Here is a 53453-nt window from a genome sequence, read left to right on the forward strand (position 1 = left end):
CGCGCCACCTATATCCGCCTCATCGTGATCTCCACGATCCTCTTCGTTCTCGTCGCCGGCATTCACACATGGCTCGGCGTCATCCCCTTCCCCCATTGATCCCGGAGCCTTCCATGAAAGTTTACCGCTTCCTCTCCGAAGAAGATACATCCGCCTTTTGCCACAAAGTCACCGATGCGCTGAACAAAGGCTGGGAGCTTTACGGCTCTCCCACCCAAACATGGGACCACAAGGCCGGGGTCATGCGCTGCGGCCAAGCCGTGGTGAAAGACGCCCCCGGCACCTATTCGCCCGACACCAAATTGGGCGAGCAGTGATGAGCAAGACCAACCGGGGCCGCTTTTTCGAAGACTACAAACTGGGCGAGGTGCTGCATCACGCGGTGCCCCGCACGGTCGGTGCGGGCGAACGTGCGCTCTATCACGCGCTCTACCCCGCGCGGCACGCGCTCTATTCCGCCGACAGTTTCGCCCAGTCCTGCGGGCTGAAGGCCAGCCCGCTCGACGATATGATCGCCTTTCACATCGTCTTTGGCAAAACCGTGCCGGATGTCTCGCTCAATGCCGTGGCCAATCTGGGCTATGCCCAAGGCCGCTGGCTGCACCCCGTCTGGCCCGGCGACACGCTGCGCGCCGAAAGCGAGGTCATCGGCCTCAAACAGAACTCCAACGGCAAGACCGGCGTCGTCTGGGTCCGCACCACCGGGCTGAACCAGAATGACGAAAAGGTGCTCGACTATGTCCGCTGGGTCATGGTGCGCAAAGGTGACCTCGACGCCCCCGCGCCCGAGACCACCCTGCCGGACCTGCCCGATGCGCTGACTGTGGATCAATTGCACATCCCGCAGGGCCTCGACTTTACCAATTACGACTTCGCCCGCGCCGGGGAACCGCACCGCTGGGGCGATTATGAGGTCGGCGAAAAGATCGATCACGTCGATGGCGTTACGATTGAGGAAGCCGAGCACATGATGGCCACGCGCCTGTGGCAGAACACCGCCAAGGTGCATTTCGACACCTCCGCCCGCCCCGACGGCTCGCGGCTGATCTATGGCGGCCATGTAATCTCCATGGCCCGCGCGCTGTCCTTTAACGGGCTGGCCAATGCGCAGATGGTCGTGGGGCTGAACGGCGGCGCCCATGCCAACCCCTGCCTTGCGGGCGATACCGTACGTGCCTGGACCGAAGTGCTCGACATGGCCGAGACTGCGGCCCCCGGTGTCGGTGCGCTGCGTCTGCGCCTTGTGGCGACCAAGGGCGGCGCCCCCTTCGAGCTGCGCGATGAGGCCGGAAAATACCGCCCCGAGGTTTTGCTTGACCTCGATTACTGGGCGCTCATGCCGCGCTAAACAGCCGGTCCGCCCCTTCGGTGGGGCGGCCTATCCCCCCTTATTCAAGCAAAAATCAGCCGATTCGGAGCCGCTGAGCGGAAATGTGATCACACGTAATTATCGTGTGATCACAAAACTCATTTTTAACTGGCCAAACCCGGCTTTCTCGGCAAAAACCCTTACAGGAACGAAAGTCATCCCCATACTACGGGGCAACTGGAACAGAAACGGGACCGTTTTCATGAACATCCACGAATATCAGGCAAAAGCCCTCCTGCGCAGCTATGGCGCCCCTGTCTCCGACGGCCGCGTTGTGCTGAAGGCAGAAGACGCCAAGAACGCAGCCGGCGAAATGGACGGGCCCCTCTGGGTTGTCAAAGCGCAGATTCACGCAGGCGGTCGCGGCAAGGGCAGCTTCAAAGAAGCCGCTGCTGGCGAAAAGGGCGGCGTGCGCCTTGCCAAATCCGTGGAAGAAGCGGCCGAGGAAGCCAAGAAGATGCTGGGCAAGACGCTTGTCACGCACCAGACCGGCCCCGCAGGCAAACAGGTCAACCGCATCTACATCGAAGACGGTTCCGACATCGAGCGTGAATTGTATCTCGCCCTGCTGGTCGACCGCCAGACCAGCCGCATCTCCTTTGTCTGCTCCACCGAAGGCGGCATGGACATCGAAGAAGTCGCCGAAGCGACACCTGAAAAAATCCTCAGCTTCTCCGTCGATCCGGCGACCGGCTACCAGCCCTACCATGGCCGCCGCGTGGCCTTCTCGCTGGGCCTCGAAGGCGCCGCCGTCAAGCAATGCGTCAAGCTGATGGGTCAGCTCTACAAAGCCTTCATCGAGAAGGACATGGAGATGCTGGAAATCAACCCGCTGATCGTCATGCCCGGCAACGAACTCAAGGTGCTGGACGCCAAAGTCGGCTTCGACGGCAACGCCATGTACCGCCAGCCCGACATCGCCAACCTGCGCGACGAGACCGAGGAAGACGCCAAGGAACTCGAAGCCTCCAAGTATGACCTGAACTACATCGCGCTCGACGGTGAGATCGGCTGCATGGTGAACGGCGCGGGTCTGGCGATGGCCACCATGGACATCATCAAGCTCTACGGTGCGGAGCCTGCCAACTTCCTCGACGTGGGCGGTGGCGCGACCAAGGAGAAGGTGACCGAGGCGTTCAAGATCATCACCTCCGATGAGAACGTCAAAGGCATCCTCGTCAACATCTTCGGCGGCATCATGCGCTGTGACGTCATCGCCGAAGGCGTTGTCGCTGCGGTGAAAGAGGTCGGCCTGCAAGTGCCGCTGGTTGTCCGTCTCGAAGGCACCAACGTCGAAGAAGGCAAGGCGATCATCAACAACTCCGGTCTCGACGTCATCGCCGCCGACGACCTGAAAGATGGCGCGCAGAAGATCGTGAAAGCGGTCAAAGGCTAAGCCTTTTTGGCCGTTCCCGCAGGGCACGGCGCCCCGCGGGCATGGCCGATATCACCGTTCCCGCCGCCCCTTGGCGGCGGGGGCAGATGCGACGACACCGCGCCGCGCCCACCCGATCACGCAATGAGGTCAGTATGGATCAATCTCCCAAATCCTCCCCCGTTCTGACGGGTATTGCGCTATCGGGGGCGGGCATTCTGATCCGCCAATGGCAACCCGGCGCCCTGCGCCTGCCCGAACCGGTCAACCACCGGCGCCACGACCGCGGGTTACGCCGCGCCGCGCGGAAATCCCGTGACGGGCTGGCGATGATCCTGCCGTCGAACCTCACTGGCTCCATTGGCCGCAGCCTGATGATCATGGGCGCGGGTCTGCTGACCCTGCGGGTGCTGGACCTATTGGTCGATCAAGATGAGCAGCTTTACTGATGCCCGTGCTGTCGCTCGCCCCCTTTACCCAACATGCGGCCAAGCGCGACAGCGCCCCGCGAAAGGCGGGCCTATGACACAGGCGTTTGCCTCTTCCCGCGCGGGCTGGTGGGTGATCCTTGCCCTGATCCTGGCCTTTGCCGCGCAGATGGTCGTCGTGAACGGCCTGCCCGCCGCCACCCAAACCACGCTACTGGCCGAAGGCGGCTTTTACGAAAGCCTCTCCGTCGTGGGTTACATCCTTTGCATTCTCGCATTGGTCTGGACCCTGCGCGGCGCGGTGCAGCGGGTCTGGTATCTGCCGCTGGTACTCGCGGTCATGGCGGCGCGTGAATTGGACCTCGACAAAAGCCTGTTCACCCGCGGCCTGTTCAAAGCCCGGCAATATACTGGTGAGGGCGTCCCGCTGGGCGAAAGGCTGATCGCCGGGTTGATCCTTGCGCTGATCGTCACCGCCATCCTGCTGATGCTCTGGCGTCACGCCCGGCCCTATCTCACGGCTCTGTTTCGGGGCCGCGCTTGGGCGGGGGCCGTCCTGCTGGGGATCGGTTTCACCGTCGCTTACAAACTGCTCGACGGCATCGCGCGCAAACTCGCCCCCTTGGGGATCGAGGTCAGCGCCGATGCCGAACGCACCGCCTTCGTCGTCGAGGAGATCGGGGAGCTTGGCATCCCGGTCATGTTCCTCGTCGCCATCCTGCTGTGGCCCGGCCCTGCGCCTGCCACGGCCCATCCCACCAACCGGGCGCACCGCGTCTGACGCCCCCGGGGCCTGCCCCCGGGATTAAACATCACCGACCAAGGAAGAAATCATGGCCGTACTAGTCAACGAAAACACCAAAGTCATCTGTCAGGGTCTGACCGGCTCGCAGGGGACGTTCCACACCGAACAGGCCATCGCCTATGGCACCAAGATGGTCGGCGGCGTGACCCCGGGCAAAGGCGGTCAAACGCATCTCGACCTGCCGGTCTTCAACTCCGTGCACGAAGCCAAACACGCGACCGAGGCCAATGCCTCCGTGATCTACGTCCCGCCCCCCTTCGCTGCCGACTCGATCCTTGAGGCGATCGACGCCGAGATGGAACTGATCGTCTGCATCACCGAAGGCATCCCGGTGCTCGACATGGCCCGCGTCGCCCGCGCGCTCGAAGGTTCCAAGTCGCGCCTCATCGGCCCGAACTGCCCCGGTGTCATCACGCCCGACGCCTGTAAGATCGGCATCATGCCGGGCCACATCCACCGCCGCGGCTCCGTCGGCGTCGTGTCGCGCTCGGGCACCCTCACCTATGAGGCGGTGAAGCAGACCACCGACATGGGCCTCGGCCAGTCTTCGGCCGTGGGCATCGGCGGCGACCCGATCAAAGGGACCGAGCATATCGACGTGCTGGAGATGTTCCTTGCCGATGACGAAACACAGTCGATCATCATGATCGGCGAAATCGGCGGCTCCGCCGAAGAGGAAGCGGCACAGTTCCTTGCCGACGAGAAGAAGAAGGGCCGCTGGAAGCCCACCGCTGGTTTCATCGCAGGCCGCACGGCCCCTCCCGGACGCCGCATGGGCCACGCAGGCGCGATTGTCGCCGGTGGTAAAGGCGACGCGGAGAGCAAGATCGAAGCGATGAAAGAAGCCGGTATCGTCGTGGCAGACAGCCCCGCGACACTGGGCGAAGCGGTTAAAGAAGCGATCGACAAAGGCTGATGCCTGCCGGGCGGGCCACGGCCCGCCCATTGACCCACTCCGCAAAGCACTATGTTTTGCGGGGTCTTGATAAAAACCACCCGGCGCCGCCGACAGCGAAGGAGGGCAAGATGCACATTCAGACCGCGGTCAATCTCTGCCCGCTTTCGCCCGGCGCCGGCCCGCGGGCAAACGCCCGATCCGGCGGCTCCGCAGGGCCCTGCACCTCCGCCTCTGATACCTATGGCCCCCCGCCCCGGGCCTGACTATAGACCGACCCTGATTCTGACCCTGTCCCGTCTGCCCCGCCGAACAAAGGTGACCCAATGACCGACCAACCCGCCAACGAACAATTCCACGCCTCTTCCTTTATGGAAGGCGACAACGCGGAATATCTTGAGGCGATGTACGCCCGCTATGCCAACGATCCCAACGCGGTTGACGAGGCATGGCAAACGTTCTTTGCGGCGATGGGCGATGACGCCGAAACCGCGCAGGCCGAGGCCGCTGGCCCCTCTTGGGCGCGCCCCGATTGGCCCCCCGCCCCCCAAAGCGAGGTGATGGGCGCGCTGACCGGTGTCTGGCCCGAACCGACCGAGGCGAAAGCCGCAGGCGAGAAGATCAAGAAGAAGGCCGAGGAAAAGGGCGTGCCCGTTTCCGACGATCAAATCCGCGCCGCCGTGCTCGACAGCATCCGCGCGCTCATGCTGATCCGCGCCTACCGCATTCGTGGCCACCTCGCCGCGACGCTCGACCCTCTGGGCATGCGCGACATGGGCGAACAGCCCGAGCTTGACCCCAAGTCCTACGGTTTCACCGATGCTGACATGGACCGCCCGATCTTCATCGACAATGTGCTGGGCCTCGAAGTGGCCACTATGAAGCAGATCGTCGGCATCGTCCGCTCGACCTACTGCGGCACCTTCGCGCTGCAATATATGCATATCTCCGACCCCGAACAGGCCGGTTGGTTGAAAGAGCGGATCGAAGGCTACGGCAAGGAAATCGCCTTTACCAAGGAAGGCCGCAAGGCGATCCTGAGCAAGCTGGTCGAAGCCGAAGGTTTCGAAAAATTCCTCCACGTCAAATACATGGGCACCAAGCGTTTCGGCCTTGATGGCGGCGAAAGCCTTGTCCCGGCGATGGAGCAGATCATCAAGCGCGGCGGCCAGTTGGGCGTCAAGGACATCGTTATCGGCATGCCGCACCGTGGCCGCCTCTCGGTCCTTGCCAATGTCATGCAGAAACCCTACCGCGCGATCTTTAACGAATTCCAAGGCGGCAGCTTCAAACCCGACGATGTGGACGGCTCCGGCGATGTGAAATACCACCTCGGCGCGTCCTCGGACCGTGAGTTCGACGGCAACTCCGTGCACCTGTCGCTGACCGCGAACCCCTCCCACCTAGAGGCGGTGAACCCCGTCGTGCTGGGCAAGGTCCGCGCCAAACAGGACCAGTTGAACGACGAGGACCGCACCGCCGTCATGCCCGTGCTGCTGCACGGCGACGCGGCCTTTGCAGGCCAAGGCGTCGTAGCCGAATGTTTCGCGCTGTCGGGCCTCAAGGGCCATAAGACCGGCGGCACCATGCATATCGTGGTGAACAACCAGATCGGCTTCACCACCGCGCCGCATTTCTCGCGCTCCTCGCCCTATCCGACCGACAACGCGCTTGTGGTCGAGGCGCCGATCTTCCACGTCAACGGCGATGACCCCGAAGCCGTGGTCCACGCCGCCCGCGTCGCCACCGAGTTCCGCCAGAAGTTCCACAAGGACGTGGTCATCGACATCTTCTGCTACCGCCGCTTCGGTCACAACGAAGGCGACGAGCCGATGTTCACCAACCCGGTGATGTACAAGAGCGTCAAGAAACAGAAAACCACGCTGAGCCTCTATACCTCGCGTCTGGTAGCCGACGGTCTGATCCCCGAGGGTGAGATCGAAGACATGAAGACCGCCTTCCAGAACCATCTCAACGATGAGTTCGAGGCCGGGAAAGACTACCGCCCAAACAAGGCCGACTGGCTCGACGGCAAGTGGTCCGGCATGGACAAAAAGAACAAGTCCTACCAGCGCGGCAAAACCGCCATCGCCCCCGAGACGCTGCAAGATGTCGGCAAGGCGATCACCACCGCGCCCGAGGGCTTCCCGCTGCATAAAACCATCGGCCGTCTGCTCGACGCGAAAAAGAAGATGTTCGAAAGCGGTGAGGGCTTCGACTGGGCCACGGCTGAGGCGCTCGCCTTCGGCTCCCTGCTGACCGAGGGCTACAAGGTCCGCCTGTCGGGTCAGGACAGCACCCGCGGCACCTTCAGCCAACGCCACTCGGCCTTCATCAACCAAGAGAACGAAGACCGCTACTATCCGCTGAACCACATCCGCGAGGGGCAGGCCGACTATGAGGTCATCGACTCCATGCTCAGCGAATATGCGGTGCTGGGTTTCGAATATGGCTATTCGCTGGCCGAACCCAATGCGCTGACGCTTTGGGAGGCGCAGTTCGGCGACTTCGCCAATGGCGCGCAGATCATGTTCGACCAATTCATCTCAAGCGGTGAGAGCAAATGGCTGCGCATGTCAGGCCTCGTCTGCCTGATGCCGCATGGCTATGAGGGTCAAGGGCCCGAGCACTCCTCGGCCCGTCTGGAGCGCTTCCTCACCATGTGTGGCGGCGACAACTGGATCGTGGCGAACTGCACCACGCCCGCCAACTACTTCCACATCCTGCGCCGTCAGTTGCACCGCAGCTACCGCAAGCCGCTGATGTTAATGACGCCCAAGTCGCTGCTGCGCCACAAGCTGGCCGTCAGCAAGGCCGATGAATTCACCACCGGGTCGAGCTTCCACCGGGTGCTCTGGGATGACGCCGAAAAGGGCAACTCCGACACCAAACTGGTCGCGGATGACAAGATCAAGCGCGTGGTGATGTGTTCGGGCAAGGTCTATTACGACCTGCTGGAAGAGCGCGACGCCCGCGGCATCGACGACATCTACCTCCTGCGCTTCGAGCAGTTCTACCCCTTCCCCGCGCAATCCGCCGTGAAGGAGCTGGAACGCTTCAAAGGGGCCGAGATGATCTGGTGTCAGGAAGAGCCCAAGAACCAAGGTGCATGGTCCTTCATCGAGCCCAATATCGAATGGGTTCTGGGCCGCATCGACGCGAAACATGGCCGCGCCTCCTATGTGGGCCGCGCCACTTCGGCCTCGCCCGCCACGGGTCTGGCCAGCCAGCACAAAGCACAACAAGCCGCCCTCGTTGACGAGGCGCTGACCATCAAAGGAAAGTAAACCATGACAAGCGAAGTACGCGTCCCAACGCTGGGCGAATCCGTCACAGAAGCCACCGTTGCCACATGGTTCAAGAAACCCGGCGATACCGTCGCGGTGGATGAAATGCTCTGTGAGTTGGAGACAGACAAAGTCACCGTCGAAGTGCCTAGCCCCGTCGCTGGCACATTGAGCGAGATCGTTGCGCAAGAAGGCGAAACCGTGGGCGTTGATGCCCTGTTGGCCAATGTCAGCGAAGGCGATTCTGGCTCGGACGCCGCGCCGAAAGCCAAAGAAGCCGCCAAGGACGATGAGGCCGCCTCCCAGTCCGACCGTGGCGGTGATGCGCCCAAAGCCATCGACGCAGGCGCTACCGAAGTCGCCGCCCGCGAAGGTCAAAGCATCGACGTACAGGTGCCCACCTTGGGCGAATCGGTGACCGAAGCGACCGTGAGCACTTGGTTCAAAAAGGTCGGCGACAAGGTCGAAGCCGATGAGATGCTCTGCGAGTTGGAGACCGACAAAGTTAGCGTCGAAGTCCCCGCCCCCGCCGCAGGTGTGCTGGCCGAGATCTTTGCCGAAGAAGGCAGCACCGTCGAAGCGTCCGCCACACTGGCCGCGCTGACCACCGGCGCAGGCGCTGCTGCCCCCAAGGGTGAAGACGCCAAATCCGGTGCCGGTGCCGCGCCTGAGACCAAGCCCGCCGATGGCAAAGATGTCGAAGACGCACCTTCCGCCAAGAAAGCCATGGCCGAAGCGGGGATCAGCCGCGATCAGGTCACAGGTTCGGGCCGCGATGGTCGCGTGATGAAGGAAGATGTTGCCAAAGCCGTGGCCGCTGGCACCTCCGCCGCGCCCAAGGCCGAGGCGAAGCCCGCCGCACCGCGCGCCGCTTCCGCCCCCGATGACGCCGCCCGCGAAGAGCGCGTCAAGATGACCCGCCTCAAGCAGACCATGGCGCGCCGCCTTAAGGAAGCGCAGAACACCGCCGCGATCCTGACGACCTTCAACGAGGTCGACATGACGGAGGTCATGGCCCTGCGCAACGCCTACAAGGCCGACTTCGAGAAGAAGCACGGCGTGCGGATGGGCTTCATGTCCTTCTTCACCAAGGCCTGCTGCCACGCGCTGAAAGAGATCCCCGAGGTCAACGCCGAGATCGACGGCACCGACGTGATCTACAAGAACTACGTCCATATGGGCGTCGCCGCGGGCACGCCCACGGGCCTCGTGGTGCCGGTGATCAAGGACGCTGACGCGATGTCCTTTGCCGAGATCGAGAAGGCGGTGAACGCCATGGGCAAGAAGGCCCGTGACGGCAAGCTCACCATGGCCGACATGACCGGCGGCACCTTCACCATCTCCAACGGCGGTGTCTACGGCTCGCTGATGACTGCGCCGATCCTGAACCCGCCGCAGTCCGGCATCCTCGGCATGGCCAAGATCCAGGACCGCCCGATGGCGATCAACGGTGAGGTCGTGATCCGTCCGATGATGTATATCTCGCTCAGCTACGACCACCGCCTGATCGACGGCAAGGGCGCGGTGACCTTCCTTGTCCGCGTCAAAGAGATGCTCGAAGATCCGCGCCGTCTGTTGATGGATCTGTGATACTATGGGCGGGGGGCGACCCCCGCCCTATCGCTATACGGCCCGTCGCTCTTAGAAGAATGATAGGCGAAGTTTCAGATCGAATTATGTAGTCTGAAGTTGTTGCATCATTCAATTTAAGGAGAAGGCCATGAGAACCGCAGATTTAGCCAATACATTTGCCGATCGATATCACAATGCCGCAGAACGACAGGTGGTCGTGTCGATTCACCTCTTCGGGATTGAGTTTGCCGAGCAACTCAAAGGCCAGAACATTCAAGAGATCTGTGAGCTCGCAAGAGTACCGAAATCATATGGCACCGAGATTCGAAAAGGTATGCGATTGGCCCCTCATGTGGAGCTAAAGAAATGACCGAAACCACCCTCCTCGCCGCCTATGGCCTTCTGGTCATGCTGACGATCCTCTTGCAGGTGCTGGGCGCGACCCGGCAGCTGTCGATGGGCTACCTGATGTCCTCGCGCGATGAGACGCGCACCACCACCGGCATGACCGCACGTCTGGGCCGCGCGCTTGATAACTCTGTCGTGGCCATGGCGATCTTCGCCCCCGCCGTGCTGCTGGTAGAGATCTTGGGCCGCAACAACAGCGCCACACTGCTCGCCGCCCAGGTCTTCTTGCTGGCGCGGATCATCTACGTGATCGTCTACGCTCTTGGCGTGCCGACAATCCGCACCCTCGCTTGGCTGGCGGGCTATGCCGCCACCGCCGTTCTCTATTTCCACGCGCTCTGAAAGGCATTCCCATGCAGATGATCTGCCACTTCGACGTCACCGATTTCGCCGCTTGGAAAGACGCATTCGACGCCGATGCCGAGGCGCGGCGCAATGCGGGGCTCTCGGTGCTGCAAATCTGGCAACACGCCGACAGCAGCAGCAAAGCCTCCGTTCTCTTGGATGTGAACGACCGCAAAAAGGCCGATGACTGGCTCGCCCGATCAGATGCGCTGAGCAGCGATGACAAGGGCACCGTGACCAGTTCCACCGCCTATTTCGTGAAATCCGCATGAGCGCCGAGCTGACCGTCCTGACCCTCGCGGCCCTGCTACAGGGGCTGCAATTCGTGCTCTACGCCGTGCCCGCCAACCGTGAGCTTGGCCCCGGCTACACCATGTCGGCGCGTGACCGTGAACCGTCGCGCGCGATGAGCGACCGCACCGCCCGTCTGGGTCGGGCGCTTGACAACCATTTCGAAGGGCTGATCCTTTTCGGCATCGCCGTGGGCGTGGTGCAAATGTCGGCCCAGAACACCGCCTTCACCGCCGCCTGCGCTTGGGTCTATCTCATCGCCCGGCTGCTCTATATTCCCGCCTATGCGCTTGGCCTGCGCCCGCATCGGTCGTTCATCTGGATCGTCGGTTTCGCCGCGACCATGCTGATGCTGCTGGCGGCCCTCGTTTAACCCTTTCCCCCAACACCCGCAGGCAGCGGCGCTTGCACCTGAAACCCGCGCCTCATACCTTGCCTGCAATACCCGACTGCTAAGGAGACCCCCCATGTCGAGCTATGATGTCATCGTGATCGGCTCCGGCCCCGGCGGCTATGTCGCCGCCATCCGTTGCGCGCAACTGGGCCTGAAAACCGCCTGTGTCGAAGGCCGTGAGACCCTCGGGGGCACCTGCCTCAACGTGGGCTGCATCCCCTCCAAGGCGCTGCTCCACGCCACGCATATGCTGCATGAGGCCGAGCATAATTTCGAAGAGATGGGTCTCAAGGCGAAAGCGCCGACCGTCGATTGGAAGCAGATGCTGACCTACAAAGACAAGACCATCGAGACCAACACCAAGGGCATCGAATTCCTGTTCAAGAAGAACAAGATCGACTGGCTCAAGGGCTGGGGGTCGATCCCCGAGGCGGGCAAGGTCAAGGTCGGCGATGAGGTCCATGAGGCCAAGAACATCATCATCGCCTCCGGGTCTGAGCCCGCAAGGCTGCCGGGTGTCGAGGTCGATGAGAAGACCGTCGTGACCTCCACCGGCGCGCTGGAACTGGGCAAGATCCCCAAGAAGATGGTGGTGATTGGCGCAGGCGTGATCGGTCTGGAACTGGGCAGCGTCTACGCCCGTCTCGGCACCGAGATTACGGTCGTCGAATACCTCGACGTGATCACCCCCGGCATGGACCCCGAGGTGCAAAAGACCTTCCAACGCATGCTGAAAAAGCAGGGGCTGAACTTCGTCATGGGCGCTGCCGTGCAGAAGACCGAAGTCGCCAAAGGCAAGGCCACGGTCAGCTACAAGCTCCGCAAGGACGACAGCGAACATGAGATTGAAGCCGATGCCGTGCTCGTCGCCACAGGCCGCAAGCCGGTGATCAAAGGCATGGGGCTCGATGATCTCGGCATCAAGATGACCGAGCGCGGCCAGATCGCCGTCAACGAGCATTGGGAGACCTCCGTCAAAGGCGTCTATGCCATCGGCGACGTGATCGAGGGCCCGATGCTGGCGCATAAAGCCGAGGACGAAGGCATGGCCGCCGCCGAAGTCATCGCGGGCAAGCATGGCCATGTGAACTACGGCGTGATCCCCGGCGTGATCTACACCCACCCGGAAGTCGCCAGCGTGGGTGAGACCGAGGCGACGCTGAAGGAAGCGGGCCGCGCCTATAAAGTCGGCAAATTCTCCTTCATGGGCAACGCGCGGGCCAAAGCGGTCTTTGCCGGCGACGGTTTCGTCAAGCTGATCGCGGATAAGGAGACCGACCGCATCCTCGGCTGCCACATCATCGGCCCCGGCGCGGGCGACCTGATCCACGAGGTCTGCGTCGCGATGGAATTTGGTGCCTCGGCGCAGGATTTGGCGATGACCTGCCACGCGCATCCGACCTATTCTGAAGCCGTGCGCGAAGCCGCACTGGCCTGCGGCGACGGGCCGATCCACATGTAAGACGACGGGGCGGGCCAAGGGTCCGCCCCTTTTCGTTGCGCAGGCGGCGCACGCTGCGGCTATCGCGCGTTAGCACCCCTGCCGTAAAACCACCCCCGTCGCGACATTCACGGAAGATGAGGCCCTTCGCGGGTCATGTCGATACGTAGAGACATGCAGGGTGACGCCTGTCTTTTCCACCTCCCCCGGCGGCGCCGCCACTTTAACGGCTTCCTGAATATCTAAGATTGCAGCCCGCGAAACCATCGTTTCAGCGGGCACTACGGCATGCCGACAAATCGCAAAGGGCAGCGCCGCCCCGCGGGTCGGCGCTGCCCGGCCTGCGGCCGGGCGTGTCATTCCGAGAAGCCTCAGACCAAAAAGGCGAGCGCCCCGCGCCTACCCCGCCTCCGCAGGCCGCCACCCCGCCTCGCGCAGCAGCGCGTCGGATTGGCTCTCCACCTCCTGCTCCAACCGCGCCATGAAGGTGCGCTTGTCCAGCCCCGGCTCGATCGGCTCCAGAAACTCCACCACGGCCAAGCCCGGGCGGCGGTAGAGGCCCCGGCGTGGCCAGAAGTAGCCCGCATTGGTCGCCGCAGGCACGCAGACCTGCCCCAGTTGATCGTAAAGCACCGCCGTGCCGACCTTGTAAGGCGCGCTCAGCCCGGGGGCGACGCGGGTGCCTTGGGAATAGATCACGATCTGCCCCGGCTCCACCCGGCCCGCGTTTACGTCTTCCATCATCTTGGTGATCGCCTGCCCGCGCTTGCCCCGGTTCACGGCGATCATCTGCATCCGCTTGGTGTACTGCCCGATCACCGGCGTCCAAAGCACCTCCCGCTTCATGATGAACTTGGCCCGTGGCAGGGCGTGGAAGATCATGATGATATCGAGGAAAGACTGATGCTTGGCCGCGATCAGAACCTCACCCTCGGGGACTTGGCCGCGCACTTCGCAGCGCAAGCCGATCAGCCAACGCGCCGTCCACATGGCCCAAGCGGCATAGGCTTTGCAGCCCGCATAGGCCCCGCGTTTGGAGAACATCGCCCAAGGCGCGAAGGCCAGCCCGATCACCGGCATCGCCACGGTCACCTGCACGATATAAAGGATCGAGCGGACCCATTGCAGCAGCTTCATGTCAACTCCCTCAATGTACGCCGCGCGGCGGCCCCGGTGGCGGCAAAGGCGACCGCGCCGACGAGAAGCGGCACCATCAGCGGCACGGCCCAATGCCAGCCTTGGAAGCCCAAGCCGGTCAAAAATCCGCCTGCCTCGCCCGCGTCAGGCAGCAACACCACCGCGATCATGCCCAAAGCCGTGCCCGCCGCGGCACCCAGAAGCGCGCGCAGGGTGAAACGGCGGATGAAGGCCCGCGCGATATAATCATCGGTCGCCCCCACCAGCCGCAGCACCGCGATCACCTGCGCATTGGCCGCAAGCGCCGCTTGCGCCGCAAGCGTCACCATCGCGGCCACCGCAGCCCCGATCAACAGCGTCGAAATCCAGCCCAAGAGACGCAGGCGGCTGGCCGCGGCAACCAAGGGCGCGCGCCAGCGGCTGTGATCGTCCAGCACCGCGCCCGGCACCTCAGCCGAGAGACGCAAGCGCAGGCCCACGGGGTCCAACCCCTCACCCTCCTCGACCACTTCGATCAGGCGCGGCACCGGCAGGTTCTCCATCGCCAATTCCGGGCCGAACCACGGGGCGAGCAGCTCTTCTTGCTCCGCATCCGTCAGGGCACGGGCCGAAGCCACGCCCTTGGTCGTCTGCAACACCTTCAAGGCGGCCTCCGTCTGGGCCGCGCGTTGATCCAGCGGCGCCACGATCCGCACCGTCGCCGACTGCGCCAACTCCTGCCCCCAGACCTGCGCCAAACGGCCCGAGGCCAGCGACAGCGCCAAGGCAAAGACCGCCAGAAAGGCCATCGCCCCCGCTGCGAAAAGCGTCAACTGCGCGGTGAAACCCGAAGGCGGCACCACGCGGTCGGCCTGCCGGTCGCCTTTGAAAATCGCGCGCAGGGCGCCCAGATCGAAGCGCTTCACAGATCCGCCCCCGCCAGTTGGATGCGCCGGTTCGCGATGCGCAAGACGCGGGCCTGCACATGCGCTTTGGTGGCGCGGATGAGGCCCAGATCATGGGTGGCGATCAACACGGTCTTGCCCATGCGGTTCAACTCGATCAGCAGGCGCAGCAGCCGCTGGGACATCTCCCAGTCGATGTTCCCCGTCGGCTCATCGGCGAGGATCACATCGGGCGACATGATCACCGCGCGCGCCAATGCGGCCCGCTGCCGCTCCCCGCCCGAAAGCTCAGGCGGCAGAGCGTCGACGCGGTTGGTGAGGCCAACCCACGACATCAATTCTTCCAGATCCGTGCCCCCCGCCTCGGCCCCGCGGCCCGAGACATTGAGCGGCAGGGCCACATTCTCGGTCAGGGGGAGATGGTCGAGGAATTTCACGTCCTGATGCACCACGCCGACACGGCGGCGCAACAGCGCGATGTCATCGCGCCCCAGCCCGCGCACGTCCTGCCCGAACAGCCGTAGGTGCCCCGCCGTGGGCAAAAGCGCCCCATAGCAGAGCTTCATCAAGGTGGTCTTGCCCGCGCCCGAGGGGCCGGTCAGAAAATGGAACGATCCGGGGGCGAGTTTCAGCGTGATGTCGGACAGCAATTCGCCCCCGCCATAGCTGTAGGCCACATTTTCGAGCTCTATCACGCATCCACCTTAAAAAACTTCGACCTGTTGTGCCTCAGCACCGGAAAGGATTCAATCACTCAGAACCCCAGCACCCTGCCCAGATATCACTTTTCCTACGTTATTCTAGGACATATGCTGCCCGTTACGATCTCAGAGCACCGAACGAACCCAGGAATGACCATGCGGCTGATCTGCCCCAACTGCGACGCGCAATACGAAGTCCCCGACGATGTGATGCCGGCGGCGGGGCGTGATGTGCAATGTTCCAACTGCGGGCAGACGTGGTTCCAGCATCACCCCGACAATGCGCCAGAGGCCGAAGAGGATGATTTCGCCGACGACGTGATGCGGATGAAGCAGCGCGGCCCGGATGAGGACACGGAAGCCGCCGCAGCGGCCAGCCTGCCCGATTTGCAGCCCTTCGGCGATGAAGAGGAAGACGTGCCCTTTGAGGACGATCAAGACGACGACTTCGAAGACGAATTCGACCCCGAGGAGGAAACGCCCCAACCCGCCCCCGCCGCGCCGGTGCGCCGCCCCCTCGACCCCGCCATCGCAGAGATCCTCCGCCAAGAGGCCGCGGCAGAGCAAGAAGCCCGCCGCCGTCGCCAGTCCGAACCGCTGGAAAGCCAGCCGGACCTAGGCCTAGACGACGCGCCCCTGACACAGCCGCAGCAGGCCCCCGAGATCGCCGCAGAAGACCATGTGACCGAGGATGAAGACGCCCGCCGCGCCCATGAGGCGCGCCTGCGCATGGCCAAGATGCGCGGAGAGCCGGTCCCGGAAAGCGAGGTCGACGCCTATGGCAGCGCCTCGCGCCGCGATCTTCTGCCCGATATCGAAGAGATTAACTCGACCCTGCGCCATGACGGGCAAGAGGGCGCGCAGGCCGGGCCCACCCCCACCGCCGCGCTCGACCGCCCCGAAAAGCCGCAGAAATCCGGCGGGTTCATGCGGGGGTTCACCATAATGATCGTTTTGGCGGCCCTGCTCGCGGTAGTCTATGTCTACGCGCCCGAGATCGCGCAGTCCCTGCCGCAGGCCGATCCCTATCTGTCATCCTATGTGGCATGGATGGACGATGCGCGGCTCTGGCTCGACGGGCAGTTGCAAGACCTGCTGGTCTGGCTCGACACCGTGGCGACCCAGTCGCAGGGCTAGTCCCGATCAGAACCGATCCAACAACCTGTTAAGGTAATCCCGCTCGACCTCGGGCCTCTCCGCCTCGCCTGAGCGGCGGCGGATTTCGTCCAGCAACCGCCGCGCGCGGCCTTGATCGTCCGGCCCCTGCGCCAGCGGCGCGTCCGAGCTGTTGGCCCCGCTGCCGCCCTGCTCACGCCCAAGCGGATCGCGCCCCTCGCCGCGCTGATCGCCGCCCTCTGCCGTGCCTTGGCCCGGCTGGCCTGCGCGTTGCTCCTGTTCCATCGCTTCACCGAGGGCGCGCATGCCCTCGCGCAGCGCTTCCATCGCCTGCGCCTGATTGTCGATCGCCTCGGCCAGTTCATCGCGGCGCAGCGCCTCTCCGGCGCGGTTCATCGCCTCGCCCGCGCGGTCCAGCGCGTCGCGGGCCGCGTCCCCCTCAGCCGTGCCCTGCCCGGGCAAACGCCCTTGCTGGCGGCGCAGCTCGTCGCGCAGTGCCTGCTGGCGACCGGCCAGCCCCTCCTCGGCCCCATCTTCACCGGAGGGGCCGCCCTGCCCGCGCTGGCCTTCATGGCTCTCGCCGCGCCCCTGCCCGCCGTTGCGGCCTTCGTTGCCGTCACTCTCGCCCGCGCCGGTGCCGGGATTGAACTGCTCTTGCAGGTCGCGGAAGGCCTGATCGCTCAGCCCCTGTTGCTCACGCAGCGTGTCCGACAGCCCCTCCATCGCCTGCTCACCGGGCGAATTGCCGCCCTGACCCGGCTGGCCTTCGGTGACGCGCATGTTCTCCATCATTTCCTGCAACTGGCGCAGCGCCTCGGCGGCTTCGGCCATGCGGCCCTGTTCCATCAACTCCTGAATGCGGTCCATCATGCGTTGCAGATCGTCTTGGGTCATCTGCATCGCTTCGCCCTGCGGCTGCTGGTCTTCGCCCGCGCCCTCCTGCGCCTGCTGCCGCTGAAGTTGCTCCAGATAGTCTTCGGTGGCGCGGCGCAGCTCGTCCATCAGCTCGGCGATTTCGGCCTGCGAGGCACCGTTCTTCATCGCCTCGTTCAACCTATTCTGCGCGCGGCGCATCCGCTCAAGCGCATCGGCCAACACGCCTTCTTCCAATTCGATCGCCAGCGCCCAGAGGTCTTCGGCCAGCTCGGTCTGCACCTCTTCGTCCAGCCCGTAGCGCGCCCGCAGTTCCAGCCGCCGGATCACCTGCTTGAGCCGCAGCGCCGTCACCTCAGAACGCAGGTCATCGCCGGGGGCATAACTCACCGCGCGCAGCACCTGCGCAATGCGCGGCGCATTTGCGCGCGACCACAAAAGATCGCGCCGCATCTCAATCACCGCTGCCGCCGCCGGCTCGAAAAAACGCCGCCCCGGCAGGGTCAACTGGCTCACCTCGGTCACGGCCTGCTGTTCGGAGGCGTCCAATACCGAAAGTTGCAGCGACACCGGGAGATTGGCCCATGGGTGTTTCGAGAAATTCTCGATCAACGTCTCTTCGAAATCGCGCCGGTCGCCGCTGATCGGCATGGGCAGCGGCACCACGATCTCAGGCCGCGGCTCGGGGTCGACGGTCAGACCATAGCGGCGGTCGACAGAATCCAGATCAAGGCTGATCCGCGCTTCCCCGGCTTCGACGCCATAGTCGTCGCGCGCAAGGAACGGCAGGCTCATCTCTCCCAAGGCGGTCACCTCAGGCGGGCCAAGCCGTTCGACCTGTGGCACGGCATCGGGCAAAAGCGTGATCTGCCACGCCCGCGCGCCCGGCCCGTCGATGCTGATCTCTCCGCTTTGGCGCAGGGTGAAATCCTGCGCGGGTTCCGAGGATGCCGCCACCTCGCGGCCCGACACATTCTCAGCCACCGTCAGCGCGCCCAATTCGCCATAGAGCCGCAGGGTGATCAGCGTGCCCTCGGGCAGCGACAGCGCCCCGGCCTCAAGATCGTTGAGGTAGAGCGTCGGCTTGCCGGTATGGCGCGGCGGCTCGGCCCAGCCTTCCCAAACGGGGCCGGAGGCGAGCGTGCCGCCCGCCCCGCCGGGGGCCAGATGCGTCACCTCGCCCAACCGCCAGACGGAACCAAAGACAAGCGCCACGATGAACCCAAGCAAAGCCACATAGCGCAGCGCATAGGGATCGGCCTGCGCGACCCGTAGATCGCCCTTCACCGGCTTGGCCGCAGCCGCCCGCGCGGCCATGCGCCGCTGATGCGCTTGCCAGACCGCCGCCGAGGCGGCATCGCTTGCGCCAATCGCCTGATCGTCCAAGAGCGCCCGAATGGGCCGCCCCGGCAGGCTGGCATCCAAGCGCGCCAGCGCCGCCGCGCGGGATGGCAGACGGAAACGGCGCAGGGCAAAGAACAAACCGGAGAGAGCAGCAAGACCGACGATGGCCAACGCGGCCCAAAGCGCCCCGCCCGCCAAAGCATCCTGCGCGCCCATCATCAGCGCCGCCAGCACCGTCAGCACCAGCGCCAACACGGGCCAGAACGCCTGCACCAGCGCCTCGGCCAGCATCCCCGCCCAGGTCAGCCGCAAGGGCCAGCGCAAAGCGCGCAGCCCGTCTGTCCTGTCAGTGGAAGTCTCCATGCGTCACGCTCCGGTGGCCCGGCGGCGGGATGCCGTCAAAGCCATTCAGGGATGGTATCGCGGTTTATCATTTCGTCAAAGCTTGGCCGTGGGCGGATAACCGCGAATTGATCGCCGTTCACCAGCACTTCGGGGATCAGGGGCCGCGAATTATACTCGCTGCTCATCACCGCGCCGTAAGCCCCGGCAGAGCGGAAGGCCACCAGATCGCCTGAGCCCAGCACCGGCATCATCCGCTGTTTGGCGAAAGTATCGCCGGATTCGCAGACCGGGCCCACGATATCGACGGGGCGCGGCTCGGCCCCCGGGGCGGGTTCGGTCAGCGGCACGATGTCATGCCATGCGTCATACATGGCAGGGCGGATCAGATCGTTCATCGCGGCATCGAGGATCAGGAAATCGCGGCCCTCGCCGGATTTGAGATAGATCACCTCGCTCACCAGCACACCTGCGTTGCCCGCGATCAGGCGGCCCGGCTCGATCTCGACCTCGCAGCCCAGATGCCCCAGCGTGCGCTGCACCATCGCACCGTAATCCGTGGGCAGCGGCGGGGCGGAATTCGACCGCTCGTAAGGGATGCCCAAGCCGCCGCCGAGGTCGAGCCGCCGGATGTCATGGCCATCGGCCCGCAGCACCTCGGTCAGTTCCGCGACCTTGCCGTAGGCCTGCTCAAAGGGGGCGAGATCGGTCAACTGGCTGCCGATATGCACGTCGATGCCGACAATCTTGAGCCCCGGCAGTTTGGCCGCCATCGCATAGACTTCGCGGGCGCGGGCGATGGGGATGCCGAACTTATTCTCGCTCTTGCCGGTGGCGATCTTGGCGTGGGTTTTCGCGTCCACATCCGGGTTTACGCGGATGGTGATCGGGGCCACTTTGCCCAATTCGCGCGCCACGACATCCAGCAGGATCATCTCTGGCTCGCTCTCGACGTTGAACTGGCGGATGCCCCCCGTCAGCGCCAGTTCGATCTCTTCCCGGGTCTTGCCAACGCCGGAAAAGACGATCCTGTCGCCCGGCACGCCCGCCGCTTTCGCCCGGCGGTATTCCCCGCCCGAGACCACATCCATCCCCGCGCCCGCCTGCGCCAACGTGCGCAAGACGGCTTGGTTAGAGTTCGCCTTCATCGCGTAGCAGACCAGATGGTCCATCCCCGACAGCGCGTCGTCAAAAAGGTGGAAATGGCGCAGCAGCGTGGCGGTGGAATAGACATAGACGGGCGTGCCCACGGCGGCGGCAATCTCGGCCAGGCTTACGTCTTCGGCATGCAACACACCGTCTTTATAGAGAAAATGATCCATCTGCGTTTGGCCCCATGTCGTCGCCGCTTATCTGATGGGCGCTGTCCGCAGGAAAAGATAAAGCGGCAGGCCACAGCTCACCCCAATACAGAACGTGGCGGGAATGGCAATCAGGCTGAGGAAATTGCGCCGCACGGCGACCTCGCCAATGATCCAGATGGTCAAAGTGACGGCAGCGATGGTCAGGTCCCAGACCAGCCCGCTGGCGGCGGCATTCGCGTGCCATGCCTCGACCATGGCGCTCAGGCTCCAGCCTTCGGCGTTGAACCATGTGACGAAGTAATACATCGGATGGATCGTGCCCCAGACCGCGAGGGCGAGGTAGAGCATCCGCAAAAGCGACATCAGAAACTCTTGACCACGCCGACGGTGGCATAGCCCGACAGGCTGATCCCCGGCTCGGTCGGCGGTGTGGGTGCGGCCTGCCGTGGGGCGGACTGCGGCGGGGTGCAAGCGGCCAAGGCAAGCGCCCCGGCCACCAGTGTGATCTGCAAAAGCGGCCTCACGACCCGGCCCCGAGCGAGACGGAGAACGGCCCGCGGCGCAGCCCCACCGCTGTGCCTACCGAGACGCCCGACGAGGACATGGTGATGCTGCTGCTCGCCGTGGGCCGCACCGGTTCGCCATCCGCGCCACAGGCGGCAAGGCTCAACAGGGAAAGGGCCGCAAGGAGGCGTTTCACTTCAGGATTTCCTTCCAACGTGCGATTTGGGCACGCACCTGCGCGGGCGCGGTGCCGCCATAGGACATGCGCGAGTTTACCGAATTCTCGACGCCAAGCACATCGAAAACGTCCTTGGTGATCTCGGCATGGACCGATTGCATCTGCTCCAGCGTCAGGTCCGGCAGATCGCAGCCCTGCGCCTCGGCCATGGCCACCAGCGTGCCGGTCACGTGATGCGCGTCGCGGAACGGCAGGTTCGGCACGCGCACCAGCCAGTCGGCAAGATCGGTGGCGGTGGAGAAACCCGAGCCCGCGGCAGCGGCGAGGTTCTCGCGCTCGGCGGTCATGTCGCCCACCATCCCGGTCATCGCGGCCAGCGCCAGCATCAGGTTGTCGGCAGCGTCAAAGACCTGCTCTTTGTCCTCTTGCATGTCCTTGGAATAGGCCAGCGGCAGCCCCTTCATCACCATCATCAGCGCGGTGTTGGCGCCAAAGATGCGGCCCACTTTGGCGCGGATAAGCTCGGCAGCGTCGGGGTTTTTCTTTTGCGGCATGATGCTGGAGCCGGTCGAAAAACGATCCGACAGCGCCACGAAACGGAACTGCGCGGAGGACCAGATCACCAGCTCCTCGGCGAAGCGCGACAGATGCATGGCGCAGATGCTGGCGGCTGACATGAATTCCAGCGCGAAGTCGCGGTCGCTCACCGCGTCGAGGGAGTTCGCGGCGGGGCGGTCGAAACCAAGCGCCTCTGCCGTCATCTCGCGGTCGATCGGGAAGGAGGTGCCCGCCAATGCGGCGGCCCCCAGCGGGCATTCGTTCATCCGCTTGCGCGCATCGCGGATGCGCGACAGGTCACGGCCAAACATCTCGACATAGGCCATCATGTGGTGGCCCCATGTCACGGGCTGCGCGGTTTGCAGATGCGTAAAGCCCGGCATGACCCAATCGGCCCCCGCTTCGGCCTGAGACAAAAGCGCGCGGATCAGGGCCTGCAGCCCCTCGTCGGCGGCGTCCAATTGGTCGCGCACCCAGAGTTTGAAATCGGTCGCGACTTGGTCATTACGGCTGCGGCCCGTGTGCAGGCGGCCTGCGGGCTCTCCGATCAGGTCTTTCAGCCGTGCCTCCACGTTCATGTGGATGTCTTCGAGGGCTGCGGAGAATTCGAACCGGCCCTCGTCGATCTCTGACAAGATTGTGAGAAGCCCTTCCCGTATCGCGTCGGCGTCGTTATCAGTCAGGATGCCTGTGGCTGCCAGCATGGCGGCATGGGCACGCGACCCTTTGATGTCTTGCGCGGCCATCCGTTTGTCGAACCCGATCGAGGCGTTGATCGCCTCCATGATCGCATCCGGTCCGGCGGCGAAACGCCCGCCCCACATTTTGTTCGAGGTCGTGTCGGTCATGTTGAATACCCTTGGAGGGACGTATGAAAAATCTTGTGCTCGGCCTCGTTTATACGCTGCTTGTCGCAGGTGCAAACCCCGCCCTTGCCGGAACGGCTGACATCGCGGGGCTGCGCGAAGGGGACATGAAGAAACTCGTGATCCATGACGCGCCGCAGGCGGCCTCTGACGTGACCTTTGAGCGTGAGGACGATGGCGAGGCGATGTCGCTGGCGGATTACGAAGGCAAGATCGTGCTGGTGAACTTCTGGGCCACATGGTGCGCGCCCTGCCGCAAGGAGATGCCACAGTTGAACGCCCTGCAAAAGGAATTCGGCGGCGATGATTTTCAGGTGCTAACCATCGCCACGGGGCGCAACTCTGAGGAAGGGATCAAACGGTTCTTCGAGGAAGCGGGTGTCGACAGCCTGCCCCGTCACCAAGACCCGAAGCAAAAGCTCGCCAGCCAGATGGGCGTGTTCGGCCTGCCGATCAGCGTGATCCTAGACCGTGAAGGGCGCGAGATTGCCCGGTTGCAGGGCGATGCGAAATGGGATTCCGACAGCGCACGGGCGATCATCGCGGCCCTGATCGAAGAAGGCGCCGAGAGTTAAGCGCCTCTCGAACGGTCGGGCGCCCGTGCCCGGCTGTCACGCCACATGCCGCAGGATCGCCGCCTCCGAAGTGCTGAGATTGCGCCGCGCGAAACCGCCATAGCTGTGCGGATCCGTCTCAAGCTGCGGATATGCGGCCAGCAGCCGCGCCCGGTCCTGCGCGCCAAGGCTGGTCAGCGGGGCGGAGGCGGGATGAAAGCTTTCCGTCTCGACCCCATTGGCCCACATCACCTGATGTTCGGCCAGCAACACATGGACATAGGTCACCTCGCGCAGGGACATATCGCTGGCCACGCTGTGGCCGTTGATCAGGTCCTTGGCGGCGACCAGCACTTCGTCACAGTTGAACAGATCACGGGCCTGAGCGCCTTGCAGCACGATCCGGTGATCGGGGGAGACCAGCAGCGGGGCGTCGGGCTGGGCAATCCCCAAGGCTCCGGGGCGGAAGCGCACGGGGCGCAGATGCGGCATGGCATGTAGCCGCGCGCCGGTCATCCGGCGGCTGCCGATCCACTCCAGCGGCTGCGCGCCATTGTCCTTCGTCTGGATCAGATCGCCCTCGCGCAACTCTTCGATCAGGGCGCTGCCCTTGGGGGTCCGGATGCGGGTGCCGGGGGTGAAACAGATCACCCCGCCGCCCTCGGGCCGGTCATCGCGCGCCGGGGTCAGGGTGCTGTGCATCACCCAAAGCTCGCTGTTGCGCGGGGGCATTTCATCGACGAACATCAGCAGCGGCATCCGCCCCGGGCCTGCGTCAATCAGGGTGACGGTATAGGTCCGCGCGCCATTGGTGACCATGAAGCTGTCGTCGGGCAGCGGGGCCGTGCCCAGATCGCGCCGCGGTGCGGGCGGCAGTATGCCCCCCTCCTCAAGCGCGGCCCCGATCAGGCGCTGCACCTTGCGGGCCGCGCGTTTGCGCAGCCGCTCTGCCCCGTCCGCCATATCCAGCCGCAGCACATCATTCGGCCCATCCACCCGGATGGTATCCCCGCGCCACGCCCAGGCCGAGCCCAGTTCGAGCGACTGCACCGGCGCGGCCTCCAGACCGTCGATCTCTGTTTGCGACCAGCTGATGACAAACGTGCCCCGAAAGCCCGTTTTCATAACTGCTCTGCCTGCCTCGTTTATTATTGCCAGCAGCCTAGCAAAGCCGGGGACCGCGCGAAAGATGGCGCGAATGTGGCAGCGCAACCTGTTGCAAATTGATCTTTGCCCCTGCTGCACCGGCGAAGCGCCGCGAAACGCTTGTAAATTGTCAGCGTCTTGGTAACGTCAGAGGGGTCAAACACCCGGAGGCACCGCATGTCGGAAGAAGTACCCCCCACCCCGTCACGCCGCATCGTCTCTTCACGTCACTTGGCCGAGGGCGATGGCTGGGAGGCCTCCGAACTCGAATACGGCATGATCATCGCCTATAACGCCTTCACCCGCTGGATGTCGCGTTGCATGGCGGCGGCGGGCAATGGCGATCTGACGCCGCTGGAAATCCTCGTGCTGCACAACGCCAACCACCGGGGCCGGGAGAAGCGGCTGACGGATATCTGCTTCCTGCTCAACATCGAAGACACGCATACGGTGAACTACGCCCTTCGCAAGCTGGTCAAGGCCGAATTGCTGAGCGCAGAGAAACGCGGCAAGGAGGTGTTCTATCGCACCTCGCCTGCGGGCGCCGAGCTATGCGAAGCCTATCGCGCGATCCGTCAGGCGTGTTTTCTGGATGGCTTGCCGCGCACCGATATCTCGGGCGAGGAACTGCGCAAGATTGCGGCGCAGCTTCGGGCGATGTCGGGTCAATATGACCAAGCGAGCCGCGCGGCGGCCTCGCTGTAGAGCGCGGGCGCGAGGGCTGCCCCCCGCGCCAGCAATAGCTTAGATCAGCGCGGCAATGGCGCGCGCAGTGTCGTTCATGCGGTTCGAGAAACCCCATTCATTGTCATACCAGCTGACCACGCGGATCATGCCGCCATCGGTCACCCGCGTCTGATCGGGCGCGAGGGTCGAGGAATGCGGATCGTGGTTGAAATCGGTCGAGACCAGCGGCGCGGGCTCATAGGCCAACACGCCTTTCAACGCGCCATCGGCCGCCTCTTGCATGGCCGCGTTCACCGCCTCTGCCGTGGCCGGTTTCTTGGGCATGATGCACAGATCCACGAGCGAGACATTGGCCGTCGGCACCCGCACGGCAGAGCCTTCGAGCACGCCTTTCAGATGGGGGATCACCTCGGAAATCGCGGCGGCGGCGCCGGTCGAGGTGGGCACCATCGACAGGGCGGCGGCGCGGCCACGATACGGGTCGCGGTGCGGGCTGTCGTGGGTCGGCTGGTCGCCGGTATAGGCGTGGATCGTGGTCATATAGCCGGTTTCGATCCCGAAAGTATCGTCGAGCACCTTGGCCACGGGGGCGAGGCAGTTGGTGGTGCAGGACGCGTTGGAGACGATCACGTCTTCGCCGGTCAACTCGTCATGGTTGACGCCGTAGACCACGGTGCGGTCTACCCCCTTGCCGGGGGCCGAGATTAACACGCGTTTGCTGCCATTCTCCAGATGTTTCGCCGCCGCGTCGCGGGCGGTGAAGAAACCGGTGCATTCATAGGCCACATCGACGTCGCCCCAAGGCAGCTTCGCCGGATCACGCTCTGCCGTCATGCGGATGGACTGGCCCGCCACATGCAGGGTGCCGTCTTTCAATTCCGCATCCACCGGCAGGCGGCCATGGACGGAATCGTACTTCAGCAGGTGCAGCAGGTTTTCGGCATCGGTCAGGTCGTTGATGGCAACGACTTCGATCCCGTCAAAGCCGTTCTCGATCAGCGCGCGCAGCACGCAGCGTCCGATGCGGCCAAAGCCGTTGATGGCGATTTTCGTGGTCATGGTGAGTCCTCCGGTGGCCCGGTTTCGGGCGGATTGGCGCGGTTAGCGCTAACATAGCACTGGGTGTGACGGAGTTCAATTGGCCAGAAGTAGGAAATCGGCACCCGGGTTCAAGGCGCCGATTTTGGGCCTGTTTTCAGCCCGGTTTTACGAATGCGCGCTATGGCGGCGGCGCACGCTGTCGGGCCGCCCCGGCAGGCTGAGCCGCGCGTCGTTGCGCGCCTGTTGTGAGATCACGCGGCCCTTGGCCACAACGCAGAGCCGGTCGGGCCGCAGGCGCAACGCCTCGATCGGGTTGCCCGCGTCCAGTACCACCAGCGAGGCGGTCGCGCCGACGCGCAGCCCGTAGTCCTGCAAGCCGAGGATCCGCGCGTTCACATTCGTCACCATGTCAAAGCAGCGGCGCATCTCCTCGGGCGAGGTCATCTGCGCCACATGCAGCCCCATGAAGGCCACGTCGAGCATGTCGCCCGTGCCCATGGAATACCACGGGTCCATCACACAGTCCTGCCCCCAGCCGACGTCGATGCCCATGGCCTGCATCTCTTTCACGCGCGTCAGGCCGCGGCGTTTCGGGAAGCTATCGTGGCGGCCCTGCAGGGTGATGTTAATGAGCGGGTTCGGGATCGCGGCGACCTCTGCCTCGGCTATCAGCGGCAGCAGTTTCGAGACGTAGTAATTGTCCATCGAATGCATCGACGTGAGGTGAGAACCAGCCACCCTGCCCTGCAACCCGAGGCGTTGGGTCTCATAGGCCAGCGTCTCGATGTGGCGCGAATGGGGGTCGTCGGTCTCATCGCAATGCAGGTCGACCATGAGGCCGCGTTCGGCGGCGAGTTCGCATAGGGCAGTGACGGAGCGGGCGCCGTCGGCCATGGTGCGTTCGAAATGCGGGATGCCGCCCACCACATCGACACCCATGTCGAGGGCGCGAATGGTGTTCTCATGCGCCGTGGGGTCGCGGTAGAGCCCGTCTTGCGGGAAGGCGACGAGTTGCAGGTCGATGTAGTCCTTCACCGTCTCGCGCACGTCGAGCAGGGCTTCGACGCCCAGAAGCCGGTCGTCGCAGGTGTCGACATGGCTGCGGATCGCCAGAAGCCCCAACGAGGCGGCCCAATCGCAATATTCCAGCGCGCGGGCTTTGACCTCGTCCTGGGTCATCACTTCCTTGAGTTCGCCCCAGAGGCCGATGCCTTCCAGAAGCGTGCCCGAGGCGTTGATCCGCGGGGTGCCGTAGCTGAGCGTGGCGTCCATGTGGAAATGCGGGTCGACGAAGGGCGGGCTGACGAGGTCGCCGCTGGCGTCGATGGTGTCGCGGGCCTCGGCGGTGGAGAGGTCTTCGATGGCGGCGATGCGGTCGCCCTTGATGCCGATGTCGGTGGCGCGGCCGTCGGGGAGCGTGCCGCCTTTGATGATGAGGTCGAACATGGGTTGGTCCTTGTGACTGCGGGGCTGAATACCACGAAGGGCAGTCCCCGGCCGCGGGTGGGGGGTGAAAGCCCCCGCCCGGGGGGGCGGCCGGGGGCTGCCCGGCCTGCGGCCGGACGGAAGGGTTGAGAGGGAGCGCTGCGTTCAGCGCTCACCCTTGTTGAACGGCACCATCAGCGCCGCTGGCACCTGCGCGCGGCGCGACATGACGACAAGCGCGAGGATCGACAGGATATAAGGCGCCATGAGGAAAATCTGATAGGGAATGTCGGCCCCAAGCGGCGTCTGCTGCACCCGGATCTGCAGTGCGTCGAAGGCGGCGAAGAGCACCGCGCCCAGAAGCGTCTTGCCCGGCTTCCACGAGCCGAAGACCACCAGCGCGATGCAGATCCAGCCGCGGCCGTTGACCATCTCGAAGAAGAACGAGTTGAAGGCCGACATGGTCAGGAAGGCCCCGCCCACGGCCATCAGCCCGCTGCCAACCATGACCGCGCCGATGCGGATTGCCGAGACGCTGAGCCCCTGCGCCTCCACCGCCGCCGGATTCTCGCCCGCCGCGCGCAGGGCGAGGCCCATGGGCGTGCGGTAAAGCACCAGCGTGACCACCAGCACCAGCACGAAGGCCAGATAGGTCAGCGGGGTCTGGTTGAAGAGCGCGGGACCGATCACCGGGATCTCGGACAGGAGCGGGATCTCCAGCGGCTGGAAGGCCTCGATCTTGGGCGGCGAAGTGACCTCGGGCAGCGCCAGACGGTAGCAATAGTAGGTGAGCGATGTCGCCAACAGCGTGATTCCAAGGCCGACGACATGCTGGCTGAGGCCAAAGGGCACGGTGAGCACGCCGTGCACCAGCCCGAAGGCCATGCCCGAGAGCATCGCCACCGCCACGCCGAACCACAGCCCGCCGCCGAGATAGACGGTAAGCCAGCCGGCAAAGGCGCCGACGACCATGATGCCTTCGATACCAAGGTTCAGAACCCCTGCCCGCTCGCAGATCAACTCGCCCAAGGCGGCGAAGATCAGCGGCGAGGCGATGCGGATCGCGGCGGTCCAAAAGCTCGCCTGAAGGAGAATGTCGAAAATATCCATCAGTCGCGCCTCACCCGGAATTTCGTGAGCATGATCGCCAGCACCATCGCCAGCAGCGCCAGCGCCAGCATGATGTCGGCGAGATATGTCGGCACGCCCGCGGCGCGGCTCATGCTGTCGGCACCCACGAAGATGCCGGCGACGAAGAGCGCCGCCACCACCACGCCCAAGGGGTTCAAAAGCGCCAACATGGCGACGATGATCCCGGTGTAGCCAAAGCCCGGCGAGATATCCAAGGTGAGGTTGCCCTTGAGTCCCGCCACCTCGGAAAAGCCTGCCAGTGCGGCAAGGCCGCCCGACAAGAGCGCCGTCTTGATCAGCACGGCGTTCACCGGGATGCCCGCGAAACGCGCCGCCGCGGGGTTCAGACCCACCGCGCGCATCTCGTAGCCCAGCGTGCTGCGGCGCTGGATCACCCAGACCACCAGCGCCGAGATCAGCGCGAGGCCAAAGCCCCAGTGCAGCCGCAGCCCCTCGGCGATGCGCGGCAGACGCGCCTCCCCGATCAGCCGGGCGGACTTGGGCCAGCCGAGACCCATCGGGTCTTTCAGCGGCCCTTCGAGTAGCATGGAGACCCAGAGCAGCACGACGAAATTCAAAAGCAGCGTGGTGACGACCTCATCGACGCCGAAGCGGGTCTTGAGGAAGGTCGGCACCAGCAGTACCACGGCCCCGGCGAGCATGGCGGCGACGGCAATCGTCGGCAGCAGCGCGAAGCTGGGCCATGCCAGCGCGCCGGTGCCCAGCACCACGGTGACGACCGCGCCCATGTAAAGCTGCGCCTCGGCGCCGATGTTCCACAGTTTCGCGCGGAAGGCGACGGCGACGGCGAGGCCGGTGAAGATCAGCGGCGTGGCGCGGTTAAGCGTCTCCAACAACGCGAATTTCGAGCCGAAGGCGCCCTTGACGATCAGGCCCAGCACCGAAAACGGCTGCGCGCCCGCGACCATCGCCAGCAGAGAGGCGACGACCACGGTGGCGAAAAGCGCCAGCGCGGGCAGGCCCAGTGAGCGGGTCCACGTGGGGTTGGCGACGGGTTCAAGCCGCATGAGAGGTCTCCTCGAATCCATCGCCCGCCATCCAGACGCCCAATTCGGCAGGGGTAAGCGCGCCGCGGGCGAAGGGGGGCGAAAGGCGGCCTTCGGAGATCACGTGGATCACGTCCGACAGCGCCGTGACCTCGTCGAGGTCTTCGGAAATCAGCAGCACCGCCGCCCCGCGGTCGCGGGCGGCCAAGAGTTGTTCGTGCACGTAGGTGAGCGCCCCGATGTCGAGGCCGCGCACCGGTTGGTTGGCCAGCACCACCGAAGGCGCGGTTTCCAGCACCCGGCCCAAGATCAGCTTTTGCATGTTGCCGCCTGAGAGCAGCCGAATGCGCGTTTCGGGATCGGGGCAGCGCACGTCGTATCCCTTGATGATCTTGGCCGCGAAATCGCGCGCGGCGCGCCAGTTCATCCAGCCGTGGCGGGAAAACCCGGGGCGGGAATAGAGCTCGAGCACCGCGTTCTCGGTGAGATCGAAATCGGCGATGGTGCCGGTCTTATGGCGGTCTTCGGGAATGCGGGCGATGCCCGCGCCGATGGCGGCATGGGGCGACCAGCCGCGCGGCGCGGCGCCTTTCACGTGGAACGTGCCGGAGGCAGGGCGAATGAGGCCGCCGATGAGGTCAGCAAGCGCCGTCTGCCCGTTGCCGGACACCCCGGCGAGGCCGGTGATCTGGCCCGCGCGCAGTTCCAGATCGACATTCTTCAGCCCCGGCGCGCTGCCGACGTCGGGCGTGGAGACACCCTGAAGCGTCACCAGCGCGGCACCGGGATCGGCGCGGCGCACCACGGGGGCGGCGACTTCGGAGCCCACCATCATCTGCGCCATGGCGGCGCGGTCGGTCTCGGCGGTCTTGGCCTCGGCCACCAACTTGCCGTGACGCAGCACCACGACGCGCGAGGAGATCGCCATGACCTCATGCAGCTTGTGGGAAATGAAAATGACCGAGAGGCCAAGGGCGACCGCTTTTCGCATGGTGGCAAAGAGGTCCTCGGTTTCCTGCGGGGTCAGCACCGCCGTGGGTTCGTCGAGGATCAGGATACGCGCCTCGCGGTAGAGGGCTTTCAGGATCTCGACCCGCTGCCGTTCGCCGACGCTGAGGCTGCCGACTTGGGCGTCGGGATCGACCCTGAGACCGTAGTCCTCCATCAACGCCACGATCCGCTGCCGCGCCTGCGCACGGCCAAAGCCGGGTCGCCAGATCGAGCGGGTGCCAAGCACGATGTTCTCCAGAACGGACATGTTGTCGGCCAGCGTGAAATGCTGGTGCACCATGCCGACACCGGCGGCCAGCGCGGCGCGGGGGTTACCGGCGGGCAGACGCTCGCCAAAAACCTCCACATGGCCCTCGTCGGGCGTGTAGTGGCCGAAGAGGATGTTCATCAGCGTGGTCTTGCCCGCGCCGTTTTCGCCCAACAGGGCAATGACTTCGCCCTGCCGCAGATCGAAGGAGATCGCGTCATTGGCGGTGAGTTTGCCAAATCGTTTGGTAATGCCATCGAGGCGCAGGACCACCTGCGCCTCGGGGTTTTGATCGGTCATTTAGTTGGACTTCGGCTCTTCGTCGTTGATCTCGACCGTGAAGGACCCGTCGCGGATCGCCTTCTCGCGCTCCTCGATGAGGTCCATCGCCTCTTGCGGGACCTTGCCCTCAAAGGTGCCCAGAGGCGCGAGCGAGGAACCACCCTCGGCCATGAAGGAATAGCGGCCGTAGTCGTCGGCCTTGAACTCGCCCGCTTTGACGGCGGCGATGGCGGCATCGAGCGTCGGCTCGAAATGCCACAGGGCGGAGGCGACGACGGTCTCGGGGTATTCGGCTTGCGTATCGATCACGTTGCCGATCGCCAGAACACCCTTCTCCTGCGCCGCGTCCGAGACGCCGAAACGCTCGGCATAGAGCACGTCGGCCCCCTGCTCGACCATAGCGAAGGCGGTTTCCTTGGCTTTGGGCGGATCGAACCAAGAGCCGATGAAGCTGACTTGGAACTTGATATCGGGGTTCATCTCGGCAGCGCCAGCCATGAAAGCATGCATCAGGCGGTTCACTTCCGGGATCGGGAAGCCGCCGACCATGCCGATGTTGCCGCTCTCGGTCATCGACCCTGCTACGATGCCCGAAAGGTAGGCCGCGTCTTGAATGTAATTGTCGAAGACCGCGAAATTCGGCAGCGCATCGTCCTGCTTGAAGCTGGAGCCCATGAGGAAGGCAACCTCGGGGTAATCGGCGGCGACCTCGCGGGCCTCGGCCTCGGCGCCGAAGACCTCGCCCACGATCAACTGGTTGCCGGCCTCGGCATATTCACGCAGCACGCGGGCGTAATCGGTGTTTGAGACATTCTCGGTGAAGGTATACTCGATGTCGCCACGTTCCTGTGCCGCCTCGGCAGCCTTGTGGATACGGCTGACCCATTGCTGTTCCACCGGCACGGTGTAGACGCCCGCAACCTTGATCGGCTCGGCGGCCAGCGCGCCCTGCGGCAAAAGGCTGGCACCCGCCAGCATGGCCGCCGTACCCAATAGGAAGCGGCGTGTGAAATTGCGTTGTGTCATTTTTATCCCCCGTTGGTTAGGTATTTTACCGTTTGATAAAATATTTTACCTGTCAAGCTTCTCCTGACCCTAGGTCAGCCCAAGCTTTTCCGAATAGGCGCCTTGTGCTGATTAATGTGGCAGTCAGCAGGCGAAGCGGTAAATAGGGTCGACCCCAAGGATCGGATTCTACGATGAGCCATGTATTGCACCGTAACCTGCGCGCCACGCAACCTGTGATCGTACGCGGAGAAGGAAATTTCCTTATTGATGACAAGGGGAAGCGCTATCTGGACGCCTGTGGCGGTGCGGCTGTATCAAGCCTTGGGCATGACAATGCCGCCGTGCGCGCCGCCGTCGCCGCGCAGATGGACAAGCTTGTCTTTGCCCATACTGGCCTTTTCACCAACGCCCCGGCAGAGGCACTGGCCGACCATCTCATCGCCCGCGCGCCCGAGGGTACGGGCGAAGGCCGGGTCATGTATCTGGGCAGCGGGTCCGAAGCGATGGAGGCGGCGCTGAAGCTCGCCCGGCAGTACCATCTGGAGCGCGGCGACACGGCGCGCGCCAAGATCATCGCGCGCAAGCCCAGCTATCACGGCAATACGCTGGGGGCCTTGGCCGTGGGCGGTCATGCCGGGCGCCGCAAACCCTTTGCCCCGATGTTGATGGAGGTCGAGCATATCGACGCCGCCTATGCCTACCGCCTGCAACGCGAGGGCGAGAGCGCGGCGGATTTCGCGCGGCGGCTGGCGGATCAGTTGGAGGCGCGGATTGTTGAGCTGGGGCCGGAGACGGTGGCCGCCTTCGTGGCCGAGCCGGTGGTCGGCGCCTCGCTCGGCTCCCAGCCCGCGCCTGCGGGATATTTCAAACATGTGCGTGAGATTTGTGATCGGTACGGCGTGCTGCTCATCGCTGATGAGGTGATGTGCGGCATGGGGCGGACGGGCAGCCTTTTCGCGTTGGAGCAGGAAGGCATTTGCGCCGATATCACCACCATGGCCAAGGGCCTCGGCGCGGGCTACCAGCCGATCGCGGCGGTGATGGCGCGGCAAAGCGTGATCGAGGCGATCATGGCGGGCAGCGGCAACCTGTGGAACGGGCACACCTATATGTCCCATGCGGTGGCCACGGCGGGCGCGCTGGCGGTGCTGCAAGAGGTCGAGAGCCGCGATTTGCTGAGCGCGGTGCGCACCCGGGGGCAGCAGTTGGAAACCGCGCTGCGCGACCGCTTCGGCCAGCATGCCCATGTCGGTGACATTCGCGGGCGCGGGCTGTTCTGGTCCATCGAACTGGTGGCCGACTGCGACAGCAAGACGCCCTTCGACGTCAGCCGCAACCTTGCGGGCAAGATCCAGCGCGCGGCGATGGAGGCAGGGATGATCTGCTACCCTTCGCAGGGCTGCGCCGATGGCACGGCGGGGGATCACGTTCTGCTGGCTCCGGCCTTTACCTCTCCACCCGAGGAAATCGAGATGACGGTCGAGATGCTGGGCACGGCGGTCGATGGGGTGATCGCGGAGGGCTGAGCCCTCCGCCTGCCCGTTACCGGCCCTTGATCTGGATCGAGAAGTTGCGCCGTGCCCCGGCGGGCGGGCGCGGGAAAGGGGCGGCCTTGCGAATGATGCCAAGCGCCGCCTGATCCAGCGCCGCCGACCCGGAACTGCGGGCCACGCGAACCCCTGCCAACTGCCCGCCCCCACCGATGGAAAAGGCGATCACAGCCGTCCCGCGGGAGCGGACGCGCGGCTTGCCGACGCGGGCGATGCGGCTCATCACCTTGCCGGGATAGTTGCTGGCCGCCGCATTGCCCGCAGGCGCGGCGGCACGTTGGCGGCTGCCCGATTGCGCGGCATTGCCCGCGCGGCTGGCGGTCTGCGCGCCCTTGGTGTTGTTGCGCTTCGCATTGCCGCGCGTGGTCTGTTTGGGCTTGGGTTTCGGCTGCGGCTTGGGCTTGGCCTTCTTGGCGGCCTCGGCGGCGCGTTCGGGGTCGCGGCGCTGCGGGCGCTGCGACAGGCGCGGCGCGTCATCCTCGGCCTCGGCGGTGAGGGTTTCGACCGGCGGCACCGGGGCGGCAGCCGTAATGGTTGGCGTGGCCTCAGTCGTCTCGGGCGGGGTTTCGACCGGGGTCAGGGCGGGCAAGACCGGCGTCTCTGTCGGCGCGGCGGCGGGCGGGGCCACGGGCATCGGCTCGGCCTCAACCGTCTGCACCGGCTCTGCGACGGGCGCAGGCGTGGGGGTGAGCGTGGGCTCGGGCGCGGGGGTCGGCGGCAGGGCCTCTGCGGTCTCCAGCGGTTCGGGTCCGGGGGTTGGGGTGATCTCTTCCACCGGTTCGGCATCCAATGTGCCGACCGCCATATCCTCGAACCGCGTGCCAAGCTGGGCCGCGGCGGGCGCGCCGCCGCCTGCGATCTTGGCGCTGTCGTCGATCTGGGCGAGTTGCGACACGCCCACGACGAGGCTGGCCGCGACGCCGATGGAAAGTGTTTTGACGAGACCGGAACGGGGGATCATTGCAGCGCCCTTTCGGTGACAAGCATGACGCGCGCGGCCCCTGCCCCGCGCAGCTCGCGAGTCAGTTCGACAAGGCGGCGGGCGGGCAGCGCACGGTCGGGGAGGAGCCGCACGGTGTCGCGCTCTTCTTCGGGCAGCGCGTCGATGAAATCGACCACGCTGGCGCGGTCTTGGCCTGCGTAGGTCATGCGGCCATCGGCATGGACCACCAGCGCATTGGGCGGGGCGCGGCCCTCAAGCTCGCGGGTTTCGACGAGGTTGAGATCGGAATCGAGCGGCTGCGACAGGGTGCCTGCGACCATGAAGAAGACCAGCATCAGAAAGACGATGTTGATCAGCGCGATGGTCGGTTCGCGTTGCGGTTTGGCCTTGGCGATGGGTCGCATGGTCAGCCCTCCAGAACCGAGACGCTGAGCCCCGGCAGGGCGCGCAGCGCGATGAGCAGATCGGCCAGCGCCTGCGCCTCGACCTGGGCCCCGAGCGAGACCAAAAGCGGGGTGCCCTCCTCGGCCTCGGCCAAGGGGCTGGCGGTCAACGCGTCAAGCGCCAGCGCATCGCCGTTGAGGCGCAGCCCCTCGGTGGTCAGTTGCAGGAAATAGGGTTTCGCCCCCGCCTCGGCCCCTGCCCCGGATGTCGCTGCGGCCAATTCGATCTCGGCAAATTTTGAGAAGGTCGAGGTCAGCATGAAAAACAACAACAGCAGAAAGATCACGTCGATCAGGGAGGTCATGGAGAGGCGGTTGCGCCGCCGGCGTGGCCTAGCCATGGGCTGGCCGGGGCGCGGCGGCGGCAAAGGGCGTGGCGGCGGGCGCAGCGGCGGGGGCCGCGTTCTGGCCCGGGTGCAGCACGGTGAGGATCGCCTTATCGGCGATGACGCGCTCGTTCTCCATGCGTTGCTCAAGCCAGCTGAGCACCAGCGCGGTCGGCATGGCCACGACAAGCCCGACGGCAGTGGTCAGAAGCGCCACCCAGATGCCACCGGCGAGGATCGACGGGTCCACCTGAGAGCCCGCATCCTGCAAGGCGCGGAAGGCTTCGATCATGCCCAGAACCGTGCCGAAGAGACCCAAGAGCGGGGCAAGCTGCGCCACGGAATCAAGCAGGCGGAAGCCGCGCTCTAGCTTGGCAAAACGCATCTCGGCCTCGGCCTGCAAGCGAGAGGCACCCGCCTCAGGCGCGGACATGGCCAATTCGATCACCGGGGCGAGGTAGCTTTTCGACCGGCCCAGCGCCGCGCGGGCGGCGGCGGCATCGCCACGCTCCCATGCGTTGACCGCTTCGGACAGCGCCCGGTGGCGGCCCACGGCGGCGGCGCGGAACTGCCAAGTCTTATAAAGCGCGACCGCAAGGGTCAGCACGGCCACGGCCATCAGGATCACCACCACCGGGCCACCGGTTTCGGCAATGCCCCGCAGCGGGGTCAGCAGCGCGTCAAGTTGATCCATCAGCCCAGCACCTCGATCTCGGTCCGGGTCGCCGGGGCCAGCGCGCTTTCGCAGGTGCCCGCCTCGATCCCCGCGCCGTCACAGCTTTGCGCGCCATTAAAGAGGATGCGGCCAAGGTTTTCGCAGGTGATCTGCGGCACCACGAATTGACGCACGCGCGGGCGGCCAACGGGCAGTTCGCCGAAATCGAAGAGCGTTAGCCGGTTCACGGTGCCTTCGCGGTCGAACAGCACCGTTTCATAGACCGCCTTGTCGAGCGGGGCGGAAAGCTCGTTGGTGATGAGGAAGGTCAGCTTGCAATTGGCTTCCGTGGTGTCGGCGGCGTTCAGTTCGACCTTGAGCGCGGGCGAGGCGCTGGCCGGGGTTGCAGCGGGCGTCTCGGCGGCGGCGCCTTCGGCGATGGTCAGGGACAGGGCCGCGAGGAACGCGGAACGAAAATGCGGCATGGGGGTGGCTCCCGATGGGTTTGTCTTTGATCACGGCGCAGGTCTGGGGCGCCTGCCACAGCTGGGCAGAATCGTCGCAGCACCTCTTGCGCCAAGCGGAATTTCTGCCAGCTGCCTAGCAAAACCGGGCGGCGGTGACAATCCTGACTTTAATACTCGGATTATATCTGCGCAGCGCGGCCCGTTCTGCTAAGCGGGGAACAGTTGCGCCGGGTTGGGGTTGGGCCGCTGAAACCACCACGCGCGGGCGACTGCATCCGCGCAGAGAAGGAGGCCAGAATGACCGACGACAGCCAAAAGATCGCGACCATCGACCCTGCCCATAACGTGGCCCTGTTCACGCCGGACGCAAAAGGGCTGGAGCAGGCGGCCTCGGCCGGGATGAAAACACTGGTGAACTTCCGTGCCTCGGATGAGAAAGGCGGCCTCTCCCCCGATGCAGAGCGGCTGGTGGCCGAGAAGCTGGGGTTGAACTACCTGCACCATCCGGTGACGCCGGACAGCCTCGGACCCGAGACGGTGGATGAATTCCGCCAATCACTAGACGACTTGCCCCAGCCGGTGTTTCTGCACTGCGCGTCGGGCAAACGTGCAGGGGCGATGACCTTGATGGCGCTCGCGGCGGATAAGGGTTGGGACGGTGACACGGCCCTGCAGGAGGGCAAGGCCCGCGGCATCGACCTGACCGAAGAGAAGATCGGTCAGTTGGTTAAATCCTACGCAGATAGCAAAGCGTAAGAGAAGCGCCCGGTTTTGCTGGGCGTTTTACTTTTGCGCGCAGTAGAGGCCATGCAGCGTTTCCAGAACGGCCACGGCTTCCTGCCCCTTGACGCGGTAAAAGATCGTCTGCCCCGCCCGGCGGCTGTCGACCAGACCGGCGTCCTTCAACTTTTTCAACTGCTGCGACATGGTGGATTGCGACAGACCGCAGGCCTGCGCCAAATCCCCGACCGAGCGTTCCCCACTGATCAGACGGCACAGGATCTGCAACCGCGCTTCTGAGGCAAGCATCGTCATAAGCGCCGCAGCCCCGGCGATATCGCCATCCAGAAAGTCGTCCGTGTTTTTCATATTAGCATCATTGAATATTATGATGACGTAATATATACTGATTTAAAGTCTGACACAAGGCAGCCGCTTGGCGGGCCGTAAGGAGTTGAGAGATGGAAACCGAATTCACACCATGGCTGTCGCTGAGCGGCGGCGCGATGATCGGGGCCTCGGCGGTGCTGTTGATGGCCACGAACGGCCGCATCGCGGGGATCAGCGGGCTGACCTCTCGGCTTTTCGCGCGTGACAGCGACGGCGAAGCGCGGGGCGTGTCGTTTTTCTTCGTATTGGGGCTTTTGCTCGCGGCGCCGCTTTGGTTGATTACCTCGGGTGGCTGGCCGCAGCAATGGGTGCCTTCGAACCCCGTCCTGATGGCCGTGGCCGGGCTGCTCGTCGGCTTTGGCGCGACCTATGGCAACGGCTGCACCTCGGGCCACGGCGTCTGCGGGATCAGCCGAGGCTCGGCGCGGTCGATCGTGGCGACGGTGACCTTCATGGCGACGGCATTCGTGACCGTCTTTGTCATGCGCCATGTGATCGGAGGGTGACATGAAACAGTTCTTTGCCCTGCTCTCCGGCCTTTTGTTCGGCATAGGCCTGATCGTTTCCGGCATGGCCGACCCGGCCAAAGTGCTGAACTTCCTCGATGTTTTTGGCACATGGGATCCCAGCCTTGCCTTTGTCATGGGCGGCGCCATCGCGGTGACGGCACCGGGGTTCGCATGGCTGTTCCGCTGCCGTCAGACCCCCTATTTCGACCATAAATTCCGCCTTCCCACCCGCAACGACCTTGAGCCGAAACTGCTAACCGGCGCCGCGATTTTCGGCATCGGCTGGGGCTTGGGCGGCTTTTGCCCCGGCCCGGCATTGACCGCCCTGCCCATCGCGGCCAGCGGCACCTTGATCTTTGTCCCCTTCATGCTGGGCGGCATGTGGGTCGCCCGGCACAGCCCTAATTTGACCTCTAAATCCAAGAAAGGACCAGCCAGATGAGCGACCCTCTCAATTCACCCGTCGTGCGCCACTCCCCTTCGACCGGAGCAGGCAGCCCCGATGTCTGGGGCATCTATGAGCCTGACACCGGCTCGATCCAGTACATCTGTGCCGATCCGGCGACAAAGAAGGCCGCGTTGATCGACGTGGTGTGGAACTTCGACCCGAAGAACTACAAGTTCACGACCGAAAGCATGGATCAGGTGCTTGATCTGGTTAAGGAAAATGGCCTCACCGTGGAATGGGTGCTGGATACCCACCCCCATGCGGATCACGTCATGGCCTCGGCCCAGTTGAAAGAGCGTACGGGCGCGCCCAACGCTATTGGCGCGCTGGTGCCTGAGATCGCCAAGATTTGGGCCGATCTTTACAACATGCCCGATGCCTTTGACCCGGATCGCGATTTTGATCACCTGTTTCAGGAGGGCGAGACCTTCAAGATCGGCGAGCTTGACGCCAAGGTGATGCTGTCGCCCGGGCATACGCTGGGGTCGATCACCTATGTCTGTGGCGATGCGGCCTTCGTGCATGACACGCTGATGCAGCCCGACGCGGGCACCTCGCGGTCGGATTTCCCCGGCGGCACGACTGAGGAGTTGTGGGACTCGATCCAAGACATCCTCGCCCTGCCCGGCGACACGCGGCTTTACATCGGCCATGACTACGGCACCGATGAGCGCGATGAGCCCCGGTGGGAGGCCACGGTGGACGAGCACCGCGCCCATAACATCCACGTCAAGGATGGCACCAAGCGCGAGGACTACATCGAGCGCCGCCAGAAACGCGACGCGACCCTGTCGCTGCCCAACCGCATCCTCGCCGCATTGCAGATCAACCTGCGCGGCGGCCGACTGCCCCCGGCGGAGGATGATGGCCATCACTACCTGAAACTGCCCGTAAACCGTTTCGATTGAGCCAACCGGGCGGCCCCTTGGGGCCGCCCCTATCTGACGGATCGCCGCCCATGCCTCTCCCTTCGCTTTCGCACTACCTGCCGATCCTCGACTGGGGGCGGCGCTATGACCGCGGCCAGTTCACCGGGGATATGATCGCGGCGGTGATCGTGACGATCATGCTGATCCCGCAATCGCTGGCCTATGCGCTTTTGGCGGGGATGCCGCCCGAGGCCGGGATCTATGCCTCCATCGCGCCCATCGTGCTCTACGCCATCTTTGGCACCAGCCGCGCGCTGGCGGTGGGGCCGGTGGCCGTGGTCTCGCTGATGACGGCGGCGGCAGTGGGCGAGATCGCGCAGAGCGGCACGGCGGGCTATGTCACGGCGGCGCTGACGCTGGCCTTTCTGTCGGGTGCGATGCTGCTGGCGCTTGGGCTGTTTCGGCTGGGGTTTCTGGCGAATTTCCTGTCGCACCCGGTGATCGCGGGCTTCATCACCGCCTCCGGCATCCTGATCGCCGCCAGCCAGTTGCGGCATATTCTGGGGATCGAGGCCGAGGGGCATACCCTGCCGCAGATCCTGTCGAGCCTCTGGGCGCATCTGGGGGAGGTCAATGTCATCACCCTCGGCTTGGGCTTGGCCGCCACGGCCTTCCTGTTCTGGGTGCGCGGCGGACTGAAACCGCTGCTGCGGCGCATGGGGCTGGGGCCGCAGATGGCGGATATCGGGGCCAAAACCGGGCCGGTGCTGGCGATCTTGGCCACGACGCTGGCGGTCTGGGGCTTCGATCTGGGTGCGCGGGGTGTTGCGATCGTGGGGGAAGTGCCGCAGAGCCTGCCGCCGCTCACCCTGCCCTCCTTCTCCCCCGACCTGCTGGCGCAACTCTTCGTCCCGGCGCTGCTGATCTCGGTCATCGGCTTTGTCGAGAGCATCAGCGTGGCGCAGACCTTGGCCGCAAAGAAACGCCAGCGGATCGACCCGGATCAGGAGTTGATCGGCCTCGGCAGCGCCAACCTTGGCGCGGCCTTTACCGGCGGCTTTCCGGTCACCGGGGGCTTCTCGCGCTCGGTGGTGAACTTCGACGCGGGCGCCGAGACCCCTGCCGCAGGCGCTTTCACTGCCGCCGGGCTGGCGCTGGCGGCGCTTTTTCTGACGCCGCTCATCCACTACCTGCCCAAAGCCACGCTGGCCGCCACGATCATCGTCGCGGTGCTGAGCCTCGTCGACTTCTCAATCCTGAAACGCGCTTGGGCCTTCAGCCACGCCGATTTCGCCGCCGTCAGCGTGACGATCCTGCTGACGCTGATCTTCGGCGTCGAAGCCGGGGTGAGCGCGGGCGTCGTGACTTCGATCCTCGTGCATCTTTACAAGACCTCCCGCCCGCATATGGCCGTGGTGGGCCGGGTGCCGGGGACCGAGCATTTCCGCAATGTGCTGCGGCATGAGGTTGAGACCCAGCCACACGTGCTGAGCCTGCGGGTGGACGAAAGCCTCTATTTTCCCAATGCGCGGTTCTTGGAGGATCAGCTGGCGCAATATGCCGCCGATAAGCCTGACCTCACGGATGTGGTGCTGATGTTCCCCGCGGTGAATGAAATCGACCTCTCGGCGCTGGAATCGCTCGAAGCGATCAACACGCGGCTGCGGGATGCCGATATTCGCCTGCACTTGAGCGAGGTGAAAGGCCCGGTGATGGACCGGCTGAAACGCAGTCATTTCCTTGACGAGCTGACCGGGGAGGTCTTTCTCAGCCAGCATGAGGCGGCCTGCGCGCTGGCCAAATCCCGGCGGTGAGGCCACCGTGCGAATTTTCGGGAACCGCGCCGCCCGCTGCGCGTTTGCCTGCCATGAATAAGACATTTGCCCGCGCCGCCGCCCTCTCCGCCAGTATTTTCGCCACCACTGCCAGCGCCGAAGAGGTCGGCAAGGTGGATGTGGATTGGCTGGGCAATGACATCATTGTCGAAGCCGTGGCCGACCCCAAGGTGAAGGGCGTGACCTGCCATCTGGCCTTTTTCGAACGCGGGCTGATCGACCGGCTGCAAAAGGGCAATTGGTTCGAAGACCCGTCGAACTCTTCGATCTCCTGCCGCCAGACCGGCCCGATTGAGATTGGTGACATTGACCGTGGCGACGAAGGTGAGAATGTCTTTAGCGAGCGCCGCTCGATCATCTTCAAGACCCTGAAGGTCAAGCGTATTTTCGACGAAGAGAACAACACGCTGATCTACATCAGCCACAGTCAACGGGTGCAGGACGGTTCGGCCAAGATGTCGATGTCGACGGTGCCTTTGTACCAGCCCGGTCAGTAAAGCCAGCCGCGTCAATTTCTTAGGCAAAGCCTTGCCATAGGGGCGATCCCGCCTTGTCGGGCGACCTGCCTGCGATATGCTGTGCAAAAGGCAAGAACGCAGCGACAGGCAGGTTTTATGAGACATTCACGCAGAACATTCGCATTCGGCCTTGCCGCATTGGGGCTGACCTCGGCCTGTTCGACCGGGGGCGGCGCGCTTGGCCCCGCGGCGGCGGCGGGGGTGCCGGACGATCTGCGCCCCGTGCCCAACGCGGGCTATGACGCATGGGTCGCGGCTTTCAAAAACCGTGCCACTGCACAGGGGATTTCGGCCAGCACTTTGGCCCGCGGGTTCCGCGGCACGGGCTATTTGCCCGGCGTGGTCAAGCGGGACCGCAACCAGACGGAATTCAGCCGCAGTCTGGAAGACTACCTTGCCATCGCGGCCTCGGACGAGCGTGTTTCCAAGGGGCGCGCCGCCTTCGCACGGCACCGCAGCACCCTAAGCGCGATCGAAAACCGCTACGGCGTCGCGGCAGAGATCGTCGCGGCGGTCTGGGGGCTGGAGAGCTTCTTTGGCGAACGGCGTGGCAATGTGCCTGTCGTCTCAGCCACCTCGACATTGGCCTATGATGGTCGGCGCGGGGCGTTCTTTGAAAAGCAGTTGATCGCGGCGCTGAAGATCCTGCAAAACGGCGACATCACTGCCGACCGGCTGACCGGGTCTTGGGCCGGGGCAATGGGGCATACGCAGTTCATCCCCACCTCTTACCAAGCCTTCGCGGTGGATTTCACCGGCGACGGGCGGCGCGATATCTGGTCGGAAGACCCCAGCGATGCGCTGGCCTCCACCGCCGCATATCTGTCGCGCAACGGCTGGACGCGGGGGCTGAAATGGGGCGGTGAGTTGGGCAGTCTTCCCGCCAGCGCGGGGTCGGTGATCCAGCCGCAGGCGGGCGGGCCGCAGTTCGTGGTGACCAGCAACTTCCGCGCGTTGAAACGCTACAACAACTCCGACAGCTATGCGATTGGCGTGGGCCATCTGGCGGATCGCATCGCGGGCGGCGGGCCGCTGCGCGGCAGCTTCCCGCCCGATGCTAATGGGCTGACCAAGGACGACCGGATCGCGTTGCAGCAACGGCTGACCGCGCGGGGGTTCGATACCGATGGCGCGGATGGGGTGATCGGGCCGAACAGCCGCAAGGCGATCAGCGCCTATCAGGCCAGCGCGGGCCTGCCCGCGACGGGTGAACCTTCGGTCGAGTTGCTGCGCCGGTTGCAGTAGGCGACGTAGGTCGGCCTTTCCCACCCTCCACGCTGGGGGTGGCGGCGAGGCAATCGGGGCGAGATTTTTTTATACCACGAAGGGCAGCGCCGACCCGCGGGGTGGTGCTGAAAGCGCCGCCCCAGGGGGGCGGGTCGGCGCTGCCCGGCCTGCAGCCGGGCGACCCTAGAAGTTCAATCTGCGGTAAAGCTCAGCCCGGGCTGATGCCTGCCCGGTCGAGCATCCCTGCCACCTCGGCAAAAGAGGATTGCGGCGGGGTATGCTCGGCCTTGCGCTGGCTCAGGAAAGCCTCGCAAGGTCCGGCAAAGGCGATGGCGCGGTCAAGCTCGGGGTTGCTGCCCGCGCGGTAGGCCCCGATGCGGATCAATTCTTCCATATCCGCATGGGCCGCCAGCGCCTTATGGGCGGCGGTGAGCAGCGTATATTCCACATCACTGTGGCAATCCGGCAACGTTCGAGAGACGCTCGCCAGCAGGTCAATCGCCGGGTAGCGGCCCTTTTCGGCGATCTTGCGGTCGAGCACGATATGCCCGTCGGTGATCCCGCGCACGGCATCGGCGATGGGGTCGTTCATGTCGTCGCCATCCACCAAAACGGTGAAAATCGCGGTAATATCCCCCTTACCCACCGGCCCCGGCCCGGCGCGCTCCAGCATCTGCGGAAGCTCCGAGAAAACCGTCGGCGGATAGCCCTTGGCGGTGGGCGGTTCGCGCGAGGCGAGGCCGATTTCGCGCTGCGCCATGGCGAAGCGGGTGACGCTGTCCATCAAGAGGAGCACATGTTGGCCCTGATCGCGGAAATGTTCGGCCACGGCCATGGCGGTCCAAGCGGCTTGGCGGCGGGTCAGCGGCGGCTCATCGCCCGTGGCGACAACAAGAACCGCCTTTTCCATCCCCTCGGGGCCGAGGTCGGTCGAGATGAAATCCTGCACCTCGCGTCCGCGTTCGCCGACCAGCGCCATGACCACCACGTCGCAGCCCGTATAGCGTGCCAGCATGGCCATGAGCGTCGATTTCCCGACGCCGGAGCCGGCGAAAATGCCCAAGCGCTGGCCCTGACAAAGCGGCGTGAAAACATCCAGCGCGCGGACATGGGTCGCGAGTTTCGGCCCGATGCGCTTGCGGTCGAAAGCGCCCGGCGGGGCGGCGCGCAGCGGGCGGGGGTCGTTGCCCTCGGGCAGATGTCCTTTCCCGTCGAGCGGGGTCGCCGAGGCGCTGATCACCCGGCCCTTCCAGCTTTCATCGGGGCGGATCACATCGCGGCCAATCGCGACCTCGACCCGGTCGCCCGCCGCCACCCCGCGCCATGAGCCGAAGGGGAGCAATTCCGTGCCGTGACTGCCCAGCCCCACCACCTCGGCATGGACCGGCCCGTCGGAGCCATGCACGATGCAGCGCTCGCCGATCCCCAAGACCCGCTCCAGCCCCACGGCGGTCAGCGTGATGCCGGTGATCGCGCGCACTTCGCCGGTGATCTCGGCCTCGCCTGCCTCGCGGGCGAAACTGGTCAGCTCGGAAAAGAGTGTCTGCATGGATAAATTTCCTCTAGGAGCGCGGGGCAATATTTACTATACAAGGATTAAACAGGCTATAGGCAAAAAAATGAACTTGTCTAATCTTTCTATTCTTGGACTTGCGTCGGACCGGATGCAGTGGCTCTCGGCCCGGCAGAAGGTCGTGTCTGAAAACGTCGCCAATGCCTCGACCCCGAACTACAAGGCGCGCGATGTATCGTCCTTTGAATCGATGCTCAGCGGCGAGTTGTCGCGCGACACCGGGCTGGTGACCACCCATGACAAACATTTCACCGGTGTCGCCCATGGCACGCCCGGCGTGCGCGAGGTGACGGACGGATACGCCAAGGGCACGACCTTGGATGGCAATACCGTGAACCTCGAAGAACAGGCCGTGAAGGCCGCCGAGATCGGCGATCACTATAGGTTGGCCGCACAGCTTTACCGCAAAAGCTATGACATGCTGACCATGGCCGTCACCGGAAACAGGTAAGGGAAGCTCATGGATCCGCTTCAGTCCATCGCCAAAATCGCCGCCAGCGGGATGACCGCGCAGACCGCGCGTTTGCGGGTGATCTCGGAAAACGTGGCCAATGCCGATTCAACGGGCACCACGCCCGGCGCCGATCCCTTTCGCCGCAAGACCATCAGTTTCTCAGAGTTGATTGACCGCAATGGCGGCGGCTCCTTGGTGGAGGTCGACCGTATCGGGCGCGACCAATCCCCCTTTCGCCGCGATTATGACCCGGCGCATCCGGCGGCGGATGAAACCGGCTATGTCAAACGCCCCAATGTCGATCCGATCATCGAGATGGCCAACATGCGCGAAGCCTCGCGCAATTATGAGGCCAATATGAACATGTTCGAGTCGGGCCGCCGGATGCGCGGTCAGATGCTCGACCTGCTGAAGTGAGGCTGACCTGAGATGAGCGATCCCGCCTCCCTGATCTCGACCGCCGCGGTTCGCGGTGCCTATCGCACCTCGCAATCGCTGACGGCGCAAAAGGGCGAAGCCATCGCCGAAGAGACAGGCGCCAGCGCCAATAGTTTCACCAATATGGTGCAGCAAGCCTCGGAAAGCGCGCTGGAAACGGTGCGTGAGGGCGAAGCCGTGGCCCAAGCCGGGCTGCGCGGTGAGGCGGATACCCAGCAGGTGGTCGAAGCCATGCTGGCGATGGAATCCACCGTCAAAGTGGCCGTCTCCGTGCGCGACCGCTTTGTCGAAGCCTATCAGGAAATTCTGCGGATGCCGATCTAGGCCATGACCGAAACCCAGACCTATGACATCATCTCTGCTACCGTCTGGGCCGTGCTTCTGGCCTCGGGTCCGGTGTTGGGGGTGGCGCTGGCGATTGGTCTGGTGATCGCGTTCTTTCAAGCGCTCACGCAGATTCAGGAAATGACGCTGACCTTCGTGCCCAAGATCGTGATGATCTTTGTCACCCTGCTGGCGGCGACGCCGTTTATGTATGCCACGCTGAAGAACCTGTCGGATACAGTCTTTGACCTCGTGCAGAACGGTGGGCTGTGAGAGCGCTTTGGCATATGGCCCGCGCGGCGCTGCTGGGGGCGGTGCTTGCCACCCCTGCACTCGCCCAAGGCTGGGGGTCATTCTACGAGCCATCGCAGAAAAATGCGGTAACCAAAACTGCGCGGACGCTGGCCGCCAAGGGCGGGCCCGAAGGCGTCTGCATCCGCGAGATCCTCGCCGCCCAAACCCGGCATGGCATCCCCGACAATCTGCTGCTGGCCATCGGCCTGCAAGAGGCGGGCACCCGCCGCAACGGGCATTTCACCGTCTGGCCCTATGCGGTCAACGCCGCGGGCGAAGGGCGGCTGTTCGACAGCCGCACTGCCGCGCTGGATTGGATTGCAGAGCGTCAGGCAAGCGGCATCCGCTCGATCGACGTGGGCTGTATGCAGATCAACATGCGCTGGCACCCGGATGCTTTTGACAGCCCCGCCCAAGGGTTCGATCCGCGGGTGAATGTGGATTACGCGGCGCGCTTCCTTAAGCGCTTGCATCGGCGCACGGGCAGTTGGCTGCAGGCGGCGGGCTCGTATCATTCCTTTGAGCCGGAATACCGCGATACCTACCTCGACCGGCTGCAAAAGAACATTTCCGCCGCCAATGCGCGGCTGCCGGAGTTTCAGGCGCTGGCCAGTGCCAGCCCTGCCCCCGCCCGCCCGCGCAAAGCGGCGCGGCGCGATGCGGGCAGCTATGATCGTTTGGCGGCCAAGGCCACATGGGGCGCGCAGATCGGCGGGGCGGCGAACGCGCGGCGTTCGCTCTACTCGGCCCATGAGATGCAGCCGGTCCTGCCGCAGTTCACCACCGTCCGGGCGGAGGATGCGGGATGAGCACGAAACCCAATACCCTCCTGCCGCAACTGAGCATGTTTGGCGCCAATAAGGACGTGAGCTTTGCCGTCGGCATGGCGCTGGTGCTGGCGGTGCTGTTCCTGCCGCTGCCGCCGATCCTGTTGGATTTCGGGCTGGCGCTGTCGCTCTCGCTCTCGGTGCTGATCTTCATGGTGGCGCTTTGGATTCCGTCACCCTTGCAGTTCAACTCTTTCCCGACGCTGCTGCTCGTCACCACCATGCTGCGGCTGTCGCTGAACGTGGCCTCAACCCGGCTGATCCTCAGCGAAGGCCATGCAGGGATGCATGCGGCGGGGGATGTGATCCAAGGGTTCTCCAAGTTCATCGTGGCGGGGAATTTCGTTATCGGCGTGGTGATCTTTGCCATTCTCGTGATCATCAACTTCGTCGTGATTACGAAGGGCTCGACCCGTATCGCCGAGGTTGCCGCGCGGTTCTCGCTGGATGCGATGCCGGGCAAGCAGATGGCGATCGACGCCGATATGGGCGCGGGGCTGATCGACGAAGACGAGGCCCGCCGCCGCCGCAAGGAGCTTGAGGACGAAAGCGCTTTCTTCGGCGCGATGGACGGTGCCTCGAAATTCGTGCGCGGCGATGCGGTGGCGGGGCTGATCATCACGCTGATCAATGTGATCGGCGGCATCCTCATCGGCGTCGTTCAGCGCGGCATGGGCGTGGGCGATGCCTTCAACGTCTTCACTTCGCTGACCATCGGGGACGGGCTGGTGAGCCAAATTCCGGCGCTTGTCGTCTCGCTCGCCGCCGGTCTGATCGTGACCAAGGGCGGCACGCGAGGGGCCGCCAATGAGGCGGTGTTCGATCAGCTTTCGAACTTCCCCAAGGCGCTTTACATGGCCGCTCTGCTGCTCTTTGGCATCGGTCTTTTGCCCGGCTTTCCGCTGCTGGTCTTTGCCCTTCTGGCCGCGGCCATGGTGGGCTTGGGCGTGGTCATCCAGCGCGGCGCGGCCGAGGCGGCTGAGGCCAAGGCGAAGGCCGATGCCGAGGCGCAGAAAAAGCAGGAGATGCCGGAGGTCGACAACAATCCGATGCATCTGGACGAGCTGCGGCTGGTGCTGGGCGAAGGGCTGGTGGCGCTGGCCAACCGCCCCGATGCGGCACTGCCGAGCAAGATCAAATCCCTGCGCAAACATTTCGCCGAGGAATTCGGCTTTCCCATGCCCTCGGTGCGGATCAAGGATGACGTGAGCCTGCCGATCAACAGCTACGCCTTCCAAATCCACGGCGTCGACGCAGCCAAGGGTGACATCCGCGCCAACCAGATGATGGTGATCAACCCCGAAGGCGCGCCGCTGCAACTGCCGGGTGAGGCCACGCGCGAGCCGACGTTCGGGCTCGATGCGCTTTGGGTCGACAGCAAGGTCGCCGATCAGGCCGAGGCACAGGGCTATACGGTGGTGGACCCGGAAAGCGTGATCACCACCCATCTGACCGAAGTCGTCAAAGAGAACATGTCGGAACTGCTGACCTATGGTGCAGCGAAGGAGGCGATCGAGGGGTTGGACCGGAACTATCAAAAGCTGGTCAACGACCTGCCTGTCCCCTCCCCCGCCATTCTGGTGCAGCAAGTCTTGCAGGAACTGCTGCTTGAACGCGTCTCGATCCGCAATCTGCCGCTGATCGTCGAGGCGATGGCCGAGGCGACGCGCCAGACTTCCAAGCCCGCGCTGGTGCTGGAGAACGTGCGCCGCCGCCTGTCGAGCCAGATTTGCCAAGGGCTGGCCGATGGGCAGGGCTTCGTGCCGGTCATCACCCTGTCGCCCTCATGGGAGGCGGAGTTCATCGAAGCGGTCAAGATCGTGGGCGAGGACCGCACCTTTGTCATGTCGCCCAAACGGGTGCAGGAATTCGTGCTGCAAGCGCGCCAGCAGATCCAGCGCTTCGCCTCGGAAGACAGTTGGCCCGCGCTGATGGTCAACCCCGAGGCGCGGTCCTATGTGCGCTCCATGCTGGAGCGGGTCAGCCCGATGACGCCGGTGATCTCCAACGCCGAAATTCATCGCAAGGTATCCCTGCGGACCGTCGCCACCATCGGGGGCTAGGGATGGACCTTTCGGCCCTCCTGACCGACGCCCTGATGGGGTATTTCGTCGTTTTCGCCCGAATCGGCAGCGCGCTTGTGTTCATGCCGGGGTTCGGGGAGACCTCGGTGCCGATGCGGCATCGGTTGTTCTTTGGCCTGATCCTGAGCGCCGCGCTCTATCCCGTGACCGGCCTCGGCCCGGTGGCCGAGGATCGCCCCGCCGCGCTGCTGTTGATCTTTGGCTCTGAGATCACCGTGGGGCTTTGGATTGGACTGGTGGCGCGCACGCTGCTTTCGGCGCTGCAATTTGCGGGCTATCAGATGGCGTTGATGTCGGGGCTGGCGAACGCTTTGGCCCCGAACATTGGCGCTTTCGAGGGGGCGACCTCTATGGCGGCGATGCTATTGATCGGGGCCACGGCGCTGATATTCATCACCGACCTGCACCACCTGATCATTGAATCGCTGTTGATGTCCTATCAGGTTTTCGTGCCCGGCACCTTCATGTTGGCCGATCTGACCGATCAGTTTGCCCGCGCGACGCAAGTGAGCCTCTACCTCGGCCTGTCCATCGCGGCGCCCTTCTATGTGGCGGGTCTCGTGCTGAACGTCGGGATGGGTCTGGCCAACCGCATGATGGCGAGCCTTCAGGTCTTCTTTATCGCCCAGCCCCTGCTGATCGCCGCCGGGCTGGCCTTGATGGTGCTGGCGGTTCCGACCATGATGCGCGGGTTTCTTGAGCCTTTCGCGAATTGGCTCACCACCTACGGATTCTAGCCCATGTCGGAAGAGGACAAGAGCAGTAAGACCGAAGAGCCGACGGAGAAAAAGCTCCGAGACGCGCGCAAGAAAGGCGACGTGCCGCAATCGCGCGAGACCGGCACCGCGATGCTGGTCTTTGCCCTGCTGATGATCCTGATCTTCGTGCTGCCCGCCTCGATCGACGGGATCGTGGCGGCGCTGCAAAGCCCCCTTTTGGGGGCCGGCGTCACCGCCATCGGCACCGGCGGCACTGGTGTTGCAGAAGCGGGCCAAGTGTTGAAATCGCTCGGCTTTACGCTGGGGCTGGCGATGATGCCGGTGGTGGGGATCATGGTGCTGGCAGCCCTTTTCGGCGTGTTAATCCAAGGCGAGACCGTCGTCTCGGCCGAGCGGATCAAACCGAAGTTTTCCAAGCTGAACCCGCTGTCGGGGTTCAAACGGCTGTTCTCGGCCGAGGCTTTCGTGGAGTTTGCCAAGAATACGGCCAAGGTGCTGGTGATCGGTTTCATCACCGTATGGGCCGTGCGCGACATCGCGCAGTCACTGGGCCAGACGCAGGCTTTCATCCCCGAGACGCTGCTGCAAGCGACCCTGCAAAAGGTGCGCTGGATTTTTCTGGTCACCACCGTGCTTCTGGTGCCCATCGCCATCGCCGACATCATCTGGAAGCGGGCGCAGTGGAAAAAGAAACAGATGATGAGCCTCAAGGAGATCCGCGACGAGCATAAAGACAGCGAGGGTGACCCGCAGATCAAGGGCCGCCGCGCCGAATTGCGCCGCGCCCGTGCCCGCCAGCGCATCGCGCAGGCCATCCCCAATGCCAGCGTGATCCTGACCAACCCGACCCATTACGCCGTGGCGCTGAAATATGAACAGGGCGTCGATGACGTGCCGGTCTGCGTGGCCAAAGGGGCCGATGTCATGGCCCAACGCATCCGCGAGTTGGCCAAGGAACACGACATTCCGATGATCGAGAACCGCCCGTTGGCCCGCGCCCTCCACGCGGCGGTGGAGGTCGACGACCGCATCCCGATGGAGCATTGGCAGGCCGTGGCCGAGATCATCGGCTTTGTCATGGACCTGCGCCGCAATGTGCGCCGCAAGCCCCCTGCCGGGTCGTCAATCCGCGAGGAGTGATGCGCGCTCAGCGCAGGCGCAGCCCTTCAAGGTTGCGGTCGGCGGGCAGTTTGGAGCGTTCCAGCAGGATTTTCGTGATCAACCGCGCCCGGACAAGGCTGAACGAACCCATGATCTGCGCCGCGTCCCGTTCGGGCATGGCACCGATGACCTGCACGGCGGTCTCCACGTCGATCTCATCCATGATGCCCGCCGCGACCTGCGGCTTCATGTTGCGGTAAAGTTCGACCAGTTTGGTCATGTCCTGATTGTTCGCCTCTTCGATCACCTTGAGCTGCGCGCCGATCTCGTCGCGCAGACTGGCGAGGCGGGTCTGTTCGGCCTTGAGGCTCTGTTCGGCCAGCGCAAGCTTGGCTTCGCGGTCGGCAATCGTGTCGCGCTGCTCTTTCAGCAGGGCCCGCTCTTCGGCGATGGCTTCGGCAATCAGATGGCTTGGCTCGCACATGCCGCTCTCGCCCGGGCCGCTGGCATCATAGCTGGGCGGCGCGGGGGCGGCGGCAAGCTCAACAGGGACCGGGGGCGTGTCATCGGGGGTTTCGGCGATGGCCATCATCGGCATGAACTCAACCGTGAGTTTGAGCACACCAGCCACGCCAAGGCCAAAAAGCGCGATCTTGGGCAGGGAAATACGGCTCATTCCTTACGCTCCTTGGTGATGTCGAAAAAGGTGCGGACCAGTTCGGATTTGCCCTGTACCGCTGCTTGACCCCGGACCTGCGCACGGCCCTTGAGCCGCGCGGCGCGCATCTGGGCCGGGCTTTGCCCTGTGGGGGCGGGTTCAGCCGCGGCTGCGCGGGGTGGCGTCGCCTCGCGCTGCACTGGCGGCTCGGGGCGCTGTACCTTGGTGCTAAGGTCACGCAGGTCTTCGACCGATTTCGCCGATTGATCGACCGCGTTAGAAAAGGCCCCGACCATCGGCTCCATCTCTTTCAGGGTCGCCATCAAGGCGCGAACGCGGCGGTCGAGGATAAAGGCATAGACCAGCGTGCCGACCAGCAGCACGATGATGAGGATATCAATCAAGGCCGGCATCATCGTCGCTGTCCTCCTGATTTTCCTTAGGGAGCAAGGATTGGATCACCCGCAGCGCCAAAGCGCCGTTGCTGCGCTGGCCAAAGGCCGCTTGGAACATCGGCTGGGCATTCACCATGCCGACCACGGGGGTATCGACGGTCATGCCCAGATCGATCACCTGACCGGGCTTCCATTCCAGCACCTCATGCAGCGGGATCGTCACCTGCTGCAGCACGCCGGTAATGGTGACGGTGGTGCTGGAGATCTGGCTGTTCATATCCTTGCGCGCATTGCTGTCGGTCGGCGAACGCCCGCCAAGGAAGGGCTGCGCAAGCTGGGCGCTGACCTCATCCAGCGTGCCATAGGGCAAGACCAGCGCCATATGGCCGCTGCGGTCTTCGAATTGCATATGCAAGCGGACCAGCACCGTCGCCGTACGCGGCGCGGCCAGCATGACCGACCGGGGGTTGGACTCCAGCGACTGGATGTCGAATTGCACGGGGCTGACATCGGTCAAACATTGCGCCAGACCTTTGAGCGACAGTTCCGCCAGCCTGCGGCCCAGTTTCTGCTCGATCGCGGTCAACCCGCGCGGTTTCCATTGCTGGCTGGTGGCGCGCCGGCCACCCAGCATGATCTCAAGGACCGAAAACAGGAGGTCAGGCTCGACCACACAGGCGATCTGGCTGCCCCAGCTTTCCGCATTGGCAATGGCGATGAGCGAGGGCGACTGGATGCTCTCCATCGCGTCCTCATAGGGCATGTATTCGAGCGAGCTCAGCTCGATCTCGGGGGCGACGGTGCAATAGGATTTGAGGTCGGGCACCAGCGCCAACAGCAGACGGTCGATGATGATCTCAAGCGTGGGCAGGCGCTGGAAGCTTTCGCGCGCCTGACGGATCATCGTCTCTTCGAGGCTCAGCGCATCGGGGGAGGCCGCTATCGTCATTGCACCACCATATCGGCAATCAGGATTTCATGCGGCGCGTCGGTGTGCCCCACCGCCCGCGCCCGGCGCAGCAGTTCGGTCTTTAGCATCGCCAGCCCATAGCTGCCCGACAGATCGCTGACATGCAACTGGCGCAGGAAGTCTTGGAAGCTGTCGCGCAGGTAAATCTCACGCGCAATCAGCCGGTCCGCGCCCTCGGCGGTTTCGTCATAGACCATCAGCATGTTGAGCTTGAGAAAGCGGCTGGTCTGCCCGCCCTGCGGGCCGGTGTCGGTGACGTTCACGATGATCTCAGGAAAAGGCATGACCGGCATTTTGACTTCGGTCTTGGGCTTTGCGCCGTGGCCGTCTTCGCCGCCCTTCTCGCCGTGATCGTTCTCAGCCGTCTCCACGGTCTCTTCGGCGGTTTCCTCCCCCCCCAGCCCGGCCATTTCAAGCAACCCCGCAGGCCCGATGGCCAGCGTGACCCCACCCAGACCCGCAAGAAGGCAGAGCAAGACGACAGCAAGGATAGCGAGAGGCTTTTTCATTCTTTCACTCTTAATCGGATCCCGCGCGAAGCGCCACATGCAAGAACAAATACATCTTCAAACAAGCTTTATTGCAACAGAAACCTGTTTATTTTTCGGATCGGCCAAGTATAAATCGATATATGCTTGCATAGTGAGGGCCGAGTGGAGAATGCTCGGACCATACAACCGAGTGAGGGGCCGTGAATCAGATCGTTGAAAACCTTAAGGATTTGGGTCCAAAGCGGCTGGCTCTTCTCGGTGGCATCGGT

The 53453-nt window shown here is 64.3% G+C and carries 61 protein-coding genes (2 of these 61 running past the window's edge); 34 read left to right on the forward strand and 27 right to left on the reverse strand.

Translation table 11 applies throughout. From position 1 onward, the window contains the following. The 14 genes from ACGYK2_RS11480 to lpdA all read left to right on the forward strand — a co-directional run. Positions 1 to 99, forward strand: partial view of an NnrU family protein gene (locus tag ACGYK2_RS11480; protein ID WP_271689344.1) — the final stretch only. The gene continues 459 nt to the left of window position 1, outside the view; 99 of the gene's 558 nt are visible here — the last part of the coding sequence; its start codon lies off the left edge, out of view; it ends in the stop codon at positions 97 to 99. A gap of 14 nt (positions 100 to 113) precedes the next feature. Then, positions 114 to 317 (forward strand): DUF1737 domain-containing protein, encoded by a 204-nt coding sequence (locus ACGYK2_RS11485; RefSeq protein ID WP_067261906.1) that lies wholly within the window; start codon positions 114 to 116, stop codon positions 315 to 317. After that, on the forward strand, positions 317 to 1348 hold the full coding sequence (locus tag ACGYK2_RS11490; protein ID WP_271689343.1) for a MaoC family dehydratase: 1032 nt from the start codon (positions 317 to 319) through the stop codon (positions 1346 to 1348). Before ACGYK2_RS11485 ends, ACGYK2_RS11490 begins: the two co-directional genes overlap by 1 nt. A 223-nt stretch (positions 1349 to 1571) precedes the next feature. Next, positions 1572 to 2765 (forward strand): ADP-forming succinate--CoA ligase subunit beta, encoded by a 1194-nt coding sequence (gene sucC / locus ACGYK2_RS11495; RefSeq protein WP_067261910.1) that lies wholly within the window; start codon positions 1572 to 1574, stop codon positions 2763 to 2765. A gap of 134 nt (positions 2766 to 2899) precedes the next feature. Next, positions 2900 to 3193, forward strand: a complete 294-nt coding sequence (locus tag ACGYK2_RS11500) for a hypothetical protein (RefSeq protein WP_271689342.1) — start codon at positions 2900 to 2902, stop codon at positions 3191 to 3193. A 73-nt stretch (positions 3194 to 3266) separates the two neighbouring features. Next, entirely contained in the window at positions 3267 to 3953 is a 687-nt protein-coding gene (locus tag ACGYK2_RS11505) for a hypothetical protein (protein WP_271689340.1), read from the forward strand. Between the two features lie 52 nt (positions 3954 to 4005). Further along, entirely contained in the window at positions 4006 to 4893 is an 888-nt protein-coding gene (gene sucD / locus ACGYK2_RS11510; RefSeq protein ID WP_067261915.1) for a succinate--CoA ligase subunit alpha, read from the forward strand. 305 nt (positions 4894 to 5198) lie between these two features. After that, positions 5199 to 8159 (forward strand): 2-oxoglutarate dehydrogenase E1 component, encoded by a 2961-nt coding sequence (locus tag ACGYK2_RS11515; RefSeq protein WP_271689339.1) that lies wholly within the window; start codon positions 5199 to 5201, stop codon positions 8157 to 8159. A gap of 3 nt (positions 8160 to 8162) precedes the next feature. Further along, positions 8163 to 9749 carry a 2-oxoglutarate dehydrogenase complex dihydrolipoyllysine-residue succinyltransferase gene (odhB, locus tag ACGYK2_RS11520; protein WP_271689338.1) on the forward strand — a complete coding sequence of 529 codons (1587 nt, stop codon included), beginning with the start codon at positions 8163 to 8165 and terminating at the stop codon, positions 9747 to 9749. Positions 9750 to 9879: 130 nt separating this feature from the next. After that, positions 9880 to 10101 carry a hypothetical protein gene (locus ACGYK2_RS11525; protein ID WP_271689337.1) on the forward strand — a complete coding sequence of 74 codons (222 nt, stop codon included), beginning with the start codon at positions 9880 to 9882 and terminating at the stop codon, positions 10099 to 10101. Continuing rightward, entirely contained in the window at positions 10098 to 10481 is a 384-nt protein-coding gene (locus ACGYK2_RS11530; protein WP_271689335.1) for an MAPEG family protein, read from the forward strand. Before ACGYK2_RS11525 ends, ACGYK2_RS11530 begins: the two co-directional genes overlap by 4 nt. An 11-nt stretch (positions 10482 to 10492) precedes the next feature. Beyond that, entirely contained in the window at positions 10493 to 10756 is a 264-nt protein-coding gene (locus tag ACGYK2_RS11535) for a hypothetical protein (protein WP_271689334.1), read from the forward strand. Beyond that, positions 10753 to 11148 carry an MAPEG family protein gene (locus ACGYK2_RS11540; RefSeq protein WP_271689333.1) on the forward strand — a complete coding sequence of 132 codons (396 nt, stop codon included), beginning with the start codon at positions 10753 to 10755 and terminating at the stop codon, positions 11146 to 11148. Before ACGYK2_RS11535 ends, ACGYK2_RS11540 begins: the two co-directional genes overlap by 4 nt. A gap of 94 nt (positions 11149 to 11242) precedes the next feature. Next, positions 11243 to 12631 (forward strand): dihydrolipoyl dehydrogenase, encoded by a 1389-nt coding sequence (gene lpdA / locus ACGYK2_RS11545; RefSeq protein ID WP_271689332.1) that lies wholly within the window; start codon positions 11243 to 11245, stop codon positions 12629 to 12631. A 378-nt stretch (positions 12632 to 13009) separates the two neighbouring features. Here lpdA and ACGYK2_RS11550 read toward each other — a convergent pair whose 3' ends face one another. From ACGYK2_RS11550 to ACGYK2_RS11560, 3 genes are read right to left on the reverse strand one after another with little or no spacing between them, the layout of a single operon-like run. Continuing rightward, positions 13010 to 13747 carry a 1-acyl-sn-glycerol-3-phosphate acyltransferase gene (locus ACGYK2_RS11550; RefSeq protein ID WP_271689331.1) on the reverse strand — a complete coding sequence of 246 codons (738 nt, stop codon included), beginning with the start codon at positions 13745 to 13747 and terminating at the stop codon, positions 13010 to 13012. After that, positions 13744 to 14652, reverse strand: a complete 909-nt coding sequence (locus ACGYK2_RS11555; protein ID WP_271689330.1) for an ABC transporter permease — start codon at positions 14650 to 14652, stop codon at positions 13744 to 13746. The genes ACGYK2_RS11550 and ACGYK2_RS11555 overlap by 4 nt, the downstream gene beginning before the upstream one ends. Beyond that, entirely contained in the window at positions 14649 to 15326 is a 678-nt protein-coding gene (locus ACGYK2_RS11560) for a cell division ATP-binding protein FtsE (protein ID WP_271689329.1), read from the reverse strand. Before ACGYK2_RS11560 ends, ACGYK2_RS11555 begins: the two co-directional genes overlap by 4 nt. A 162-nt stretch (positions 15327 to 15488) precedes the next feature. Between ACGYK2_RS11560 and ACGYK2_RS11565 the strand changes: the two genes are divergently transcribed. Then, complete coding sequence (locus ACGYK2_RS11565; RefSeq protein ID WP_276154466.1) at positions 15489 to 16469, forward strand: zinc-ribbon domain-containing protein; 981 nt, start codon at positions 15489 to 15491, stop codon at positions 16467 to 16469. 6 nt (positions 16470 to 16475) lie between these two features. Here ACGYK2_RS11565 and ACGYK2_RS11570 read toward each other — a convergent pair whose 3' ends face one another. Genes ACGYK2_RS11570 through argH form a run of 6 tightly spaced genes read right to left on the reverse strand, consistent with a single transcriptional unit; the run spans position 16476 to position 22399 of the window. Next, complete coding sequence (locus tag ACGYK2_RS11570; protein WP_271689326.1) at positions 16476 to 19028, reverse strand: DUF4175 domain-containing protein; 2553 nt, start codon at positions 19026 to 19028, stop codon at positions 16476 to 16478. Between the two features lie 35 nt (positions 19029 to 19063). Then, entirely contained in the window at positions 19064 to 20329 is a 1266-nt protein-coding gene (gene lysA / locus ACGYK2_RS11575; RefSeq protein WP_271689324.1) for a diaminopimelate decarboxylase, read from the reverse strand. A gap of 27 nt (positions 20330 to 20356) precedes the next feature. Then, positions 20357 to 20674 (reverse strand): DUF2834 domain-containing protein, encoded by a 318-nt coding sequence (locus ACGYK2_RS11580; protein WP_271689322.1) that lies wholly within the window; start codon positions 20672 to 20674, stop codon positions 20357 to 20359. Beyond that, positions 20674 to 20835: a hypothetical protein gene (locus ACGYK2_RS11585; protein ID WP_271689321.1), complete on the reverse strand. Its 162-nt coding sequence runs from the start codon at positions 20833 to 20835 to the stop codon at positions 20674 to 20676. The genes ACGYK2_RS11580 and ACGYK2_RS11585 overlap by 1 nt, the downstream gene beginning before the upstream one ends. Continuing rightward, positions 20832 to 21011, reverse strand: a complete 180-nt coding sequence (locus ACGYK2_RS11590) for a hypothetical protein (protein ID WP_271689320.1) — start codon at positions 21009 to 21011, stop codon at positions 20832 to 20834. Before ACGYK2_RS11590 ends, ACGYK2_RS11585 begins: the two co-directional genes overlap by 4 nt. Continuing rightward, entirely contained in the window at positions 21008 to 22399 is a 1392-nt protein-coding gene (gene argH / locus ACGYK2_RS11595; RefSeq protein ID WP_271689319.1) for an argininosuccinate lyase, read from the reverse strand. Before argH ends, ACGYK2_RS11590 begins: the two co-directional genes overlap by 4 nt. A 23-nt stretch (positions 22400 to 22422) precedes the next feature. Here argH and ACGYK2_RS11600 point away from each other — a divergent pair, with 23 nt between their 5' ends. Further along, positions 22423 to 22992: a TlpA family protein disulfide reductase gene (locus ACGYK2_RS11600; protein WP_271689318.1), complete on the forward strand. Its 570-nt coding sequence runs from the start codon at positions 22423 to 22425 to the stop codon at positions 22990 to 22992. A gap of 36 nt (positions 22993 to 23028) precedes the next feature. Here the strand turns inward: ACGYK2_RS11600 and ACGYK2_RS11605 are convergent, their stop codons facing one another. Then, the gene (locus ACGYK2_RS11605; RefSeq protein ID WP_271689317.1) at positions 23029 to 24096 is read right to left on the reverse strand and encodes a Hint domain-containing protein; all 1068 of its coding nucleotides are present in this window, start codon (positions 24094 to 24096) and stop codon (positions 23029 to 23031) included. A gap of 198 nt (positions 24097 to 24294) precedes the next feature. Here ACGYK2_RS11605 and ACGYK2_RS11610 point away from each other — a divergent pair, with 198 nt between their 5' ends. Beyond that, positions 24295 to 24822 (forward strand): winged helix DNA-binding protein, encoded by a 528-nt coding sequence (locus tag ACGYK2_RS11610; RefSeq protein WP_067262160.1) that lies wholly within the window; start codon positions 24295 to 24297, stop codon positions 24820 to 24822. Positions 24823 to 24861: 39 nt separating this feature from the next. Here the strand turns inward: ACGYK2_RS11610 and gap are convergent, their stop codons facing one another. The 6 genes from gap to ACGYK2_RS11640 form a co-directional block, all read right to left on the reverse strand. Next, a complete protein-coding gene (gene gap / locus ACGYK2_RS11615) occupies positions 24862 to 25863 on the reverse strand; it encodes a type I glyceraldehyde-3-phosphate dehydrogenase (RefSeq protein ID WP_271689316.1) in 1002 nt (333 codons plus the stop codon). A 147-nt stretch (positions 25864 to 26010) separates the two neighbouring features. Beyond that, the gene (locus tag ACGYK2_RS11620) at positions 26011 to 27291 is read right to left on the reverse strand and encodes an amidohydrolase family protein (RefSeq protein WP_271689315.1); all 1281 of its coding nucleotides are present in this window, start codon (positions 27289 to 27291) and stop codon (positions 26011 to 26013) included. A gap of 144 nt (positions 27292 to 27435) precedes the next feature. Beyond that, positions 27436 to 28380: an ABC transporter permease gene (locus tag ACGYK2_RS11625; protein ID WP_271689314.1), complete on the reverse strand. Its 945-nt coding sequence runs from the start codon at positions 28378 to 28380 to the stop codon at positions 27436 to 27438. Then, the gene (locus ACGYK2_RS11630) at positions 28380 to 29429 is read right to left on the reverse strand and encodes an ABC transporter permease (protein ID WP_271689313.1); all 1050 of its coding nucleotides are present in this window, start codon (positions 29427 to 29429) and stop codon (positions 28380 to 28382) included. The genes ACGYK2_RS11625 and ACGYK2_RS11630 overlap by 1 nt, the downstream gene beginning before the upstream one ends. Continuing rightward, complete coding sequence (locus tag ACGYK2_RS11635) at positions 29419 to 30966, reverse strand: ABC transporter ATP-binding protein (RefSeq protein ID WP_271689312.1); 1548 nt, start codon at positions 30964 to 30966, stop codon at positions 29419 to 29421. The genes ACGYK2_RS11630 and ACGYK2_RS11635 overlap by 11 nt, the downstream gene beginning before the upstream one ends. Beyond that, positions 30967 to 31974 (reverse strand): BMP family protein, encoded by a 1008-nt coding sequence (locus ACGYK2_RS11640; RefSeq protein WP_271689311.1) that lies wholly within the window; start codon positions 31972 to 31974, stop codon positions 30967 to 30969. It lies immediately after the preceding gene. Between the two features lie 173 nt (positions 31975 to 32147). Between ACGYK2_RS11640 and ACGYK2_RS11645 the strand changes: the two genes are divergently transcribed. Next, on the forward strand, positions 32148 to 33482 hold the full coding sequence (locus ACGYK2_RS11645; RefSeq protein WP_271689310.1) for an aspartate aminotransferase family protein: 1335 nt from the start codon (positions 32148 to 32150) through the stop codon (positions 33480 to 33482). Positions 33483 to 33498: 16 nt separating this feature from the next. On the opposite strand, the gene ACGYK2_RS11650 is transcribed toward ACGYK2_RS11645, so the two are convergent. The 5 genes from ACGYK2_RS11650 to ACGYK2_RS11670 are packed head-to-tail and all read right to left on the reverse strand — an operon-like array spanning position 33499 to position 36358. Next, on the reverse strand, positions 33499 to 34467 hold the full coding sequence (locus ACGYK2_RS11650; RefSeq protein WP_271689309.1) for a TonB family protein: 969 nt from the start codon (positions 34465 to 34467) through the stop codon (positions 33499 to 33501). Further along, positions 34464 to 34853, reverse strand: coding sequence for a biopolymer transporter ExbD (locus ACGYK2_RS11655; protein ID WP_209217482.1), 390 nt, complete (start codon positions 34851 to 34853; stop codon positions 34464 to 34466). Before ACGYK2_RS11655 ends, ACGYK2_RS11650 begins: the two co-directional genes overlap by 4 nt. Positions 34854 to 34855: 2 nt before the next feature. Next, positions 34856 to 35233, reverse strand: coding sequence for a biopolymer transporter ExbD (locus tag ACGYK2_RS11660; protein ID WP_276154465.1), 378 nt, complete (start codon positions 35231 to 35233; stop codon positions 34856 to 34858). Continuing rightward, a complete protein-coding gene (locus tag ACGYK2_RS11665) occupies positions 35226 to 35912 on the reverse strand; it encodes a MotA/TolQ/ExbB proton channel family protein (RefSeq protein ID WP_067264877.1) in 687 nt (228 codons plus the stop codon). The genes ACGYK2_RS11660 and ACGYK2_RS11665 overlap by 8 nt, the downstream gene beginning before the upstream one ends. Next, on the reverse strand, positions 35912 to 36358 hold the full coding sequence (locus tag ACGYK2_RS11670; protein ID WP_271689308.1) for a hypothetical protein: 447 nt from the start codon (positions 36356 to 36358) through the stop codon (positions 35912 to 35914). The genes ACGYK2_RS11665 and ACGYK2_RS11670 overlap by 1 nt, the downstream gene beginning before the upstream one ends. Positions 36359 to 36637: 279 nt before the next feature. Here ACGYK2_RS11670 and ACGYK2_RS11675 point away from each other — a divergent pair, with 279 nt between their 5' ends. Beyond that, on the forward strand, positions 36638 to 37096 hold the full coding sequence (locus ACGYK2_RS11675) for a beta-lactamase hydrolase domain-containing protein (RefSeq protein WP_271689307.1): 459 nt from the start codon (positions 36638 to 36640) through the stop codon (positions 37094 to 37096). Between the two features lie 27 nt (positions 37097 to 37123). Here the strand turns inward: ACGYK2_RS11675 and ACGYK2_RS11680 are convergent, their stop codons facing one another. Next, positions 37124 to 37429, reverse strand: a complete 306-nt coding sequence (locus tag ACGYK2_RS11680) for a metalloregulator ArsR/SmtB family transcription factor (RefSeq protein WP_271689306.1) — start codon at positions 37427 to 37429, stop codon at positions 37124 to 37126. A 92-nt stretch (positions 37430 to 37521) separates the two neighbouring features. Here ACGYK2_RS11680 and ACGYK2_RS11685 point away from each other — a divergent pair, with 92 nt between their 5' ends. The 6 genes from ACGYK2_RS11685 (at position 37522) to ACGYK2_RS11710 (ending at position 42874) form a co-directional block, all read left to right on the forward strand. Next, positions 37522 to 37956, forward strand: a complete 435-nt coding sequence (locus ACGYK2_RS11685) for a YeeE/YedE family protein (RefSeq protein WP_271689305.1) — start codon at positions 37522 to 37524, stop codon at positions 37954 to 37956. Position 37957: 1 nt separating this feature from the next. Further along, positions 37958 to 38401: a YeeE/YedE family protein gene (locus ACGYK2_RS11690; protein WP_271689304.1), complete on the forward strand. Its 444-nt coding sequence runs from the start codon at positions 37958 to 37960 to the stop codon at positions 38399 to 38401. Then, positions 38398 to 39315, forward strand: coding sequence for an MBL fold metallo-hydrolase (locus ACGYK2_RS11695; protein WP_271689303.1), 918 nt, complete (start codon positions 38398 to 38400; stop codon positions 39313 to 39315). The genes ACGYK2_RS11690 and ACGYK2_RS11695 overlap by 4 nt, the downstream gene beginning before the upstream one ends. Positions 39316 to 39365: 50 nt before the next feature. Beyond that, positions 39366 to 41090, forward strand: coding sequence for a SulP family inorganic anion transporter (locus ACGYK2_RS11700; protein ID WP_276154464.1), 1725 nt, complete (start codon positions 39366 to 39368; stop codon positions 41088 to 41090). Between the two features lie 53 nt (positions 41091 to 41143). Next, complete coding sequence (locus ACGYK2_RS11705; RefSeq protein ID WP_271689301.1) at positions 41144 to 41608, forward strand: CreA family protein; 465 nt, start codon at positions 41144 to 41146, stop codon at positions 41606 to 41608. Between the two features lie 117 nt (positions 41609 to 41725). Next, positions 41726 to 42874 (forward strand): lytic murein transglycosylase, encoded by a 1149-nt coding sequence (locus tag ACGYK2_RS11710; protein ID WP_271689300.1) that lies wholly within the window; start codon positions 41726 to 41728, stop codon positions 42872 to 42874. 190 nt (positions 42875 to 43064) lie between these two features. Here the strand turns inward: ACGYK2_RS11710 and ACGYK2_RS11715 are convergent, their stop codons facing one another. Beyond that, positions 43065 to 44405, reverse strand: coding sequence for a FliI/YscN family ATPase (locus tag ACGYK2_RS11715; RefSeq protein ID WP_271689299.1), 1341 nt, complete (start codon positions 44403 to 44405; stop codon positions 43065 to 43067). Between the two features lie 70 nt (positions 44406 to 44475). Here ACGYK2_RS11715 and flgB point away from each other — a divergent pair, with 70 nt between their 5' ends. Genes flgB through flhB form a run of 8 tightly spaced genes read left to right on the forward strand, consistent with a single transcriptional unit; the run spans position 44476 to position 50709 of the window. Next, positions 44476 to 44880, forward strand: coding sequence for a flagellar basal body rod protein FlgB (flgB, locus tag ACGYK2_RS11720; protein WP_271689298.1), 405 nt, complete (start codon positions 44476 to 44478; stop codon positions 44878 to 44880). Between the two features lie 9 nt (positions 44881 to 44889). Beyond that, on the forward strand, positions 44890 to 45300 hold the full coding sequence (flgC, locus tag ACGYK2_RS11725) for a flagellar basal body rod protein FlgC (RefSeq protein WP_067261031.1): 411 nt from the start codon (positions 44890 to 44892) through the stop codon (positions 45298 to 45300). A 12-nt stretch (positions 45301 to 45312) separates the two neighbouring features. Continuing rightward, positions 45313 to 45645, forward strand: coding sequence for a flagellar hook-basal body complex protein FliE (locus ACGYK2_RS11730; RefSeq protein ID WP_271689297.1), 333 nt, complete (start codon positions 45313 to 45315; stop codon positions 45643 to 45645). A gap of 3 nt (positions 45646 to 45648) precedes the next feature. Continuing rightward, positions 45649 to 45918: a flagellar biosynthesis protein FliQ gene (gene fliQ, locus ACGYK2_RS11735; RefSeq protein WP_067630399.1), complete on the forward strand. Its 270-nt coding sequence runs from the start codon at positions 45649 to 45651 to the stop codon at positions 45916 to 45918. Further along, complete coding sequence (locus ACGYK2_RS11740) at positions 45915 to 46748, forward strand: lytic transglycosylase domain-containing protein (RefSeq protein WP_271689296.1); 834 nt, start codon at positions 45915 to 45917, stop codon at positions 46746 to 46748. The genes fliQ and ACGYK2_RS11740 overlap by 4 nt, the downstream gene beginning before the upstream one ends. Continuing rightward, positions 46745 to 48829, forward strand: a complete 2085-nt coding sequence (gene flhA, locus ACGYK2_RS11745) for a flagellar biosynthesis protein FlhA (protein ID WP_271689295.1) — start codon at positions 46745 to 46747, stop codon at positions 48827 to 48829. Before ACGYK2_RS11740 ends, flhA begins: the two co-directional genes overlap by 4 nt. 2 nt (positions 48830 to 48831) lie before the next feature. Continuing rightward, positions 48832 to 49587 (forward strand): flagellar biosynthetic protein FliR, encoded by a 756-nt coding sequence (locus ACGYK2_RS11750; RefSeq protein WP_168613101.1) that lies wholly within the window; start codon positions 48832 to 48834, stop codon positions 49585 to 49587. A 3-nt stretch (positions 49588 to 49590) separates the two neighbouring features. Then, entirely contained in the window at positions 49591 to 50709 is a 1119-nt protein-coding gene (gene flhB, locus ACGYK2_RS11755; RefSeq protein ID WP_271689294.1) for a flagellar biosynthesis protein FlhB, read from the forward strand. 7 nt (positions 50710 to 50716) lie between these two features. On the opposite strand, the gene ACGYK2_RS11760 is transcribed toward flhB, so the two are convergent. From ACGYK2_RS11760 to fliL, 4 genes are read right to left on the reverse strand one after another with little or no spacing between them, the layout of a single operon-like run. Further along, entirely contained in the window at positions 50717 to 51346 is a 630-nt protein-coding gene (locus tag ACGYK2_RS11760) for a MotE family protein (RefSeq protein WP_271689293.1), read from the reverse strand. Further along, positions 51343 to 51744, reverse strand: coding sequence for a flagellar motor switch protein (locus tag ACGYK2_RS11765; protein ID WP_271689292.1), 402 nt, complete (start codon positions 51742 to 51744; stop codon positions 51343 to 51345). Before ACGYK2_RS11765 ends, ACGYK2_RS11760 begins: the two co-directional genes overlap by 4 nt. After that, positions 51725 to 52672: a flagellar motor switch protein FliM gene (locus ACGYK2_RS11770; RefSeq protein WP_271689291.1), complete on the reverse strand. Its 948-nt coding sequence runs from the start codon at positions 52670 to 52672 to the stop codon at positions 51725 to 51727. The genes ACGYK2_RS11765 and ACGYK2_RS11770 overlap by 20 nt, the downstream gene beginning before the upstream one ends. Further along, complete coding sequence (fliL, locus tag ACGYK2_RS11775) at positions 52669 to 53202, reverse strand: flagellar basal body-associated protein FliL (RefSeq protein ID WP_271689290.1); 534 nt, start codon at positions 53200 to 53202, stop codon at positions 52669 to 52671. The genes ACGYK2_RS11770 and fliL overlap by 4 nt, the downstream gene beginning before the upstream one ends. A 182-nt stretch (positions 53203 to 53384) precedes the next feature. On the opposite strand from fliL, the gene fliF reads away from it, so the two are divergent. After that, positions 53385 to 53453, forward strand: partial view of a flagellar basal-body MS-ring/collar protein FliF gene (gene fliF / locus ACGYK2_RS11780; protein WP_271689289.1) — the start only. Its footprint extends 1635 nt past the window's final position; the window shows 69 of its 1704 coding nt (coding positions 1–69); its start codon is at positions 53385 to 53387; the stop codon falls past the right edge of the window.

Origin of the sequence: Sulfitobacter sp. 1A10359 (assembly GCF_043558145.1) — a bacterium.
Lineage (GTDB): Bacteria > Pseudomonadota > Alphaproteobacteria > Rhodobacterales > Rhodobacteraceae > Sulfitobacter > Sulfitobacter faviae.

What these genes read in the sequence shown, in the direction of transcription:
- ACGYK2_RS11485 (WP_067261906.1), top strand. Translation starts at nt 114, where the DNA reads ATGAAAGTTTACCGCTTCCTCTCCGAAGAAGATACATCCGCCTTTTGC.
- ACGYK2_RS11490 (WP_271689343.1), top strand. Translation starts at nt 317, where the DNA reads ATGAGCAAGACCAACCGGGGCCGCTTTTTCGAAGACTACAAACTGGGC.
- sucC (WP_067261910.1), top strand. Translation starts at nt 1,572, where the DNA reads ATGAACATCCACGAATATCAGGCAAAAGCCCTCCTGCGCAGCTATGGC.
- ACGYK2_RS11500 (WP_271689342.1), top strand. Translation starts at nt 2,900, where the DNA reads ATGGATCAATCTCCCAAATCCTCCCCCGTTCTGACGGGTATTGCGCTA.
- ACGYK2_RS11505 (WP_271689340.1), top strand. Translation starts at nt 3,267, where the DNA reads ATGACACAGGCGTTTGCCTCTTCCCGCGCGGGCTGGTGGGTGATCCTT.
- sucD (WP_067261915.1), top strand. Translation starts at nt 4,006, where the DNA reads ATGGCCGTACTAGTCAACGAAAACACCAAAGTCATCTGTCAGGGTCTG.
- ACGYK2_RS11515 (WP_271689339.1), top strand. Translation starts at nt 5,199, where the DNA reads ATGACCGACCAACCCGCCAACGAACAATTCCACGCCTCTTCCTTTATG.
- odhB (WP_271689338.1), top strand. Translation starts at nt 8,163, where the DNA reads ATGACAAGCGAAGTACGCGTCCCAACGCTGGGCGAATCCGTCACAGAA.
- ACGYK2_RS11525 (WP_271689337.1), top strand. Translation starts at nt 9,880, where the DNA reads ATGAGAACCGCAGATTTAGCCAATACATTTGCCGATCGATATCACAAT.
- ACGYK2_RS11530 (WP_271689335.1), top strand. Translation starts at nt 10,098, where the DNA reads ATGACCGAAACCACCCTCCTCGCCGCCTATGGCCTTCTGGTCATGCTG.
- ACGYK2_RS11535 (WP_271689334.1), top strand. Translation starts at nt 10,493, where the DNA reads ATGCAGATGATCTGCCACTTCGACGTCACCGATTTCGCCGCTTGGAAA.
- ACGYK2_RS11540 (WP_271689333.1), top strand. Translation starts at nt 10,753, where the DNA reads ATGAGCGCCGAGCTGACCGTCCTGACCCTCGCGGCCCTGCTACAGGGG.
- lpdA (WP_271689332.1), top strand. Translation starts at nt 11,243, where the DNA reads ATGTCGAGCTATGATGTCATCGTGATCGGCTCCGGCCCCGGCGGCTAT.
- ACGYK2_RS11550 (WP_271689331.1), bottom strand. Translation starts at nt 13,747, where the DNA reads ATGAAGCTGCTGCAATGGGTCCGCTCGATCCTTTATATCGTGCAGGTG.
- ACGYK2_RS11565 (WP_276154466.1), top strand. Translation starts at nt 15,489, where the DNA reads ATGCGGCTGATCTGCCCCAACTGCGACGCGCAATACGAAGTCCCCGAC.
- ACGYK2_RS11570 (WP_271689326.1), bottom strand. Translation starts at nt 19,028, where the DNA reads ATGGAGACTTCCACTGACAGGACAGACGGGCTGCGCGCTTTGCGCTGG.
- lysA (WP_271689324.1), bottom strand. Translation starts at nt 20,329, where the DNA reads ATGGATCATTTTCTCTATAAAGACGGTGTGTTGCATGCCGAAGACGTA.
- ACGYK2_RS11580 (WP_271689322.1), bottom strand. Translation starts at nt 20,674, where the DNA reads ATGTCGCTTTTGCGGATGCTCTACCTCGCCCTCGCGGTCTGGGGCACG.
- argH (WP_271689319.1), bottom strand. Translation starts at nt 22,399, where the DNA reads ATGACCGACACGACCTCGAACAAAATGTGGGGCGGGCGTTTCGCCGCC.
- ACGYK2_RS11600 (WP_271689318.1), top strand. Translation starts at nt 22,423, where the DNA reads ATGAAAAATCTTGTGCTCGGCCTCGTTTATACGCTGCTTGTCGCAGGT.
- ACGYK2_RS11605 (WP_271689317.1), bottom strand. Translation starts at nt 24,096, where the DNA reads ATGAAAACGGGCTTTCGGGGCACGTTTGTCATCAGCTGGTCGCAAACA.
- ACGYK2_RS11610 (WP_067262160.1), top strand. Translation starts at nt 24,295, where the DNA reads ATGTCGGAAGAAGTACCCCCCACCCCGTCACGCCGCATCGTCTCTTCA.
- gap (WP_271689316.1), bottom strand. Translation starts at nt 25,863, where the DNA reads ATGACCACGAAAATCGCCATCAACGGCTTTGGCCGCATCGGACGCTGC.
- ACGYK2_RS11620 (WP_271689315.1), bottom strand. Translation starts at nt 27,291, where the DNA reads ATGTTCGACCTCATCATCAAAGGCGGCACGCTCCCCGACGGCCGCGCC.
- ACGYK2_RS11625 (WP_271689314.1), bottom strand. Translation starts at nt 28,380, where the DNA reads ATGGATATTTTCGACATTCTCCTTCAGGCGAGCTTTTGGACCGCCGCG.
- ACGYK2_RS11630 (WP_271689313.1), bottom strand. Translation starts at nt 29,429, where the DNA reads ATGCGGCTTGAACCCGTCGCCAACCCCACGTGGACCCGCTCACTGGGC.
- ACGYK2_RS11635 (WP_271689312.1), bottom strand. Translation starts at nt 30,966, where the DNA reads ATGACCGATCAAAACCCCGAGGCGCAGGTGGTCCTGCGCCTCGATGGC.
- ACGYK2_RS11640 (WP_271689311.1), bottom strand. Translation starts at nt 31,974, where the DNA reads ATGACACAACGCAATTTCACACGCCGCTTCCTATTGGGTACGGCGGCC.
- ACGYK2_RS11645 (WP_271689310.1), top strand. Translation starts at nt 32,148, where the DNA reads ATGAGCCATGTATTGCACCGTAACCTGCGCGCCACGCAACCTGTGATC.
- ACGYK2_RS11650 (WP_271689309.1), bottom strand. Translation starts at nt 34,467, where the DNA reads ATGATCCCCCGTTCCGGTCTCGTCAAAACACTTTCCATCGGCGTCGCG.
- ACGYK2_RS11655 (WP_209217482.1), bottom strand. Translation starts at nt 34,853, where the DNA reads ATGCGACCCATCGCCAAGGCCAAACCGCAACGCGAACCGACCATCGCG.
- ACGYK2_RS11660 (WP_276154465.1), bottom strand. Translation starts at nt 35,233, where the DNA reads ATGGCTAGGCCACGCCGGCGGCGCAACCGCCTCTCCATGACCTCCCTG.
- ACGYK2_RS11665 (WP_067264877.1), bottom strand. Translation starts at nt 35,912, where the DNA reads ATGGATCAACTTGACGCGCTGCTGACCCCGCTGCGGGGCATTGCCGAA.
- ACGYK2_RS11670 (WP_271689308.1), bottom strand. Translation starts at nt 36,358, where the DNA reads ATGCCGCATTTTCGTTCCGCGTTCCTCGCGGCCCTGTCCCTGACCATC.
- ACGYK2_RS11675 (WP_271689307.1), top strand. Translation starts at nt 36,638, where the DNA reads ATGACCGACGACAGCCAAAAGATCGCGACCATCGACCCTGCCCATAAC.
- ACGYK2_RS11680 (WP_271689306.1), bottom strand. Translation starts at nt 37,429, where the DNA reads ATGAAAAACACGGACGACTTTCTGGATGGCGATATCGCCGGGGCTGCG.
- ACGYK2_RS11685 (WP_271689305.1), top strand. Translation starts at nt 37,522, where the DNA reads ATGGAAACCGAATTCACACCATGGCTGTCGCTGAGCGGCGGCGCGATG.
- ACGYK2_RS11690 (WP_271689304.1), top strand. Translation starts at nt 37,958, where the DNA reads ATGAAACAGTTCTTTGCCCTGCTCTCCGGCCTTTTGTTCGGCATAGGC.
- ACGYK2_RS11695 (WP_271689303.1), top strand. Translation starts at nt 38,398, where the DNA reads ATGAGCGACCCTCTCAATTCACCCGTCGTGCGCCACTCCCCTTCGACC.
- ACGYK2_RS11700 (WP_276154464.1), top strand. Translation starts at nt 39,366, where the DNA reads ATGCCTCTCCCTTCGCTTTCGCACTACCTGCCGATCCTCGACTGGGGG.
- ACGYK2_RS11705 (WP_271689301.1), top strand. Translation starts at nt 41,144, where the DNA reads ATGAATAAGACATTTGCCCGCGCCGCCGCCCTCTCCGCCAGTATTTTC.
- ACGYK2_RS11710 (WP_271689300.1), top strand. Translation starts at nt 41,726, where the DNA reads ATGAGACATTCACGCAGAACATTCGCATTCGGCCTTGCCGCATTGGGG.
- ACGYK2_RS11715 (WP_271689299.1), bottom strand. Translation starts at nt 44,405, where the DNA reads ATGCAGACACTCTTTTCCGAGCTGACCAGTTTCGCCCGCGAGGCAGGC.
- flgB (WP_271689298.1), top strand. Translation starts at nt 44,476, where the DNA reads ATGAACTTGTCTAATCTTTCTATTCTTGGACTTGCGTCGGACCGGATG.
- flgC (WP_067261031.1), top strand. Translation starts at nt 44,890, where the DNA reads ATGGATCCGCTTCAGTCCATCGCCAAAATCGCCGCCAGCGGGATGACC.
- ACGYK2_RS11730 (WP_271689297.1), top strand. Translation starts at nt 45,313, where the DNA reads ATGAGCGATCCCGCCTCCCTGATCTCGACCGCCGCGGTTCGCGGTGCC.
- fliQ (WP_067630399.1), top strand. Translation starts at nt 45,649, where the DNA reads ATGACCGAAACCCAGACCTATGACATCATCTCTGCTACCGTCTGGGCC.
- flhA (WP_271689295.1), top strand. Translation starts at nt 46,745, where the DNA reads ATGAGCACGAAACCCAATACCCTCCTGCCGCAACTGAGCATGTTTGGC.
- ACGYK2_RS11750 (WP_168613101.1), top strand. Translation starts at nt 48,832, where the DNA reads ATGGACCTTTCGGCCCTCCTGACCGACGCCCTGATGGGGTATTTCGTC.
- flhB (WP_271689294.1), top strand. Translation starts at nt 49,591, where the DNA reads ATGTCGGAAGAGGACAAGAGCAGTAAGACCGAAGAGCCGACGGAGAAA.
- ACGYK2_RS11760 (WP_271689293.1), bottom strand. Translation starts at nt 51,346, where the DNA reads ATGAGCCGTATTTCCCTGCCCAAGATCGCGCTTTTTGGCCTTGGCGTG.
- ACGYK2_RS11765 (WP_271689292.1), bottom strand. Translation starts at nt 51,744, where the DNA reads ATGATGCCGGCCTTGATTGATATCCTCATCATCGTGCTGCTGGTCGGC.
- ACGYK2_RS11770 (WP_271689291.1), bottom strand. Translation starts at nt 52,672, where the DNA reads ATGACGATAGCGGCCTCCCCCGATGCGCTGAGCCTCGAAGAGACGATG.
- fliL (WP_271689290.1), bottom strand. Translation starts at nt 53,202, where the DNA reads ATGAAAAAGCCTCTCGCTATCCTTGCTGTCGTCTTGCTCTGCCTTCTT.